At 66.0% G+C, this 57,671-nt stretch carries 43 protein-coding genes and 1 tRNA gene (2 of these 44 running past the window's edge); 19 read left to right on the plus strand and 25 right to left on the minus strand.

All coding sequences use genetic code 11. The features are described 5' to 3' along the window. From infB to RH91_RS02735, 9 genes are all read left to right on the plus strand, one after another. Window positions 1-49, plus strand: the final stretch of a protein-coding gene (infB, locus tag RH91_RS02695; protein ID WP_010160977.1) for a translation initiation factor IF-2. The gene continues 2,813 nt to the left of window position 1, outside the view; only the last 49 of its 2,862 coding nucleotides appear in the window; its start codon lies off the left edge, out of view; the stop codon is at window positions 47-49. A gap of 132 nt (window positions 50-181) precedes the next feature. Beyond that, window positions 182-577 (plus strand): 30S ribosome-binding factor RbfA, encoded by a 396-nt coding sequence (rbfA, locus tag RH91_RS02700; protein ID WP_010160978.1) that lies wholly within the window; start codon window positions 182-184, stop codon window positions 575-577. Between the two features lie 136 nt (window positions 578-713). Then, the gene (locus tag RH91_RS02705) at window positions 714-2,135 is read left to right on the plus strand and encodes a hypothetical protein (RefSeq protein WP_010160979.1); all 1,422 of its coding nucleotides are present in this window, start codon (window positions 714-716) and stop codon (window positions 2,133-2,135) included. Window positions 2,136-2,200: 65 nt separating this feature from the next. Then, entirely contained in the window at window positions 2,201-2,779 is a 579-nt protein-coding gene (locus tag RH91_RS02710; protein WP_010160980.1) for a thymidine kinase, read from the plus strand. Window positions 2,780-2,793: 14 nt separating this feature from the next. Continuing rightward, on the plus strand, window positions 2,794-3,498 hold the full coding sequence (locus RH91_RS02715) for a site-2 protease family protein (RefSeq protein ID WP_010160981.1): 705 nt from the start codon (window positions 2,794-2,796) through the stop codon (window positions 3,496-3,498). Then, entirely contained in the window at window positions 3,495-4,481 is a 987-nt protein-coding gene (gene truB / locus RH91_RS02720) for a tRNA pseudouridine(55) synthase TruB (protein WP_010160982.1), read from the plus strand. Before RH91_RS02715 ends, truB begins: the two co-directional genes overlap by 4 nt. A 21-nt stretch (window positions 4,482-4,502) precedes the next feature. After that, the gene (gene rpsO, locus RH91_RS02725) at window positions 4,503-4,772 is read left to right on the plus strand and encodes a 30S ribosomal protein S15 (RefSeq protein ID WP_010160983.1); all 270 of its coding nucleotides are present in this window, start codon (window positions 4,503-4,505) and stop codon (window positions 4,770-4,772) included. Window positions 4,773-5,020: 248 nt separating this feature from the next. Continuing rightward, a complete protein-coding gene (gene pnp / locus RH91_RS02730; RefSeq protein ID WP_010160984.1) occupies window positions 5,021-7,435 on the plus strand; it encodes a polyribonucleotide nucleotidyltransferase in 2,415 nt (804 codons plus the stop codon). A gap of 135 nt (window positions 7,436-7,570) precedes the next feature. Next, window positions 7,571-9,694, plus strand: coding sequence for a hybrid sensor histidine kinase/response regulator (locus RH91_RS02735; protein ID WP_010160986.1), 2,124 nt, complete (start codon window positions 7,571-7,573; stop codon window positions 9,692-9,694). Between the two features lie 28 nt (window positions 9,695-9,722). Here RH91_RS02735 and RH91_RS02740 read toward each other — a convergent pair whose 3' ends face one another. Together RH91_RS02740 and RH91_RS02745 are read right to left on the minus strand one after the other, a co-directional pair. Then, window positions 9,723-10,244 carry a DUF1993 domain-containing protein gene (locus tag RH91_RS02740; protein ID WP_010160987.1) on the minus strand — a complete coding sequence of 174 codons (522 nt, stop codon included), beginning with the start codon at window positions 10,242-10,244 and terminating at the stop codon, window positions 9,723-9,725. Between the two features lie 158 nt (window positions 10,245-10,402). Further along, on the minus strand, window positions 10,403-10,783 hold the full coding sequence (locus RH91_RS02745; protein ID WP_010160988.1) for a DUF1622 domain-containing protein: 381 nt from the start codon (window positions 10,781-10,783) through the stop codon (window positions 10,403-10,405). A gap of 346 nt (window positions 10,784-11,129) precedes the next feature. Here RH91_RS02745 and RH91_RS02750 point away from each other — a divergent pair, with 346 nt between their 5' ends. Further along, window positions 11,130-13,244: a prolyl oligopeptidase family serine peptidase gene (locus RH91_RS02750; protein ID WP_010160989.1), complete on the plus strand. Its 2,115-nt coding sequence runs from the start codon at window positions 11,130-11,132 to the stop codon at window positions 13,242-13,244. 379 nt (window positions 13,245-13,623) lie between these two features. Here the strand turns inward: RH91_RS02750 and RH91_RS02755 are convergent, their stop codons facing one another. After that, window positions 13,624-15,090: a deoxyribodipyrimidine photo-lyase gene (locus RH91_RS02755; protein WP_010160990.1), complete on the minus strand. Its 1,467-nt coding sequence runs from the start codon at window positions 15,088-15,090 to the stop codon at window positions 13,624-13,626. Between the two features lie 418 nt (window positions 15,091-15,508). Here RH91_RS02755 and RH91_RS02760 point away from each other — a divergent pair, with 418 nt between their 5' ends. After that, entirely contained in the window at window positions 15,509-16,246 is a 738-nt protein-coding gene (locus tag RH91_RS02760; RefSeq protein ID WP_010160991.1) for a hypothetical protein, read from the plus strand. A 263-nt stretch (window positions 16,247-16,509) separates the two neighbouring features. Next, a complete protein-coding gene (locus RH91_RS02765) occupies window positions 16,510-16,851 on the plus strand; it encodes a hypothetical protein (protein WP_010160992.1) in 342 nt (113 codons plus the stop codon). A gap of 264 nt (window positions 16,852-17,115) precedes the next feature. Here RH91_RS02765 and RH91_RS02770 read toward each other — a convergent pair whose 3' ends face one another. The 9 genes from RH91_RS02770 to RH91_RS02805 all read right to left on the minus strand — a co-directional run bounded on the left by RH91_RS02770 (window position 17,116) and on the right by RH91_RS02805 (window position 26,812). Further along, entirely contained in the window at window positions 17,116-17,472 is a 357-nt protein-coding gene (locus RH91_RS02770) for a hypothetical protein (protein WP_232283393.1), read from the minus strand. A 29-nt stretch (window positions 17,473-17,501) separates the two neighbouring features. Further along, complete coding sequence (locus tag RH91_RS02775; RefSeq protein ID WP_010160995.1) at window positions 17,502-18,506, minus strand: GlxA family transcriptional regulator; 1,005 nt, start codon at window positions 18,504-18,506, stop codon at window positions 17,502-17,504. Beyond that, window positions 18,499-19,656 carry a DJ-1/PfpI family protein gene (locus RH91_RS02780; RefSeq protein ID WP_010160996.1) on the minus strand — a complete coding sequence of 386 codons (1,158 nt, stop codon included), beginning with the start codon at window positions 19,654-19,656 and terminating at the stop codon, window positions 18,499-18,501. Before RH91_RS02780 ends, RH91_RS02775 begins: the two co-directional genes overlap by 8 nt. A 677-nt stretch (window positions 19,657-20,333) precedes the next feature. Beyond that, complete coding sequence (locus RH91_RS02785; protein ID WP_010160997.1) at window positions 20,334-21,566, minus strand: M20/M25/M40 family metallo-hydrolase; 1,233 nt, start codon at window positions 21,564-21,566, stop codon at window positions 20,334-20,336. Window positions 21,567-21,885: 319 nt separating this feature from the next. Beyond that, on the minus strand, window positions 21,886-22,305 hold the full coding sequence (locus RH91_RS23005; protein ID WP_010160998.1) for an HlyD family efflux transporter periplasmic adaptor subunit: 420 nt from the start codon (window positions 22,303-22,305) through the stop codon (window positions 21,886-21,888). Between the two features lie 5 nt (window positions 22,306-22,310). Next, window positions 22,311-23,246 carry an HlyD family type I secretion membrane fusion protein gene (locus RH91_RS02790; protein ID WP_010160999.1) on the minus strand — a complete coding sequence of 312 codons (936 nt, stop codon included), beginning with the start codon at window positions 23,244-23,246 and terminating at the stop codon, window positions 22,311-22,313. A gap of 1 nt (window position 23,247) precedes the next feature. After that, a complete protein-coding gene (locus RH91_RS02795; RefSeq protein WP_010161000.1) occupies window positions 23,248-24,972 on the minus strand; it encodes an ATP-binding cassette domain-containing protein in 1,725 nt (574 codons plus the stop codon). Then, the gene (locus RH91_RS02800; protein WP_010161001.1) at window positions 24,969-26,393 is read right to left on the minus strand and encodes a TolC family protein; all 1,425 of its coding nucleotides are present in this window, start codon (window positions 26,391-26,393) and stop codon (window positions 24,969-24,971) included. The genes RH91_RS02795 and RH91_RS02800 overlap by 4 nt, the downstream gene beginning before the upstream one ends. Continuing rightward, window positions 26,390-26,812 carry a hypothetical protein gene (locus tag RH91_RS02805; RefSeq protein ID WP_232283394.1) on the minus strand — a complete coding sequence of 141 codons (423 nt, stop codon included), beginning with the start codon at window positions 26,810-26,812 and terminating at the stop codon, window positions 26,390-26,392. Before RH91_RS02805 ends, RH91_RS02800 begins: the two co-directional genes overlap by 4 nt. Before the next feature lie 339 nt (window positions 26,813-27,151). Here RH91_RS02805 and RH91_RS02810 point away from each other — a divergent pair, with 339 nt between their 5' ends. Continuing rightward, window positions 27,152-32,389 (plus strand): peroxidase family protein, encoded by a 5,238-nt coding sequence (locus tag RH91_RS02810; RefSeq protein WP_010161003.1) that lies wholly within the window; start codon window positions 27,152-27,154, stop codon window positions 32,387-32,389. Then, window positions 32,320-33,546: a calcium-binding protein gene (locus tag RH91_RS23010; RefSeq protein WP_051116665.1), complete on the plus strand. Its 1,227-nt coding sequence runs from the start codon at window positions 32,320-32,322 to the stop codon at window positions 33,544-33,546. Before RH91_RS02810 ends, RH91_RS23010 begins: the two co-directional genes overlap by 70 nt. A 677-nt stretch (window positions 33,547-34,223) precedes the next feature. Here RH91_RS23010 and RH91_RS02815 read toward each other — a convergent pair. Next, window positions 34,224-34,299 (minus strand) — tRNA-Thr (locus tag RH91_RS02815). A 185-nt stretch (window positions 34,300-34,484) separates the two neighbouring features. Between RH91_RS02815 and RH91_RS02820 the strand changes: the two genes are divergently transcribed. Both RH91_RS02820 and RH91_RS02825 read left to right on the plus strand, forming a co-directional pair. Next, window positions 34,485-35,822 carry a PAS domain-containing protein gene (locus tag RH91_RS02820; RefSeq protein WP_010161005.1) on the plus strand — a complete coding sequence of 446 codons (1,338 nt, stop codon included), beginning with the start codon at window positions 34,485-34,487 and terminating at the stop codon, window positions 35,820-35,822. A 59-nt stretch (window positions 35,823-35,881) separates the two neighbouring features. Continuing rightward, complete coding sequence (locus RH91_RS02825) at window positions 35,882-40,507, plus strand: NAD-glutamate dehydrogenase (RefSeq protein ID WP_010161006.1); 4,626 nt, start codon at window positions 35,882-35,884, stop codon at window positions 40,505-40,507. 327 nt (window positions 40,508-40,834) lie between these two features. Here RH91_RS02825 and RH91_RS02830 read toward each other — a convergent pair whose 3' ends face one another. The 9 genes from RH91_RS02830 to RH91_RS02870 form a co-directional block, all read right to left on the minus strand. Beyond that, window positions 40,835-41,926: a PepSY-associated TM helix domain-containing protein gene (locus RH91_RS02830; RefSeq protein ID WP_010161007.1), complete on the minus strand. Its 1,092-nt coding sequence runs from the start codon at window positions 41,924-41,926 to the stop codon at window positions 40,835-40,837. Beyond that, entirely contained in the window at window positions 41,926-42,609 is a 684-nt protein-coding gene (locus RH91_RS02835; RefSeq protein ID WP_010161008.1) for a Fe2+-dependent dioxygenase, read from the minus strand. Before RH91_RS02835 ends, RH91_RS02830 begins: the two co-directional genes overlap by 1 nt. Then, a complete protein-coding gene (locus RH91_RS02840; protein ID WP_010161009.1) occupies window positions 42,603-43,343 on the minus strand; it encodes a tetratricopeptide repeat protein in 741 nt (246 codons plus the stop codon). Before RH91_RS02840 ends, RH91_RS02835 begins: the two co-directional genes overlap by 7 nt. Beyond that, window positions 43,343-45,841 carry a TonB-dependent receptor gene (locus tag RH91_RS02845; protein WP_010161010.1) on the minus strand — a complete coding sequence of 833 codons (2,499 nt, stop codon included), beginning with the start codon at window positions 45,839-45,841 and terminating at the stop codon, window positions 43,343-43,345. Before RH91_RS02845 ends, RH91_RS02840 begins: the two co-directional genes overlap by 1 nt. A gap of 282 nt (window positions 45,842-46,123) precedes the next feature. Then, complete coding sequence (locus tag RH91_RS02850; protein WP_010161011.1) at window positions 46,124-46,378, minus strand: ribbon-helix-helix domain-containing protein; 255 nt, start codon at window positions 46,376-46,378, stop codon at window positions 46,124-46,126. After that, the gene (cobT, locus tag RH91_RS02855) at window positions 46,375-48,207 is read right to left on the minus strand and encodes a cobaltochelatase subunit CobT (protein ID WP_010161012.1); all 1,833 of its coding nucleotides are present in this window, start codon (window positions 48,205-48,207) and stop codon (window positions 46,375-46,377) included. The genes RH91_RS02850 and cobT overlap by 4 nt, the downstream gene beginning before the upstream one ends. 175 nt (window positions 48,208-48,382) lie before the next feature. Continuing rightward, window positions 48,383-48,595: a hypothetical protein gene (locus RH91_RS02860; RefSeq protein ID WP_010161013.1), complete on the minus strand. Its 213-nt coding sequence runs from the start codon at window positions 48,593-48,595 to the stop codon at window positions 48,383-48,385. Then, the gene (locus tag RH91_RS02865; RefSeq protein ID WP_010161014.1) at window positions 48,592-48,879 is read right to left on the minus strand and encodes a hypothetical protein; all 288 of its coding nucleotides are present in this window, start codon (window positions 48,877-48,879) and stop codon (window positions 48,592-48,594) included. Before RH91_RS02865 ends, RH91_RS02860 begins: the two co-directional genes overlap by 4 nt. A gap of 67 nt (window positions 48,880-48,946) precedes the next feature. Beyond that, entirely contained in the window at window positions 48,947-50,473 is a 1,527-nt protein-coding gene (locus RH91_RS02870) for an acyl-CoA carboxylase subunit beta (RefSeq protein WP_010161015.1), read from the minus strand. A gap of 174 nt (window positions 50,474-50,647) precedes the next feature. Here RH91_RS02870 and RH91_RS02875 point away from each other — a divergent pair, with 174 nt between their 5' ends. After that, window positions 50,648-52,693: a M13 family metallopeptidase gene (locus tag RH91_RS02875; protein WP_010161016.1), complete on the plus strand. Its 2,046-nt coding sequence runs from the start codon at window positions 50,648-50,650 to the stop codon at window positions 52,691-52,693. A 214-nt stretch (window positions 52,694-52,907) separates the two neighbouring features. Here the strand turns inward: RH91_RS02875 and gorA are convergent, their stop codons facing one another. From gorA to pgi, 3 genes are all read right to left on the minus strand, one after another. Continuing rightward, a complete protein-coding gene (gene gorA, locus RH91_RS02880) occupies window positions 52,908-54,257 on the minus strand; it encodes a glutathione-disulfide reductase (protein ID WP_010161018.1) in 1,350 nt (449 codons plus the stop codon). A gap of 87 nt (window positions 54,258-54,344) precedes the next feature. After that, on the minus strand, window positions 54,345-54,719 hold the full coding sequence (locus RH91_RS02885; protein ID WP_010161019.1) for a DUF4174 domain-containing protein: 375 nt from the start codon (window positions 54,717-54,719) through the stop codon (window positions 54,345-54,347). Continuing rightward, window positions 54,716-56,206, minus strand: a complete 1,491-nt coding sequence (pgi, locus tag RH91_RS02890) for a glucose-6-phosphate isomerase (RefSeq protein WP_010161020.1) — start codon at window positions 56,204-56,206, stop codon at window positions 54,716-54,718. The genes RH91_RS02885 and pgi overlap by 4 nt, the downstream gene beginning before the upstream one ends. Before the next feature lie 114 nt (window positions 56,207-56,320). On the opposite strand from pgi, the gene lepB reads away from it, so the two are divergent. Together lepB and rnc are read left to right on the plus strand one after the other, a co-directional pair. Further along, complete coding sequence (gene lepB / locus RH91_RS02895) at window positions 56,321-57,163, plus strand: signal peptidase I (protein ID WP_010161021.1); 843 nt, start codon at window positions 56,321-56,323, stop codon at window positions 57,161-57,163. Further along, window positions 57,160-57,671: the 5' portion of a ribonuclease III gene (gene rnc / locus RH91_RS02900; protein WP_010161022.1), read on the plus strand. The gene runs 154 nt beyond the window's last position; the window shows 512 of its 666 coding nt (coding positions 1-512); the start codon lies at window positions 57,160-57,162; its stop codon lies beyond the right edge, outside the window. Before lepB ends, rnc begins: the two co-directional genes overlap by 4 nt.

A 57,671-nucleotide genomic window follows, 5' to 3' on the forward strand; every position in this document is an offset into this window, starting at 1 on the left:
CGACTTCCTCGAAACGTTCGAAGTCGAACTGCGCGAACGCACGCTATAATCTTCTCCCTCTCCCCGCTTGCGGGGAGAGGGCCGGGGAGAGGGGCAGTATCAAGCGCTGCGCTGTGATACTGCCCCTCTCCCGCGCTTCGCTTCGCTCGCTTGCCCTCTCCCCGGAGGGGAGAGGGATATAATGAGACCCAACGACACCCCAGAATCCCGCAACGTCCGCCTGCTTCGCGTCGGCGAGCAGATGCGCCACACCCTCAGCGAAATCCTCGCTCGTGGCGACGTGCATGACGAGACGCTGGCCAAGCATCCGGTGACGATCACCGAAGTCCGCATGTCGCCCGACCTGCGCCACGCGACCGTGTTCATGAAACCCCTGCTCGGCAAGGACGAGGAAGCAGTGCTGAAGGCGCTGCGCACCAACACTGCGTATCTCCAGCGCGAAGTGGCATCGCGCGTGCGGATGAAATACGCCGCCAAGCTCAAGTTCCTCGCCGACGACAGCTTCGACGAGGGCAGCCATATCGACTCGTTGCTACGGGATCCCAAGGTTGCGCGGGATCTCGAACCAGACGCATGAGCGCCTGACATGCGGTTCCGCTGATACGACCGACCGACGAAGTCTTTCGATCATTCCACACTGACACCGCGTCCAAGACCAGCTATGCTTCCCGCATAGCTGGTTTCAGGTATTAGCGCAGTGGAGATGCACCGCCGTGGTCCTCGCGATCTTCTGGTTGAGCTTTGCGCTTGCGGCCATTCTGCCGAAGCACTGGAGCGTCTATCTCTTTTTCGCGATGCTTCCTTTCGGAGCCTTCAGCGTCATTCCGACCGAGATTACCGGAGGAACCACAATCCTCCCGGTGATCGTCTGTTCGGCACTGATGGTGGCGAAGGTGTTTAGCGATGATCGCCATCGCATCACACTGATCGACGGATTGCTCGGCATCAGGCGGCTTGGCCTGCTGACCGGCTTCGTTCTGGTGGCACTGATCGTGACGGCGACCGCGCCGCGACTGTTTTCCGGAACGCCGGTCATGGGCCTCAATACCCTGACGATCACACCGCTTGCCTTTGGTGCAGGCAATCTGACGCAAAGCGTCTACCTGTCGAGTTCTTTCCTGATCACTGCCAGCCTGTATTGCCTGCTCCTGAATCCGGAGGATCGTCCGGTCGTGGCGCGTGCGGTGCTGGTGGGCGGTACGGTCGTGGTCGCTTCAGGTCTTGCCGACATGGCGGCGGCCGGCACGGCGGTGCTCGAACCAGTGCGCACGGCAACCTACGCGCTTCTTACCAACGACAGCGTCGGCGCGATGCGGCGGGTTGTCGGCTTCGATACGGAAGCATCGTCTTTTGGCGCGCTGGCCCTGTCGTTCGCGGCGATCCTCTATTTCATCTGCCCGGCCAACCTCCTCGGCCCGTTTGCGCGGTCGTTTCAGCAGGTTCTGGCGGCGGCGTGTTTCGCGATGACGATCCTTTCGACGTCCTCGGCTGCCTATGCCGGCCTGGCGACATTCATTCTCTGCGCGGTGGTTGATGTCGTGCGCCGCGCGATCGTCCAACGCGCGCCCGAAGACGGTCGCGCGCTCGTCCGGGACGTCCTCGCGCTCGGCGCGGTATCGATCGGTATCGTCACGGTCCTGCTGCTGGATCCCGCAATCCGGTCGGCAATCTACGGGACGATCGATACCATCCTGCTGAAAAAGGGCGAGTCGAGTTCGTACCTGGAACGCAGTACGTGGAACAGCGTCAGCTTCGACGGGTTGCTGGAAACAAATGGCTTTGGCGTCGGTGTCGGATCGACTCGAACCTCGAACTGGCTCCTGGCGGTTTTGACCGGGACCGGCCTTCTCGGTGCCGGTCTGTTGCTCGCCTTCGTATCGCTGGCATTGTTTGCACCGGTTCCACGGGGTGATCCGGGCCTGCGCGCGATGTGCCTCGGCAGCCGCATCGCACTGATCGTCGTCGCGGTTCCGGCGCTCGGTGCCGGCACGGTGGTGGATTTCGGACCGTTCAATGCCCTGATCTTCGGAAGTCTCGTCGCGCTACGAGTCGCGATCGCGCCGGCACCGTGGATGCGGGCAAGCCGACCGCACGGCATTCGCCTGCTGCGCGATGCCGGGGCGCTGCAGGCCTGAACCTGCGGCGCATGCCGGACGGCGCGGCAATGGACGGACGAACGCAATCTCGCCATTAGCGGGAAATGGCCAAGCTCTATTTCTACTATGCCAGCATGAACGCGGGCAAATCGACCAACCTGCTGCAGGCCGATTTCAACTATCGCGAGCGCGGGATGCGGACCGTGCTGCTCACCGCGGCGATCGACGATCGCTTCGCCGCCGGAACGATCACCTCGCGGATCGGGCTTGCCGCGGATGCGATCGCGTTCGATCGCGATACCGATCTGGTCGCGGTCGTCGCGCGGGAGGGCGAGACGCCGCCCGCCTGCGTGCTGGTCGACGAGGCGCAGTTCCTGACCGCCAGGCAGGTCGATCAGCTCGCCGAACTTGCCGACGACCACGGTATCCCGGTGCTCGCCTACGGCCTGCGCACCGATTTCATCGGCGCACTGTTCGAGGGATCGGCGCGGTTGCTGGCGATCGCGGACTCGCTCATCGAGATCAAATCGGTCTGCGCGTGCGGGCGCAAGGCGACGATGAACCTCCGCGTCGATGCCGACGGCCGCGCGATCGCGGCGGGCGCGCAGACCGAGATCGGCGGCAATGACCTGTACATCGCGCTGTGTCGTCGCCATTTCCGGGAAGCGCTTGCCGCCTCCTGACCGAACGGACCTGAATGAACGACCCCAACCTGCCCTACACCATCGCGGTGTGGCTCATCCCCCTCGTCATCGCGATCGTCTTCCACGAAGTCGCCCACGGTTATGTCGCGCGGATCTTCGGCGATCCGACCGCGGACCGGCTCGGACGGCTGACGCTCAACCCGCTCCGCCATGTCGATCCGATCGGCACGGTCGTGCTCCCGATGATCCTGGCGATCGCGCATGCGCCGATCTTCGGCTGGGCCAAGCCCGTGCCGGTCGACGCGACGCGGCTGCGCAACCCGCGCCGCGACATGATGCTAGTGGCGCTGGCGGGGCCGGCGACCAATTTCGTGCTGGCGACGATCGCGGCGCTGGCACTCGGCGCGTTCGTCGGGCTGCATGGCGGGATCCCCGCGCAGGGCGCCCCGCATACGGTGGCGGGGTTCGTGTTCGACAGCCTCTACAGCTTCGTGCTGGTCAACGTGTTCCTGGGCGTCTTCAACCTGATCCCGCTGCCGCCGTTCGATGGCGGGCATGTCGTGCAGGGGCTGCTCCCTCGCGCGGCGGCGATCCAATATTCCAAGCTCGCGCGCTTCGGGTTTCCGCTGCTGCTGTTCCTGCTGTTCGTCCTGCCGATGATCAGCCCGCAAGCCGATATCGTCCGCCGCGTGATCGGCCCGATCGCGAGCGCGGCCGCGGACTTCTTCCTCGGCTTTGCTCGACTGGGTGGGTTGTGAGCGGAATCAACGGCTGGCTGATCCTCGACAAGCCGCTCGGGCTGGGGTCGACCGACGGGGTCACCGCGGTCAAGCGCGCGCTGCGCGCGGCTGGCTATGATGCGAGCAAGCGCGGGATCAAGGTCGGGCACGGCGGCACGCTCGATCCACTCGCGACCGGCGTACTGCCGATCGCGCTGGGCGAGGCGACCAAGCTTGCGGGGCGGATGCTCGACAGCGACAAGATCTACGACTTCACGATCGGCTTCGGGAGCCAGACCGACACGCTCGACCTCGAGGGCAAAGTCATCGCGACGTCCGACGTGCGGCCGACGCTGGCCGCGGTCGAGGCGGTGCTGGCGCAGTTCACCGGGCCGATCGAGCAGGTGCCGCCGATCTATTCCGCACTCAAGGTCGACGGCGAACGCGCCTATGATCGCGCGCGCGCCGGCGAGGAGGTGGTTCTGGCGAGCCGCCAGGTGACGATCCACGCGCTCACCATCCGTCACCCCGGGCTTGTCCCGGGGTCCACGGCGCCGCAAGCCGCCGGGTCGGTCGAGGCGTGGACCCCGGCACAGGGCCGGGGTGACGAGCCGTCTTTGGACGACATCACCCTCTCCGCGCACGTCTCCAAAGGCACCTATATCCGCAGCCTCGCGCGCGACATCGCGATCGCGCTCGGCACGGTCGGGCATGTCACGATGCTCCGCCGCACCAGGGCCGGGCCGTTCGACCTGTCCCACGCGATATCGCTGGACAAACTGGCCGAATTCGGCCAAGCGCGCAGCCTTAAACACAATCTCCTGCCGTTGAGGGCGGGGCTGGACGACATCCCGGCTCTATCCCTCACCCCCGATCAGGCAGGGCTGCTCCGACAGGGGCGGGTGTTGGTCGGGATCGCCGCAGACGATGGCCCCTACTTCGCGACATTGGACGACAGTCCGGTTGCTCTGGTGGAGGTTCAGGACCGCGAGGTCCGCGTCGTTCGCGGTTTCAACCTGTGACGATGTCGAAGGAAGACTGAAATGACGATCACTGCAGAGCGCAAGGACGCGCTCGTCAAGGAACATGGCCGCGTCGAAGGCGACACCGGCAGCCCCGAAGTCCAGGTCGCGATCCTCACCGAGCGCATTCGCAACCTGACCGAGCACTTCAAGGGCCACAAGAAGGACAACCATTCGCGTCGCGGTCTGCTGATGATGGTCAACAAGCGGCGTTCGCTGCTCGACTATCTCCGTCACAAGGACGGTCAGCGGTATCTCGACCTGATCGCGAAGCTCGGTCTTCGCAAGTAACACCGGGGGGCGGCCGAAAGGTCGCCCCTTTTGGCATTCCGGCCCGACATCGGGCCTAACAAGTTCGGGCGCAGCGGCCCTTCAGCGGACGCTGCGCACCTGGACCCCGGCCTGAAGCCGGGGAAGTGCAGAGGGAATGGCAATTCGGCCCTTCCGTCGGGAGCGATCAAGCGCTCCAGACCGCGCGGACCGGTTAGTCCGCACAGTGGCCCCGTCGGCATCCGGCCGGCGGTGTTGAAGGAAAAAGCATGTTCAATACCAAGACCGTGACCACCCAATGGGGTGGCAAGACGCTGACGCTGGAAACCGGCCGCGTCGCGCGCCAGGCTGATGGCGCCGTGATGGCAACGCTCGGCGAGACCGTGGTGCTCTGCGCCGTGACCGCCGCCAAGTCGGTGAAGGAAGGCCAGGACTTCTTCCCGCTGACCGTTCACTATCAGGAAAAATATTCGGCTGCCGGCCGTATCCCCGGTGGCTTCTTCAAGCGTGAGCGCGGCGCGACCGAAAAGGAAACGCTGACCAGCCGCCTGATCGACCGTCCGATCCGCCCGTTGTTCCCGGAAGGGTTCTACAACGAGATCAACGTGATCTGCCAGGTCCTGTCGTATGACGGCGAGAACGAGCCGGACATGCTGGCGATGGTCGCCGCATCGGCTGCGCTGACCATCTCGGGCGTGCCCTTCATGGGCCCGATCGGCGCAGCCCGCGTCGGCTACATCGATGGCGAGTACATCCTCAACCCGACCGTCGAGCAGATCAAGGCAGGCGAGCTCGATCTCGTCGTCGCCGCGACCGGCGACGCCGTGATGATGGTCGAATCCGAAGCCAAGGAGCTTTCGGAAGAGGTCATGCTCGGCGCGGTCCAGTTCGCGCACAAGGCATGCCGCGAGGTCTGCAACCTCGTCATCGATCTGGCCGAGCAGGCTGCCAAGGATCCGTGGGAAATGCCCGCACAGAGCGATCTGACCGCCGCCAAGGACAAGCTGCGTAAGCTCGTCGGTGCCGACATTGCCGCCGCCTACAAGGTGACCGACAAGTCGAAGCGTTCGACGATGCTGTACGAAGTCCGCGCCAAGGCACGCGAAGCCTTCGCCGATGCAGCGCCGCAGGACCAGATGGCAGCGGGCAAGCTCGTCAAGAAGCTCGAGGGCGAGATCGTCCGCGGCGCCATCCTCAAGGACGGCACGCGCATCGACGGCCGCACCACCACGCAGATCCGTCCGATCGAGGCGATGGTGCACTTCCTGCCGCGCGCGCACGGTTCGGCGCTGTTCACCCGCGGTGAGACGCAGGCGATCTGCACGACCACGCTCGGCACCAAGGACGCCGAGCAGATGATCGACGGGCTGACCGGCCTGTCCTACGAAAACTTCATGCTCCACTACAACTTCCCGCCCTATTCGGTCGGTGAAGTCGGCCGCTTCGGTGCGCCGGGCCGTCGTGAAGTCGGCCACGGCAAGCTTGCGTGGCGCGCGCTGCATCCGGTGCTGCCGTCGAAGGACGAGTTCCCGTACACGATCCGCGTCCTGTCGGACATCACCGAGAGCAACGGCTCCTCGTCGATGGCGACGGTCTGCGGCGGTTCGCTGTCGATGATGGACGCGGGCGTTCCGCTCAAGCGTCCGGTGTCGGGCATCGCGATGGGCCTGATCCTCGAGGGCAAGGACTTTGCGGTTCTCTCGGACATCCTTGGCGACGAGGATCACCTCGGCGACATGGACTTCAAGGTCGCGGGGACCGAGGCCGGCATCACCACGATGCAGATGGACATCAAGATCGCCGGCATCACCGACGAGATCATGCGTGTCGCGCTCGCGCAGGCCAAGGAAGGCCGTGCGCATATCCTGGGTGAGATGAACAAGGCGCTCGATTCGACGCGTACCGAACTGTCGGCGCATGCGCCGCGGATCGAGACGCTGCAGATCGACAAGGCGAAGATCCGGGAAGTCATCGGCACCGGCGGCAAGGTGATCCGCGAGATCGTCGCGCAGACCGGCGCCAAGGTCGACATCGACGACGAGGGCCTGATCAAGATCAGCTCGTCCGACACCGCGCAGATCGAAGCCGCGATCAAGTGGATCAAGGGCATCGTCGAGGAAGCCGAAGTCGGCAAGGTCTATGACGGCAAGGTCGTCAACCTCGTCGATTTCGGGGCGTTCGTGAACTTCATGGGTGGCAAGGACGGTCTCGTCCATGTGTCCGAAATCAAGAACGAGCGCGTCGAGAAGGTCTCCGACGTCCTGAGCGAAGGTCAGGAAGTCAAGGTCAAGGTCCTCGAGATCGACCCGCGCGGCAAGGTTCGCCTGTCGATGCGCGTCGTCGACCAGGAGACCGGTGCCGAGATCGAGGACACCCGTCCGGCGCGCGAAGAGCGTCCGCGCGGTGAAGGTCGGGGCGAAGGCCGTGGCCCGCGTCGCGATGGCGACGGTGGTCGTCCGCCGCGCAGCGAAGGCGGCGGCGGTCGTGGTGACGGCGGTGGCGGTCGCGGCGAAGGCCGTGGCCCGCGTCGTGACGGCGACGGTGGTCGCGGCCCGCGCCGTGATGGCGGTTCGGGCGGCGGTGCCGGTGGCGCAGAGCGCGCTCCGCGTAACGACAAGCCGAGCGACGACGACGGCCCCGCGCCCGAGTTCGCACCGGCTTTCCTGACCGGCGATCGCGACTAAGACCTTAAACGCGAAAGCGTTGGGTAGGATCAGGGCCCGGAGCAATCCGGGCCCTTTTTCTTGGGGCGCCCTTTCCCCGCACCTGGCACCATTTTTTACCGCGCGATCCGTCGCATGGCCCTGTAAGAGCGTATCATGATCTCACCCGATCCTCGCGACCCGGCCCTGCTTGCGCCGGATCTCCGGTTCCTCGCCGGTGGCGGCGCGGCGACGCAGCTCATCCTCGCGCGCGACTGGTCCGATCATCCGCTGGGCGAGCCCGCGGACTGGTGCGACACACTCAAATCGCAGATCAGCACGATCCTCAATTCGCCGGAATCGATGATCCTCGCCTGGGGGGCGGAGACGCTCAGCTTCTTCTTCAACGAGACCTATATTCCGTTGCTCGGGCCGCGGGTGGCGTGGGCGATGGGGTCGCCGTTCCGCGAGGTGTGGGCGGATGGCTGGGATCAGGCCAAGCCGATCATCGACGATGCGTTCGCCGGGCGCAGCCAGCGGTTCAGCGACCTGCCGTGGAAGCTCGACACCGACCGGGGTTTAGCGGAGACGTGGTTCTCCTTCTCCTATTCGCGGATCCTCGACTCCACGGGGAAGATCGCTGGCCTGTTCATCCTGACCAACGAGACGACTGATCGCGTGCTCAGCGACGCAGCGCTGCTGCGCGCGCAGGCCGATCTGCTCGATCTCAACGCGACGCTCGAGCAGCAGGTTGCCGCGCGCACGACCGATCGCAACCGGCTGTGGCAATTGTCGTCCGACATCATGCTCGTTGCGGATTTCGACGGCACGATCAACGCGGTCAACCCCGCCTGGACGCACGTGCTCGGCTGGAGCGAGGCGGAATTGCTCGGACAGCCGCTGTTCGGCTTCATCCATCCCGACGATCTGGAAAATACGATCAGTGCCGCGCAAGGCATTGGCGAAGGCCACGTGTTCGCCCGCTTCGGCAATCGCTACCGCCACAAGGACGGCAGCTACCGCGACATCGTGTGGAACGCGGGGCCGGGCGACGGCAAGATCATCGCGGTCGGCCGCGATTCGACCGAGGACAAGGCCAAGGCGCGCGCCCTCGAAGCCGCCGAGGGGCAGTTGCGCCAGGCGCAGAAGATGGAAGCGGTCGGGCAGCTCACCGGCGGGATTGCGCATGACTTCAACAATTTGCTGACCGGCGTGATGGGCAATCTGGAATTGCTCGAGAGGCGGCTCGCGCGCGGTCAGGTCGACGATTCCGAGCGGTTCATTCTGGCCGCGCAACAGGCCGGGCGCCGCGCGGCTGCGCTCACGCAACGCTTGCTCGCCTTTTCGCGACGCCAGACGCTCGATCCGCGCGCGACCGACGTCAACCGGCTGATCCACGGGATGGAGGATCTGCTGCGGCGCACGGTCGGCCCGGCCACGACGATCCACGTCGCCGGCGCGCCAGAGCTCTGGACCGCGATGATCGACCCGACCCAGTTCGAAAACGCGCTGCTCAACCTGTGCATCAACGCGCGCGACGCGATGCCCGACGGCGGGACGCTGACGATCACGACCGAAAACGCGTGGTTCGACGAAGCGACCGCGCGCGACCGCGATCTCGCGGCGGGGCCCTATCTCGCGGTGTGCGTCACCGACACCGGCACCGGTATGTCCGCCGAGACGATCGACCATGCGTTCGAGCCGTTCTTCACGACCAAGCCGATTGGCCAGGGCACCGGGCTTGGCCTGTCGATGATCTACGGCTTCGCGCGGCAATCGGGCGGGCAAGTGCGGATCATCTCGACGCTCGGCCAGGGGTCGACGATCTGCGTCTATCTGCCGCAGCATGCGGGCGCGGCGGTGCCGCAGGAGGAGACGGCAAGCGACGCCCCCCTGCCCGTCGCGCGCGGCGGCACGATCCTGCTGATCGACGACGAAGCCAGCATCCGCCACCTGATCGACGAAGTGCTCGACGATCTCGGCTATACCGTGATCGGCGCGGCGGACGGCGCGGCGGGGATCAAGGTGCTGCAGTCGGGCGCGCGGATCGACCTGCTGATCACCGACGTGGGGCTGCCCAACGGGATGAACGGGCGGCAGGTCGCGGATCTCGCGCGGCTGCTGCGGCCCGAGCTCCGGATCCTGTTCGTGACCGGCTACGCCGAGACCGCTGCGTTCGGCAACGGTCCGCTCGACGACGGGATGGAACTGCTGACCAAGCCCTTCACGATGCATCAACTGACCGCGAAGGTCGCGGACATGCTGCCGGGCACGCCGTCAGCCTCCGTACGCTCGGGATAAGGCGGTCATCCCGGGCGAGCGGCGAGGCCTAGGCCTTCATGCGCGGCATGCCCAGGAAGTCCCGCTTGCCCAGCTTCACCCCTTGCGCGCGCAGGATCGCGTAGGCGATGCTCGCGTGGAAATAGAAGTTGGGCTGCGAGAAGGAGAGCAGGAAGTTCGCGCCCGTGAACGGCATCCGGGTTTCGCCGAACGCGAAGTGCGTATCGCTGTCGACCAGCGTGTCGAACGCCGCCCGGTCGATGGCGGTGAGGCTGGCGACCGCCGCCTGAAGGATGGCGTGCAGCCCTGCAAAGTCGGTCGGCCAGGCCGACCGATCGGGCGAGAACGTCCCCGCGCGGACCCCCTCGATCCCGCCGATCGAGTGCGCGGCGCAGGACTTCACCTGATAGCCGAACGGCAGCATGTCGGGCGCGAGACGCGCGTCGATCAGGTCCGCCTCCGCGCGTCCGTGCTCGGCACAAAACGCCGCCGCCTTGTCGACCAGGGCGTCGACCGAGCGCAGGATCTGGAGGTTGGACGGTACCACGGCGTCGTACAAAGAGAAGGTCATCGTCTCGATCCTTTGGAAGCTGCGGCCTTATGCAGCCTCCCTGCGCTACGGTCCATAAGCCCTGGCGCACCGGAGCTTAGCGCCCCGCCGACCTTGCCGACGAACTAAGCAGCCGGGTTTGACGGACCGCGGCTATTCACTATGAAATCCGAGCCGCGCTACCGCTCGCGACTCCTGCTGCGATCCGCGTCACGCGCCATTCGCCGCCACGGCCAGCATCCTTCGATCTCGGTTTCAAGAGAGAAGCTCAGAAAGGTGCGGATCGCGATGATGGCACCCAGTAACCCGACGCTCGCGAAGGTCAGAGGCGCAGTGATCGTCGAGATGATGTCGGCTCCGACGAGGAGCTCGAGACCCAGGAGAATGCCACGCCCCAACCCGGCGCGATACCGCTGATACGCGTCGTTCCAGTTCGTCCTGCTGCCGTCGACGACGAATCTTGCCGAGGCAAGCACGACACCGCCCAGAATTATCGCCGCCCCCACCAGCTCCAGTAGCTTGGCGAGAGCATCCACGACAGCGTGCGCTTGCTCGATCATGCTGCTGGTTACGCGGAAAGGGCGGCATATTGCTAGAGATCGGTTGAATTCGCTCCCCGCACACGCCTGCAACGATCCGGTCCCCGCCACTCCCGACTTCATCCACCGCGATTGGGATCGTTGGGCGCAGCACGACGCGCATCCGGTCGACCCGGTAATCTTCGCGCGGGAGACCGACCAGGATCCCGTGGTGCGAACAAAGGCCGGCCACCGCACACTGGGTAACGTTCGAAGCTGCCAAGACCGAGGCATCGTGAACTGGCTTCCGCGGGTGGCGACCGCTCAGAATGTCCTTCGTGATTAGAGAACCGACCTGTACGTACTGGCCGATCAATAAAGGGGAGCCATGTCGATGATGCGCCTGATGCCAGCGGCACTTCTCCTCTCGATCGTTGCATCGTCGGCGGCCACCGCCCAATCGAGCGCCGACGATCCGTATCTATGGCTCGAGGACGTGGGATCCCCCCGCGCGATGGACTGGGTGAACGCGCACAATGCGCGCAGTGTCGCGGTCCTGGAGTCCGATCGGCGCTATTCGACGCTATACGCCCAGGCGCTAGAGATCGCGTCCGCCAAGGATCGCATTCCTGCCCCGACTTTCGCGCACGGCGAAATCTATAATTTCTGGCAGGATGCCGATCACCTGCGCGGAATCTGGCGCAAGACGAGCCTTGCTGACTACAAATCCGCGACGCCGCACTGGACGACGGTGCTCGACGTGGACGCACTCGGCAAGACCGAGGGCAAGAGTTGGGTGTTCGAGGGCGCGGACTGCCTCGCGCCCGACCAGAAGCGTTGCCTCATCTCGCTTTCCGAAGGTGGCGAGGACGCGGCCGAGGTGCGGGAATTCGATCTGGATACCGGCAGTTTTGTCGCCAACGGCTTCCACGTGCCGCGCGCCAAAACGAACGTCGCCTGGGAGGATGTCGATCACCTCCTGATCTCGACCGAATGGACGCCCGGCGACCTCACCGCCTCTGGCTATCCCTATATCCTCAAACGGCTGACGCGCGGCCAACCGCTCGCGACCGCGACCGAAATCTATCGCGGGACGAAGACCGACGTCGCGGTGAGCGCCGCGGTACAGCACGACGGGCATGGCAACACGTTTGCCTACCTGCAACGTGGGATCGACTTCTTCCACTCCGAGACTTTGGTCCTGACGCCGAACGGGCCGGTCAAGCTCGCCATCCCGCAAAAGGCCAACATCGCCGAACTGGTCGATGGCCGACTCATCCTGAGCCTTGATGAAGCGTGGCCGGCCGCTGGCCCGAGCTTCGTTGCGGGTGCCCTCGCGCAGCTCGACCTTGCGGCGACGAAGGCCGATCCGGCGCACCCCAAGCCGCGCCTCATCTGGTCTCCCGGGCCGCGCGAATCGCTCGCTGGCGTGTCTTCGACCCGTGACATGCTGCTCGTCTCGACGCTCGACAATGTCCGCGGTCGCGCGTGGGTCTATGCGCCCCAGGCGGGCGGCGGCTGGAACGTCCGCAAGCTCGATCTTCCCGACAATCTTACGGTCGGCTTCGGCGCGACCGACATGAAGTCAAACCTTGCGTTTGTCAGCGCGAGCGGCTTCCTCACGCCCTCCAAGCTCTATCTGACCGACGTGGGCGCGAGCGGGAACGCCCTCTCGGTCGCAAAGTCGCTGGCGGCGAAGTTCGACGCGTCGGGCGACGTGGTCGAACAGCGCGAGGCGATCTCGACCGATGGAACGCGGATCCCGTACTTCGTGGTGCACCGCAAGGACATCACGCTCGACGGCAACACCCCGACGCTGATGACGGCGTACGGTGGCTTTCAAGCGAGCGAGACTCCGTATTATTCGGGCGCGCAAGGCAAATTATGGCTCGAGCGCGGGGGGGCCTTCGTGCTCGCGAACATCCGTGGCGGCGGCGAATTCGGGCCGCGCTGGCACGAGGCTGGCCTCGGCGTAAAGCGCCAGATCATCTATGATGATTTCGCGGCGGTCGCGCGTGACCTGATCGCCCGCAAGATCACCAGCCCGCGACGGCTGGGGATCCAGGGCGGCTCGAACGGCGGTCTGTTGATGGGTGTCGAGTTCGTGCAGCATCCCGAATTGTGGAATGCTGTCGTCATCCAGGTGCCGCTGCTCGACATGATCCGGATCTCGAAGATTGCGGCCGGCGCCTCGTGGCAAGGCGAATACGGCGACGTGAACGCCGATCCGGCGGTGATGGCCTTCTGGCGCAAGACGTCGCCTTACCAGAACCTCAAGACGGGCGTGGCCTACCCCGAACCGTTCATCTTCACGACCACGAAGGACGATCGTGTGGGCCCGCAACACGCCCGCAAATTCGCTGCGCGGATGGAAGAGATGAAACTGCCATTTTACTATTACGAAAATACCGAAGGCGGCCATGGCGCGGGTGCCGATCTCAAACAGGCCGCCCGCACGACGGCGCTGACGATGACCTACCTGCAGCGCAAGCTGATGGATTGATGCGAACTCAGGGGTGACCGCTTCGCGAACCGATTGCGTTGGCACCTTTGACCCGCAATCGGCCATTCGGACCAGGCGTCGCGCTTTTTAGCTTCGAACGTTTGTTCATATCGAGAATACGGCCAGCCTCAAATTACAGCGCCCGGCCGCATACCCTCGGGATGTCCGTGACCGATTGTGTCCTGAAACTGTGTTTCGGCCATATCGACAGCCCCGGCTTGCGATATGATCCGCGGCATCAACGGTGCGTTCGATGACCCGGGCTGTCGGCCGCGGACCTTGTTGTTCGGCAAGGTGCGGAGGCAGGTCCCGCCTGCTCCCCGCAACCCTCGTCGTCAGAAACCGACACCTATGTTGAAGGGGAAGTACCGGCCGATGTCTAGCCGGTGAGATACGGGTCGACCGGCGGCGTTTCAGGGACGGATACCAAAGGGACTGGCCGGGACGCGGCAGTCGCCAGCCATGCGTCCCCGCCCGCGCGATGACGGGTGGAGCCATCGCCACGCGTCGCCACACGGCCATAGACCGGACGCTCGCGATCCGCGGGCGCGCCGGCGAACATCATCGCGATGTTGCCGTAGGTACTCGGGTCTCGGCCATCGAGGCTCAGCCGATCGTTGAGATAGCAAGCGGTCGCCCATGCCGCTTCCGGGCTGGGCGTCATCGCGATGAGGCGCTTGCTCCAGTACATCCGCAGGTTGTTGTGCATCCAGCCCTCGGCGAGGAACTGCCGCTGGCACGCATTCCACGTCTCGTCGCGTGTCTCGCCTTTCAGCAGGGCCGATAGCGTCTCCTGGTCGGGCCGGAGGTCGCCGGCATGGTCGGTCAAAGTCTGGCGCGCCCAGGGGGCGATCCGGTCGTACCGTTCGGGCGCGGCGAGATGCCTCGCTTGATAATGGAACCACTCCCGCCAGCCGAGCACTTCGTCGGCGAACTTGCGCTTGTGCTGTCCGCCCGCGGCGCTGCCGTTCACCGCAGCCATGACCTCGCGGGGACCAAGAACGCCAAAGTGCAGGTAGGGCGAAAGCCCGCTCGCGCCGTCGGCCCGCGTGGCGTCGTTCCGCGTGGACGCGTAGCCGGGCAGCACGTCCGCGACCAGGCGTGCCAGTCGATCCTCCGCCGCGCGGCGACCCGCTGGATGCATCGGGACGACCGGGAGCGAATGGTCGATGTCGAGACCGGCGATCAGGGTGCCCAGCTCGTCCGCACAGAGCCTGTCGGGCGTGAACGGCAATGCTCCGGCATAGGGGGCGATGGTGGCGATCTCCTCGTCCCAGGCTGCCCAAACGGCCCGCGCCGGCTCATGGCGACGCAGGAACGCCGTCCGCCCTTGCACGTCGTCGCCGATCACGGCCGGTGGCACCAGACAGGCGGCATTCACTGCGAAGACGGGCACATCGACCCTCGCCGCGACGCGCTCCGACTGCCACCGCGCAACGAAGGTCGGCTGGTCCTCCAGCAGGATTGCCGCAGCCTCGCCGCCCAGCCGGTAGACCAGCCCCTTTTCCCGTCGCCCGGCACGGTCGACATGCTGGACGCACGCCAGCCCACGCTGGCGACATCCTTCGGCGAGATCGATGCTCGCGCCCAGGATGAAGTGGTGCAGCCGGTCCGACGCATAGGGGTAATCCTCCCGGACGCCGTGATAGACCAGCACCGGCAGGCGCAGCGCGTTGCCGAGACGGATGGCGGCATCGATCACGGGGTTGTCGCTGGCGCGCAGTGCCTGCTGAAGCCAGCACAGGACGTATCGACCGTTCTGTGCGGGCACCTTGTCGTTCAGGGCGCGAACGCGCGGTGCCTGCTCCCAGTCGGAAAGACCATCGGACCGTCCAGATAGCATCATCACGAACTCCGGCCGCGGCGTTGCACCTTGGCAAACGCGGTCCTCGTCGGGCCGGTCCTGGCACCACCTGCGCCCCTGTTCGGCACAATATCCAAACCTTCGTCTCGAACCCCCGTCATCGACGACATCCCAACCGCAAACAGCTCAGGGGCACTGTCACCGTCAGCGCGTTTCGCGAGAATCCGTCTTTCATGCATTGCACACGGGTAGCAGGATCGGACCGCTGGTGGCAGTGCGGATCAACGGCATTGCGCTTGAGAAGACCCGACGGGACGGCGACATATAGCGGAGCTTTTCGCCTTCCGGACATCCGCTCCGCTGCGCCATCGAAGCAAGATTGCACGCACTTTCTTCGCCGTTATGCCCCTCTCCGGCACCTGCAGGATCGACGGGCGTTTCATGAACCGTACTTAGGGGAATGCACTTGCGCAGTCTGGATTTCAGCTCTTGGCAGAGCCTGCTCGCCACCATCCTCGGACTGACGCTGGTCACGCTGCTGGGGGTCGGCATTCGTCTGCTGACCCAGATGACGTTCCAGCAGCGCCGGGAGCGCATGAACCGGCAGATCAACGAGCGCCTCAAGACCCTCATCGCCGCCTACAAGGTCCTCGGCGGATCGTTTACGGGGGACCTGACCGTCGATCCGGCCCACCGGCGCGACCTTCGACGGCTCGAGCGGGGCGGTACCGTGGAGGAGCCGATGGCCGCATTGGATCTGAGTGCGCAAGGCGCGGAGAGGTCGGACCGCACGCGCCGCATCCGCGACGCGGTCGAAGCCGCGCTGTCTGACATCATCCTCCTGGGTACCGAGGAGCATGTCCGGCTGGCGGACAGGGCGGTGCGCGAGCTGGTCGCGGGCCACCCGGTCCACACGCACGCGCTGGTCGTGTCGCTCCGGGCGTTCGTACGCGATGCGCTCGATCTCGACCCGATCCCGGCCGACCTGACGATCGCGATGCAGGGACCCGCCCGTCCGGCATCGTCCGGCGGCGGCAAAGGCGGTAGCAACAAGGACGATGCTGGCCGGAGCGGCGGCGGTGGCGGTATGGGTGGCGGCGGCATGGGTGGCGGCGGCGGGCCTGGAGGCGGCGGTATGGGCAGCGATGGGCCTGGCGACGATCCGCACCCTGTCGCGGCGCAAAACGTGGAGCGCTAGACCAAGCCTCCCCGATCTCGGTTCCTCGCCGCCCTCTCGCCGGTTCCCGAAACCAGCCGCTGGTCCGTCCAGCGAAACGGCGGCCTCGATGCATGTCATCGCGGCCGTAGCCGGGCGCGGGGAGTTAGAGAGCGGACCTCGGCGCGCTTCTGACGTTTCGCGAATGCGGACGTTCGTTAATATGCCGATCGTGCTCGCCGGGCGTGTAGTTGTGCCGGGCACCCGCTACATAGACATCCTTCCTTGAGAGATCAGACAGACGCATGGCCCGTAAGCATTCGAAACATGGCCCGTACGAAGAGCCGGATCGCGAAGAAGAGGCAAATCCCGCGACGGTCGCACCGTGCTGGCTCTGCGGCCGCGTGCTCGGCAAGACCACCGTCTGGCATCATCCCGTGCCCAAAAGCCGGGGCGGTCGCGATGTCGTGCCGATGCATCCCGTCTGCCAGCAGGCGCTGGTGGCCAATTTCACCAATTCCGAGCTGCAACGCCACGGGATGGATGTAGACGCCCTGCTTGCCGATCCCACCGTCCGCAAGTTTGTGGATTGGGTGGCAAAGAAGGACCCCGATTTCACCGCCAGCCCGACGAAGAAGCAGCGCTGACCAGGCGGTCGGTGCGGCTTGACCGACACCCGGTCCTTCGCGCCGCCGTTCCGCGGTTCGCACCTCCCGCCATCCGTTAATGTCCGTCGGCCGACCGGTCTGGATGGCAGCGCTTTATCCGCGGAAGGGCGCTAGTTGGCGGAGCGGTCCGTCCCCAAGCGGATGCGGATCGCTGACGCAGCGGAGCGCCACCGACTCTGTCGAAAGACGATCGAATTTTGAGAATTGTCGTGTCGGTCTGCCGCGGCATCCTTGCAGGTCGGATTACTTGAGACCGAATGTGATCGTGATCCCGACCGAGCCTTTCGGACCACCGCCCGTCATGGTGGCGGTGTCCGACAAACGCCGCTCCAAAAGTTCGGTCGGATTGGCCACCCGCTCGAACCGGGGATCGAGCCGCTCGAGGCGCTGGCTGTTGCGTCGGTTCGGTCGACCACAAACGACGATATCATTCGGATCGTCCTCTGGCGCGCAAGCCGCTCGCGGAACGGAGAGGCGGGTCGGCCACTCCGGCGCACCTGCCGGCACGGGTGCAATCCCCGCGACCGCGCTGGTCGACGCCGCTTGCAGAAGCGTGGTGATGAACGTCGCTATCGCCATACCTGGCATGATGCCGTTCAATTATGTCAGCTTTTGGCCGCCTAGCGTTGCTACAGGAGACTGGAAAATCGCAGCCGATGGGTTGTCGGGTTGGTGACCAGTTGCCGCTGAAACGCGCGCCGTAGCGCTTGCTCGTCCCTGTACCCCGCGCGGACGGCGACCGCCTTCAGCGGCAAGTCGGTTTCCTCGAGTTCGCGGCAGGCCGCTTCCAGTCGCATCAGTTCGACGGTCTTGGCCGGCGTCCGACCGACTTTCGCCGTGTAGGATCGCGCGAAGGTCCGCGGCGCCATGCCCGCCTGCCCGGCAAGCCGGCCGACGGACAGGTCCGCCGTGAGATTCACCGCGATCCACGCGTGGAGTTCGACGAAACCGTGGTCGCGCGTCTGCGCCGCCAAAGGCACGCTGAACTGCGATTGGCCACCGGCGCGCTTCATGAACACGACCATCTGCCGTGCCGCATCGATCGCGACGCGTGGGCCGTAATCCTGCTCGATCAAGGCCAGCGCAAGATCGATCCCGGAGCTCACGCCGGCCGAGGTCCATAAATTCCCATCGCGGATGAAGATGCTGTCCGAGTCGATGTCCAGCGTGGGATGCCGGTGTTTGAGCTTGTCGAGCCACGCCCAATGCGTCGCGACCCGCCGACCATCGAGCTGCCCCGCTGCCGCCAGAAGGAACGCACCCGTACAGACCGAGCAAAGCCGCCGCACCGATCCGGCGCGCGAGGCGATGAAGTCGCGCAGCGCGGGCTCGACGTCGAAGTCCTCCCCCACACATCCGCCGGGAGCGATCAACGTGTCGATCGGCCTGTTCGCCAAGGACGCGGTCGCCACGGTCACGACAGGCAGGCCTGCGCTGGTCAGGATTGCCCCACCCGACGCGGAGGCGACGATCGTCTCGTAACGCGCCGGTGCTCCCGTCGGTGCGCCGCGGTTGGCCGTGGTGAGCGCCTGCAATGGTCCGGCCAGGTCGAGCAGGTTCATGCCGTCATAGGCGAGCAAGACCACGCGGAGCGTGTCGGGCGGCGCGGGCGAAACGATGCGTTTTTCAGCCATGATATCCGGGATACTCAAAGCCGAGCGCAACGCCATAGGCGGTCTGCCTGCCGTACCGATGCGCGATCTCGGCAAGGACATTGTCGAGGGTGAAGGCTGAAGTGCCGTATGCTGGCGTAACGATGCGCGTGAGAGTATCCGGATCGGTACGGTCGGGCAGAAGAATCAGGCCATGCAAGGTCGTGACCGGAGCCGGACTGCGGGCAAACGCATACGCCTTCGCCCGCCCCGTCCGCGCATACGCGTCTGCCGTGAAAGCGACAGCGATCTCATCTACGCCCGTGGCAACGGTGACGCCGATCGATTGGGGATGATGAAACCAGCCATTCAGATATTCCGTGGCGGCAAAGGCCGAGAGATTGCGACCGAACTTCGGTGCAAACCGATGACTGTCATGGACTGCGCTCCAGTCGTGCGCGCCGACCATCGCCGCGGTCGCCGCGGCACGGTCGTGACCCGCGATCGCTTCCACCAGCGCCAGCGATGTCGGGACGGCCGCACTGATGCCGGCGCTGGAAACGATCCGTCCATCGGCGACATAGCGACGGTCGTCGACCCAATGGACCCGGGGATAGGTTTTGCGGCGGTAGCCAGCGGTTGCCCAGTGCGCGGTCGCGCGATGGCCGTCGAGCACGCCGCTGCTGGCGAGCACCAGCGCGCCATCGCAGATGCTGACGAGCGTGCCGCCCTTCGCTGCCTGCTGCTTGATCCAGGACAGCAACACGGGGTCGTCGTGCCGCACGACCGCGGGCACCACGACATAATCCGCGCCGTCGGGGTAGCGCCTGTCGAACTCTGTTATCGAAGCCTGGGGCTGAATGTGAAGCGCCGGACGCATCGTCATCATTCCCGCGCCGGTAGCAACGGCGACCACCTCTCCAACCGCGGCGCGCTGCAAGATCCCGTACGGAATGACATAGTCGGTGAGTTCGGTACCCGCGTTGATTCCGACGATCGCAATAACGGGCCGCTGCCGGCCAAAGCGCGCCCGATACGGGATGATGCGTTCGATTGCCGCCGGAGCAGGGGCAGCCAGTACCGGCTGTCGCGGCTTGGAGGATTGGCCGACCGCGACCGAGCCGCACCCGGCGACGAGACAGGTCGCCGCCAGGAAGCCAAGACGATTTTGTACAAGGGCAGGGTCAAACATGGCGGGGGTCCGGTCTGGTGATGATCCCTTTTCCTGGTCCGGATTGGAGACAGCGCCTAGGACAGCCTTGCGTCATTTTCTGCCAGTTCGAGGAAGGAGCCCGCCGCGCAGCACCGCGTCAACGGATGCGGGATCAGCGCCAGATCCGTAATACTCGCCGTTCCTCGGCGTTGGGTGACCAGAGCCCGTCTTGAGTGATGGCGAGATGCTGTTTTGAACGACCACCACGGGGAAAACGACAGCTTTTCGGTGGTTTAGATGATGCGCTGACAGGGCTCACATCGGCTGTGGTAACCCGTCTGAACTTTCGGCCCGCCGTCAATGTCGTGGCCCCTTAGTGGCCCAGTAAAAAATGGAGCACCGTGCCGTCCTTTGGAAGCTTGTGGGATCTGACTGACCAATATCCTGCGAGGCAGTTCGATGAGTCGCCGTCAACGCCGGATTACCCCAGTGGCGGACGTTCGGAGGCTCACTGCCGCTGCTTATACCGGACCTTCGTTCATTACGGCTGCGATAGCAGCACGCGCCCGAAGCGCCGACGTTCCAACGTTTCACGCGCGTACTGGAACCGCCGTCCAGACACGCGAGCCGGTCCGGATCGCGGGCCGCGCCGGTCGTCTACGCAGCCAATATCCGCGTACCTCCGCCGATCCTGCGACCCGGGTCGTCGAGGGCGACTAGCGCACGGTCGCACCCGCCAGCCGTGCCGTCGCTGAGAGGGTGGTCTGCGCCGCGTTCAGCCCAAGTAGGAAGTCCTTGTCGCTGTAGGTGGTGTAGAGGTCGGTCGGCTGGTGCCACTGTGGGTCCCAGCCGCTTCCGACTTGAGCACCGCGGTCATTCTCGCGCAGGCTAACGGCCGGTGCCAGGTCCATGAACGGGGTCGAATCGGTATTGGTCATGTGGCGTCCGACCGCGGCCGGATAGTCTGTGGCGTAACGCTCGTTCGCTGCATGCAGGGCCCAGGCCAACTCCTGGGATTGGGCGGCGCGTTTGGACGCCGACTGGAATTCGATATTCACGTCCGCCTCGGGGCGCTGCACCGGACTCATGCTGCCGTCGGCCCGGGGCATCCCGTGGTCGAACAGCATCATGTCGTGCTGTATGACGCCGAGCCACTTCGGCTCCGGGTAGCGGCCAGATCCGGCGGGCGACTCCTTGCCTTGCAGGGCTGCACGCTGGTCGACATAGGCTTTGGCACCGTTCAGCCCGGTCTCCTCGTTGTTCCACAGGATGAAGCGGATTGAACGGTCGGTCTGTATGTCGGGGCTGCTGAACACGCGCGCCAGTTCCATCACCAGCGCCGTCCCCGAGCCGTCGTCATTGGCCGCCTCGCCAAAGCCGATACCGTCCATGTGAGCGCTGATGATATACATCTCGCCCGGGTGGCCGGTCCCGATCTTGGTGCAATAGACCTCCTCGCGCGGTCCTGGGATCGCGGGCGGAGTGTTCAGCGCCCGGACTCGGGCGTCGGGCTGGGCGTTGGGGTTGCTGTTGACGCCGGTTTGAAGCGTAGCGCCGCGCGAGCGCCCGCCGCCGACCGACAGGCCCGGTTCGTCCGACCCGATGTCCACCACTGCCTTGGCCGGTGCGACCCTGTGCACTGGCTCGTCGCCGAACGTGTATGTCAGGCGCTCGGTATTGGTGCAGCCGTAGCTCTTGAGTTGGCCTTCAATCCAGTCAATCGCGGCACGGTTGCGGGCGGTGCCCTGGCGGCGATCGCCGAACTGGGTAAGGCCTTTGATCGTCGCCTTATACCGCTCCAGATCAAGCCGCTTCACCAGCACGCGAACGGGATCGACCGTCCGCGCCGCCGGTTGGGCCAGGACTGGGGAGGCGAGGACGAGGGCCGTCACCACGGATATGATCCGAAAGACGCGCTTAGTCTTCGGCTGGGCCAACCTGTCGTTCATCACGTCCCCTTCTCATCGCCACGATCCGGAGGATCGGCGACTCTCGGATTCACAGTAGCCAAGGACGGGCTAAGGGCTACCCCCGAAACGGAGGTGGCGGAGCTTGGGAGCCTCGTCAGCCCAATCCGTCCTGTGTCCACCGTCGCGGGTTCTCGGACCGCCTTCATCGATTTTGCTTTATTCGGCGGAGTGGGGCGCGCCCGAGAAGGCCACAGCCTGGCGCCTCCGCCAGAAACAGTTGCGGGCCGTGCGGTGCTCTACGGGGAAATTCTCTCAAACGGCTGCAGCGTCCGAACCTCGGGATATCGTTTTCATCCTGCTATTCTCGAAAGGCGGTTTCCTTCAGCCGGGTAATTGGCGTGAGCAGATAGTCGAGCACGGAGCGGCGATCTCCCAGTAGGCTTACCGTCGCCACCATGCCCGGACCGATCTCAAGCCCCTGCCCCTTCTGGTCCGTCAGCGCGTTTCGCCTGGCGACCACGCGCACCATGTAGTGCGCTTCGCCAGTGCGCTCGTTCGTCGTGGCGTCGGGCGAGATCGCGATCACTTTCCCGGGGATCGTCCCGTACACCGCGCTCTCGTAGGCGGTGACCTCGATCCGTGCCTCCTGGCCCAGGCGGACCCGGGCGATGTCCTTGGGACTGACCATCGCCTCGATCAGCAGGCCGCTCTGCGACGGGACGAGTTCGATCAGCGGGTCGCCGGGATGGACGGATCCCCCGACGGTCGACACCAGCACGCGGTTTATCCGGCCGTCCAGTGGCGCGCGCAGGATAGTGCGGTCCAGCTTGGAGGCAAGGGCCGGCAAGGCTGTCGGCGAGCCGCGAACTCGCTTCGGGCGGCCGCCAGCTCGTCGGCAGCCTTGCCGCGCCAGTCCTCCCGCATCTGTGCCGCCGCCGCGCGGGCTTCGGCGATGGATGCAGTCGTGCGGGCAACGCTGGCCGACGCGGCGGCGACGTCGCTTGCCGCCATCGATGCCTGATTCTCTTGCTGTATCAGCGACATGCGGGGCTCGATCCCCTGCTCGACGAGAGGGCGGATAATGACGAGCTCGCGATCTGCCGCGCGCGCGGCAGACTTTCGCGACGCATACGTCGCGCGAGCCTCGGCTGCGGCGCGGTCCGCCTGCATGATGCGGGCGCTGGACTCGCCCATGACGCTCGCCAACGCGGCGATCCGCGAACGGTGGAGAGAGCGTTCGATTGCGATCGGCTCCATGGCCACCGCGTCGGGCTTTGGATCGAAGCGTGGTTCTACCCCTTTCACCTCGCCTTCGAGCCGGGCGATCTTTGCCGAAAGCGCCGCCATGGTCGCAGCGCCCGCGCCGAGTGCGGCTCCCGCCTCGGTGCGGTCCAGCGTGATCATCGGGGTGCCTGCCCGGACCGGCTGGCCTACCCGTACCAGAATCGCACTGACAATCCCGCCCTCCAGGTTGGATACGACCTGCAACTGCGCGCCGGGTATCACCCGGCCAGTGGCACGCACGGTGCGGTCGAGTACGGTCAGCCACGCCCATAGCAGAGCCACGGCGAACAGGCCGAGAATGACCCACAGGAGGAGGTTGGACGCCGTCGCCGGCCTAACCCTCTTAGTAAGATGCTCAAGGCGTCCGCCGTGGAGATCTACGACGACCGCCGCCTCGCTGGCGAACCGGGGCTGCACGGGTGCGGACAGAGACATGTCAGGCTGCCTTCACAGGGGTCATCTGACGCAGGATCGCGTCTCGCGGGCCGTCGGCGACGATGCGACCGCCGTCGAGCAGGACGATCCGGTCCACCAACTGCAGAAGCGGCGGGCGGTGCGTCACCAACACCACGGTCCGTTCGACGATCTCCGCCCGCAGCCGCTGAAGCAGCGCGGTCTCCGTATCCGAATCCATCGCCGACGACGGCTCGTCGAACAGCAGGATCGGCGGACTCCCCGCAAGCGCCCGTGCGATCGCGATCGACTGGCGCTGTCCTCCTGAAAGACCTTCGCCGCGGTCGGCGAGCTTCAGATCGTAGCCATTGGCAAGCTGGCCGATGAACTGGTGCGTTCCCGAAAGGCGTGCGACGCGCAGGAGTTCCTCGTCGTCCACCGCTGCCCGGCCGAGGTCGATGTTCTCCCGCACGGTGCCGGTCAGCAGGACGCTCTCCTGCAGGGCGGCTCCGATCGACCTGCGCATGGTTTCGGGATCGAACTGACGGGATTCCGTTCCGTCGAACAGGATCATGCCTTCCTGTGGCGGATAGAGGCCGAGCAGCAGACGCAGCAGCGTCGACTTCCCCGACCCGACCCGACCCAGGATCGCGACCTTTTCCCCGGCTCCGATCATCAGGTCCATTCCGGCAATCGTCGGTTCGGGACTTCCGGGATAGCGGAACGTAACGCCGCGCAGTTCGACATGTCCGGACAGCGTCCTCACCTTCAACGCCGCTTCGCTTGGCCCTTCGGGAGGAAGCGTCATCATCGCGTCGATCTGCCGGTAGGCTGCCCGAGTCGCGTTCAGGCGAGACATCAGCTGGGCGATCTGTCCGAGCGGTGCGACGGCGCGACCCGACAGGATCGAGCATGCGATCAGCGCGCCCATCGTGAGCTTCTCCTCGCCCATGAGGATCACACCGACCACCACGACGCCCGCGTAGGAGATGGTGTTCGCCGAAGTGGCGACGTTGACGCTGATCGTCGCCACGAGGCGCTGGGTCAGCGAACTTTGCGAGTGATCGTGCATCGCAAAGGCCCAGCGCCGCCGCATCAGATCTCCGGCGCCCGTGGCCTTGATCGTTTCGAGCGCACCGATGGTCTCGACCAGTACCGACTGCTTGAGCAGTCCACCGGTCATCGACCGGGCCGACAGTCGGTCCATCGCCGGATGCGTCAGCCATCCGGTCAGGACGACGATCGGCACCATGACGAGGGGTACGATCACCACGGGGCCGCCGAGCAGCGCGATTAGCGTGAGCGTGACGATGATGAAGGGTACGTCGACGAGCGCGGTCATGGTCGCCGAGGCGAAGAAGTCGCGCAGCGTCTCGAGCTCGCGCATCAGGCCCGCAAGCGCTCCGGTCGAGCCCTTCTTGAGATCGAGCCGCAGCGCCAGCAGGCGGTCGAACACCGTGCCGCCGACGTCCGCATCGATGTCCGCGCCGGCGATGTCGATGAAATAGGCGCGCAGCGTCCGCAGCGCGAAGTCGCCGCAGATGACGATGGTCAGACCGACCGTCAGTCCGATCAGGGAGGCGGTCGCGTGGTTCGGGACCACGCGGTCGTACACGGTCATGGTGAAGAGCGAGGAGAGCAGACCAAGCAGGTTTATCAGCACGGCGGCGATGCCGACCTTCAGATAGACCGAGGCGTTGCGTCGCATCGGCTGGATCAGCCATTCGGCGAACAGCGGCCGGCGTGCTGGGGACACGTGCAGGCTCATCGCGTGGTCTCCTGATTGTATTGCGGGATGGCGAGCGCATCGAGCAGCAGCCCGGTCCTTGCCAGCAGGACGTAGCGGGTAGCGTCGCGCTCGGCCAACGCCTGTACGAATGCCGCCGCCGTCTGGAAGTACGAGTCCTCCGATTCCAGCACGTCGAACAGGGTCCCCCGCGAAAAGGCGAAGCGTTCGGCGAGGACGTCGCGCGACTGGCGGCTCGCCAGGTAGCTCTGCCGCAGCGCCACGAGCTGCTGGTCGAGCGCGCCGACGTCCGTCCAGGCGATCACCGCGTCGCGGCGCAGCTCCTCTGCTGTCCGGGCGGTGCGGGCGTCGGCGGCATCGGCGCGCGCATCAGCCTGGTCGGCACGGGCACCGACTCCACCGAACAGTCGCCATCGCACTGCAACGCGTGCGCGTACGTCGTAGTCGCGCGCGGTCTCGAAGACGCCGTACCGGCCGGCATCGACCCCGCCTGTGATCGTCGGCAACGTGTCCGCATGCGCGGCCCGGGCCTGCAGATGGGCGGCACGCGCCACCGCGGCCGCTGCCTTGACCGTGGGTGAATGCACCACCGCCGCCGCCGCCGCGTCGCTGCTCGCGAGCTTCCTGCCCAGCGGTGGAGCAGGAAGGAGGTCGTTGGGGGGGGGGCGTCCGTAGATCTCGGTAAACTGGGCCTCGGCCGCCGCGAGCGACCGCTGGTAGATAGCAACATGCGTCCGCGCCGAGGCGAGGTAACTGTCCACGCGTGCGACATCCCCCGACGCTGTGGCACCGGACGACACGCGCTTCAGGATGGATTTACGCAGCGCCACCTGATGGTCGGTCAGTCCCTGCGACAACCCAACGAGTTCACGGTAGGCGAAGACGTTGTACCATGCGGCAATCGCCCGAAGCGCCACCTCGGTCTGCACGTTGTCCACGTCTGCTGTCGAAGCGTCGAACCGCTCGTTGGCTGATTCTATTCGCGCGCGTGTCGCACCGAAGTCGAAAAACGTCTGGTCGATGCTTGCCAGAGCGTCTGTTCGCCGGTCGGCTCGCGAGCGCTCTATGATGTTTTGCGGGTCGTTCGAGAAGGCGCGGGACGCTACTCGATAACTGCTGAACGACAGGTCCACCCTCGGCAGCAACTGCGCCTTTGCTTCGCTGCGGGCGGCACGCGCCTCTTTGCTGCCGGCTTGTGCTTCCGCTATCGCAGGGTGGCGTCGAACGGCCGCCGCGACGAGGCCACGGAAGCCGCCGACGTCATAGCTTGTGTCGTCCAGTTTGAGGATCGGGTCTTCGGCGGCCAAGATCCGGCTCATGGGGTCGCTGACGGGAGATGGAAGCGTTCGGCCGTCCGGCACTGCCGCCTTCGACGAGGGTGGCAGCGTCAGCGAAGCGGCCCCCGCGATCAAGCCGAGCAGGATCCGCGATCGCATGCTCATGACGGTTCCCCGACGCTTGGGATGAACAGCCTTGTGAGAAGGCCGCTGAGCTGTGCCTGTCGTTCCAGATCAACGCTCGTGCGCGTGCCGATCACGTCGTACCGAAGGTCGCGTGTTGCCTTGAGTCGCAGGATAAGCGGGAAGCCGTTTGTACGCCGCTGGATGAACACCAATCCCGCGAACGCATCTGGACGGTCGCTTGACGTGACCCGGGTAAATACGCCGTCGATCCGGCGCTGCGTGTTCGTCGCCTTGAAGCGCACCACGTTCTGCGAGCAGGCGAAGACCTCTCTCGCTACGGCATCGTCGCGGTCAAACACGATCTTTGGGTAAAATCCGCCTTTAGACGAGAGAATGAAAGCGTTTTCAGAAAGATGAGATCGATCGACCCCAACGGTATTTGCCGAGCACAGCGACATGTCCCACCCCTACACGACATGAGAACCTGAAACAGGACGCGGTCCCGCAACAGTATAAGCTGGCAAGACTCGGCACTACGCCGGCAGTGCCATGCGTCGAGATGCAGATTTTTCAGAGAATTATCAGGTATCTTCCATTTTTATGATGGGGAACGGTCCGACAGTCAAATACGCAAAAGGATGTATGAGGTGATGGTAATATTTCGTTAGGCATACGAGCAATGAATGATGGATTCGAGTTGCGACGACCATATCGTCGCCGGAGATGTCGTTTCCCGGACATGCTCTGGAGTCGACGGCATCGATTGCGTCTGCAGTGGTAAGTCAAGGGGATCAGACATGCCTACCTATCGCAACGGCCTGAAGCCATTCGTCCTCGACGGCACCGACCTGTCGTTTCTGCTGGATCAAGTGAACTTTCGGCCGCTGTTCGACGCGGCGGGAAATGCGATCGTGGGGTGGAACGGTGTCGGGGCGATCTACGACGCGCACCATCAGCAGCTCTGGAACGGGGACCTCCTGTCCGGAACCGGCCCTACATCGGCTGACGCGGCGGTCCACCAGTTCGGATCGTCCTACTATTCGTCGGTCGACCTCGCCGGGCTTCGCGACGTGACCGGCACCAACAACAACCTGCTGCTGGCAAACTCGAAGTGGGGAGCGGTCGATCAGCACTTCAGCCGCATCGCGCCGGCCGACTACCAGCACTACGTCACGATCGATCGTGGAACACAGGCCGGCGCCTTTGCCGCGAATAAAGACTATTACGGGAAGTACAGCGACGGCAGCGTGGTCGACGGGACCCCGCTCGGCCAGTTCGGCGTCTCTCCGACGATCAATACCAATTACACCATCACGACGGCGGGTACGACCAATGCGCTTGCCGCCGACGGCACGCCGATCTCGATCCAGAACGTCGTCGACTACACGCCCCGCATGATCAGCCTGGCCACCACGACGGCGGGCGTGGTCTACGACACGTGGGCGAACCACGCGTCCGATCCGGCGGCGAGCACGCATGCGCCGACGGAGATCTACTACGACGCCAAGGGCGTCGCCACGGTCACCGACTGGGGCGACCTGAAGACGGTGCACGACGGCGGTCTCGGCCAGGTCGACACGCAGGCGCGGCTCGCGGCATCGGCAGGCCAGGACGATCATTTCATTGGAGGTCTCAATCCGGGAGTCTCGCCGTCGAATGGCTTCTTCGTCCTGTTCGGGCAGTTCTTCGACCACGGTCTCGACTTTATCGGCAAGGGGTCGGCGCAGACGATCAAGATCGCGCTCGCGACAGACGATCCGCTGTACGGCATGAAGGGTTCGGACGGGCAGCCCGTGCACGAGATCACCATCACCCGTGCGACCGTCGACAGCGTGGATGCCAGCGGCAATCCGCAGTACGTCAACCACTCCTCGCCCTACATCGACCAGAGCCAGACCTACGGGTCGCACGAGCAGCTGACGAACCTGTTGCGCGAGTGGGTGCCGGATCTGACGACGGCCAGCCCGTCCGACTTCCATGCCGGCATGAAACTGTTCGACGGGCATACGCTCGCGACCCAGTGGCAGGCGGCCGACGGTACGCTGTCCACCCGCACGCTGCCGACGCTGGATGAACTGCGTGCGCACGTCGAGGCGACCGGTCGCGACGCGTTGACGTGGGAGGACGTCAACAATCTGCGCAACCGCGACGCTTCGGGGCACGTCATCGCCACCGGCCAGCCGGGTGCGGGGGTCAGCGGCAGCGCGCTCCTGCTCGACATGAACCCGCGCTTCGACATCGGCCACATGCACGGCTTCCAGGACGCCAATGGCGACGGCGTGCAGCAGGCGACCGAGGTCAGCTACGGCACCGCCGCCCAGTCGGCGTCGGTCGATGCCGCGATCGCGACCATCGATGCGGCCGTCAAGGTCCAGTTCGGCGCGGGTTCGAAGTTCGCGATCGATCCCACGACGCACAAGCTGACGCTGTTCATGCAGACGCTGGATCCGCAGGCGCCTCCTGGAACGCCGCATACGCTGGACGGCGCCAGCGCGCTCTTCCCGTTCGTCAACTTCGCCGACTTCAGCATCACGACGCCTGCGGGTGCGGTGCATGACGCGGTGGGGCAGATCCTGCTCGCCTCGGTCGGCGACCACTATATCGCGGGCGACGGCCGCGTGAACGAGAATTTCGGGCTCACCTCGATCCATCACGTTTTCCACGAGGAGCACAACTTCCAGGTCGGCAACCTGATGGACGCGCTCCACCGCGACGACACGGTGACGGGCGACCCGACGCATGCCAAGCTGCACGCCTTCCAGATCGACACCCACGCCACGAACGCGGCGGGCGACTTCGTCTTCTCCGACGGATCCATTGCCTGGGATCAGGACAAGATGTTCAACGCCTCCAAACTGATCGTCGAGATGGAGTATCAGCATGCCGCGGTCGACCAGTACGCCCGCAACGTCACGCCGAACATCCAGGAGTTCGTCGGCTACACCTCAAGCGTGAATGCCGACATCTCGCTCGAATATTCGCAGGCGGCGTTCCGCTTCGGCCATTCGACGCTGCGCGAGACGATCGACACGATCGATCCTACCAAGGGTCTGACCGGCAAGATCATGGGCTATGCCCTGCGCGATGCATTCCTCAGCCCGGAGAAGTTCGCCGACGTCGGGCCGGCCGCCATCGTGCTCGGCATGTCGCATCAGCAGATGAACGAGGTCGACGAGTTCGTCACGCCCGCGCTCAATCAGGGGCTTCTCGGGCAGCCGCTCGATCTTGCCGCGATCAACATCGCACGCGGTCGCGACATCGGCATCCCCACGCTCAACGACTTCCGCGGGGCGATCGGCCTGGCACGCTACACGAGCTGGACAGATTTCGGCCAGAACATGCAGCACCCCTCGTCGCTGGTGAATTTCATCGCGGCCTACTCCTTCGACGGCGACATGGCCAAGGCCGGCGCCATGGTCGGTCTGGTAGACGGGTCGATCGCCGAGGGCGCTGACGCCGCGATGCGCTTCACCACCGCGCAGGCATATGCCTTCATGAGCGGCGATGCGACTCTCGGCGGGGCCGGCACGCTTGGCTTCAACGCGATCGACACGTGGCTGGGAGGCTTGGCCGAGGTCCATCAGCCGGGTGGACTGCTCGGTGAGACGTTCGACAAGGTGTTCGTCGCCCAGATCGAGTCGCTGATGGACGGTGACCGTTTCTACTATCTCTACCGTCTTGCCGGGCAGCAGTTCGGCGAGGAGGTCGGTAACGCCCAGCTGAAGGACATCGTCGAGCGCAACACCGGGCTCTCGCACCTCAACGGCAACATCTTCGGCTATGCCGACGAATACGTCGATCTGAGCGCCCATAAGGAAATCGCGGCAGCGTCTGGCAGCGAGGTCAAGACCACTGGAAACGATCACAAGTACGGCGATGTCTACGATTCGGACGGGGCGTTCGTCTCGGCCGGAGCGCTGACGCTCAACCCGACGCTCGGCATCTATTCGAACGGTGGTCTGGGCAACAAGAACGACGGTCACGTCGTGACCATAGGGGGTGTCCAGTACATTCAGGACACGCGTCTGGCCGATTCCGCGGCGACCCAGGTCAACGACGGGGTGAATCTCGATGGCACACCCAATTCCGGAGCGGAATCGAGCGAGGTCATCGTCGCCACCGACCATGCCGATCTGATCTATGCGCAGGGCGGCGACGACACCGTCTACGGCGAGGGCGGGAACGACATCATCTACGGCGGCTACGGGATCGACCGTCTCTACGGAGGAGACGGCAGCGACAGGATCTATGGTGGAGACAATCCCGATCTGATCGACGGCGGCTCGGGCGACGATTTCCTGTACGGGGAGTCGAGCGGGAGCGACATCAACGGTTCGGACCAGATCATCGGAGGTTCGGGCAACGACTTCATCTCCGGCGGCACCGGGATCGACAAGCTCTCGGGCGGCACCGGTGACGACACCATTTACGGAGATCAGGACACCGATCCGTTCACGCACGGCAGCGACGGCAACGACTATGTCGATGGCGGCACGGGCGGCGACATCCTGTACGGCGACAACGGAGACGACGTGCTCGTCGGCGGTGCCGATCAGGACCAGCTGTTCGGCGGCAACGGAGACGACATCCTGCGGCCGGGCGACCAGACCGGCGCGCTGACCATCGGCACCGACGAGGTGCTGGGTGGCGACGGCGTCACTGACGAGGGCAATACACCCGGATCGACCGGCTTCGACCTCGTCGACTTCAGCGACAACGCGGCGCGGCCCGGCGGCATCACGTTCGATCTTGCGAACCAGACCAATCCGGGCACGACCGTTACGGGCATTCCGACGCAAATCGCCACCGCGCAGATCGAAGGGGTCATCGGCTCCGTCGGTAATGACCACATCCTCGGCGATGCAGGGGAGAACTGGATCATCGGTGGCGGCGGCAACGACGTGTTCACCACCGATGGCGGCAACGACATCATCATCGGTGGTTCGATCCGGCTCGACGCGCTGATCGGCAAGTACGAGTCGGCACCCAATGTGCTCTCCACGTACGATCACAACAACGACAATGCCGGCCTTACCGCGGCGGACCAGCTCCAGGATGCGCAATATGCCGGCGCGTCGCACCGTGTCGGCTACCTGGACACGCTCGCCACCTCCGGTGACAACGCCGGCATCATCGACGCGGCCAATGCCCAGCTCGGGGGAGTCGACTACTCCAAGCACTTCACCGAGATGCTGCGGTCCGACCAGTTCAAGAACACCGTGCTGGGCGATGCCGCAGGCACGGCGCTGTCCGGACAGTCCGACACGCTCGTGCTCCAGGGAAGCCGCAACGACTACGTCATCCAGGAGGTCGTGTTCGCCGGGCACAAGATCCTTCGGATCACCGGTGCGGCGAGCGGCAGCGATCTGGTGGTCGACGTGAACAACTATCAGTTCGTATCCGGCGGCACGACCACGAACTATACGTTCGAGCAGCTCGCGGTCAGGACCCTGTCGGTGTCCGACGTCGCGGTCGGGGAAGGCCTCAACGGCGTCCATGCGATGACGTTCACGGTGACGCTGTCCAGTCCTGCGACGAATGGTCCGGTGACGGTGAACTACGCCACGGCGAATATCACCGCCACCGCAGGTTCCGACTATGCGGCGGTTTCGGGCACGCTCACCTTCGCCGCCGGGCAGACCACGCAGACCGTCACGGTCAACGTAACGGGCGATCAGCAGCAGGAGCTGGACGAGACGTTCGGGCTGACGCTTTCGGGCGCCGTCAACGCGACCATCCTGCGCGCGACCGCGGTCGGCTCCATCCTCAACGACGATCTCGTCGGCACTGCCGGGGCTAACGTCCTGACCGCCCCCAATGGCGGGGTCACCGGCGGCGTGACCCTCGACTATTACATCTCAGGTCTCGCCGGTGCCGACACGCTGACGGGTGGCATCGGCAACGACCTGCTTGATGGCGGGGCCGGCGTAGACCGCATGGTCGGCGGGCTGGGGACGACACCTACGTGGTCGAACGCGCCACTGACGTGGTGGTCGAGACCGCCGGTCAGGGCACGGACACCGTGCAGTCGTTGATCAACAGCTACACGCTGGGCGCGGATGTGGAGAACCTGATCTTCACCGGTGTCGGCAACTTCACCGGCACCGGCAATGCACTGGACAACGTCATCACCGGCGGCGCCCTGAACGATACGCTCAGCGGCGGTGGCGGCAACGACACGCTGAACGGCGGGGCCGGAAACGACACGCTGGATGGTGGCACCGGGAACGACGTCATGATCGGCGGCATCGGAAACGACGTCTACGTGGTCGACTCGGTCGGTGACGTGGTGACCGAGCTTCCCGGTGGCGGCACGGATCTCGTCCAGACGACGCTTGCGAGCTATGTGCTCGGCAGCGACGTCGAGGATCTGACGTTTACGGGAATTGGTGGCTTCACGGGCACCGGCAACGCGCTTGCCAATACGATCACAGGCGGCACCGGGGCCGACACGCTCAGCGGTGGTGGGGGCAACGACACGCTCGTCGGTGGCGCGGGGGCAGACGTGCTCGAGGGTGGAACCGGGAGCGACACGCTCCAGGGCGGCGCGGACTCGGATACGGCCACCTATCTGCATGCGGTCGGCGGCATCTATGCCGACCTCGGCGTGAACAACGCGTTTGCGCGCGAGACCAGCCTGACGGTTGGCACGGTGGCGGTGGTCGGAGGCGCTTCGGCATCGGTGCTCTCCTCCGACACGCTGCAGTCGATCGAGAACCTGACGGGTTCGGATTTCGGCGATCGCCTCGTCGGCAGCAATGCGGCCAACATTCTTTCGGGCGGCGGCGGTGCCGACATCCTGCAGGGTGGCGGCGGCGCCGACCTGCTGACCGGTGGATCGGGAGCGGACGTCTTCGTCTATACCGCCCTTTCGGATTCAACCGTCCTGGCCGCCGGGCGCGATACGATCCTGGATTTCACCAGTGGCAGCGACAAGATCGATCTCCGCGCGATCGACGCAAACACCCGCCTCGGCGGGGACCAGGCGTTCACCTTCATCGGCGGCGGCGCCTTCACCGGAAGCACCGCGATGAACGCGTTCCAGCAGTCCCAGCATGCAGGCGAGCTCCACATCGTGGCGGGCGTGCTGTCCGGGGACGTCAATGGTGACGGGATCGCGGACTTCGCCATCCTGCTCTCCAACGTCAACGGGGTTACGCCCACGCTGCAGGCTGCCGACATCGTCCTCTGAACTGGATCCAGTGCTTGGCCACCGCCAGGCACTGGATCGTCATGTCCTCGCCCGGCGCTGCGCCCGCGCCCGGAGCGCCCCCCCCGCCGCCATCAAGACCCCAAACCCGGCGGCGGGGCGTTTCTTCCCCTTCGAGCCTTCAACCGGGGCTGTGTTTGTCGCACAACCACCTCTTCACTTCATTTGCCGGGTTTCGATTGCCAGCGAAAAAACGGGAATGTCCTGACAATGGAGACACCGTACGACAGACGTCTGAATGCCTCGAAACCGTCGTTCAAAAGTGGCCGTCCCGCCATCTCCATAGGTGCCAGTTGATGCGCTGCGACCCACCGGATGTCCGAATGTCTGATTCCCCCGCTCGGCGAGCTTGCGATGGCCTGTCCGGGATAGAGGCAGGCGCGGTACCGGCGGTCGAAGGGAACGCCGGCGCGGGAAAGCAGAGCGACCGGCTTCTGCGCGCGCGGCTAGTGCCGGGGCTGGAGCCGTTGACTCTGCCTGGTCAAACGATTCGCTACCTGCAGGGCGGCTCGGGTATTCGTTTCCGTGGAGAATTTTACGAACACTCAAGGAGGTGTCCTGAGGTTCATTCGGTAGGGGCCACCCAGGGGCCACGGACTGACGAACGCCCTAAGGTCTCCACTGACACCCGAATTTGTTTTGATAATCAATGGTTTAGATGGTGCCGCTTACAGGACTCGAACCTGTGACCCCCGCATTACGAATGCGATGCTCTACCAACTGAGCTAAAGCGGCACGCACGATGCCGGATCGGCGATCGTGGAGGCGGGCGCTTATCAAATGGCTTTGGCGCTGGCAAGCACCAACCCCGTTCGCCCGTGGAATTTTGCGATCCGCCACCCCTTTACCTCACGTTTACCACGCAGCGTGCACAAGGCTCCCGGTAACGGTCCCCCCGGGCCAGATAGGGCGTTTGCGCAATGGATCATGTTCGTGACTTCGATGACGGTCGGACCGGCACCGATGATTCGGGCCGCACCCTGCAGGAGGGGCAGGAGGCGGGCGGCGACGATCTCGCCGAGACGCAGATCGCGGTCGGCACCGACGAGCGACGGATGCATGTCCGCGCGTACAACTACTGGGTCTCGCTGCTCGGTGGCCGCGGCTATCCGTCGATCAACGATCTCGACCCGGGCACGATCGCCGATTTCGGGCCGCACAGCGTGCTGCTCGATTTCACCAAGGGTATCGAAAACCCCGGGATCGCCTATCTCGGCCGCGCCTTGCGCGAGGAATGTGCGCTCGATGGCAGCACGACGCATATCGCGCAGGTGCCGAGCCGCTCGCTGCTGTCGCGGCTGACCGATCATTATCTGCAGATCATCGCCAATCGCTCGCCGATCGGGTTCGAGGCGGAGTTCGTCAGCACGCGCGGCCACAACACGCTGTACCGCGGCATTCTGATGCCGTTCTCCTCCGACGAGGATACGATCGATTTCATCTACGGCGTGATCAACTGGAAGGAACTGGTCGACGCCGAGATGCAGGCGCGGCTTCACGCCGAGATCGAGGCGGCGCGAGTCACGCCCCGGTCGACGCCGAGCGCCCCGGTATGGGCGGACGGCCCGAGCCACGCGCTGAGCGAAGCGGGCACCGACGAAGACGACGACCGGGATCCCGTCGATTCGGACGACGCGGCCCTGCTCGAGGACGACCCCCACGCCCGGCCCGAGGACAGCCTCGCCGACCGGTTGATGCTCGCGCAGCAGACCGCCGCCGCGGTCCGTGCAGCGGATACGCGCAGCCGTGCGACGCTGTATCGCGCGCTTGCCCGCGCACATGATTTCGCCGCCGCTGCCGATGCCGATCCGCACGGCTATGAAACGCTGCTCGCGGCCGCGCGAATCGCCGTCCAGTTGCGCGCGCCGATGACCCCGGTCGTCAAGCTCGTGTTCGGGGCCGATTACGACAAGACCCGACTGACCGAATATGCCGCGGTGCTGGCCCACGCCCGGCGGATGGACGTCCCGACCGGCGGACTGATCGATTTTCTCGACGGGTTCGACGGTGGGATCAAGGGCGTGGTCAAGGCCGAGCGGCTCGCCCGCACGCCGACCGCCAAGCCGCGCAAGACCCCCTCCGCCATGCTGGCGAAGCGCCCGACGCTTGCCAGCGTCACGCTGTCCACCACACCGCACGAGGGCGATTACGTCGTCCTGCTCGCGCGCTCCGGCGCACCCGGCACGCTCGATATCGTCGCGACGATCAGCGACGACAGCGCGCTGACCGAGCGCGCCATGCGCCGCGCGACCAGCTGAGAAATGTTGCACCGCCACAAGTCTTGAGGTCGCGGTGCGACCGGCGCATAGGGGCGCGCATGCCTAAGACCACGCTCAAATCGCTGTCGGATGCGCTTGCCGTCCGGCTTACCAAAGGTGCTCTCCCCGGAGAATTGCAGGGCTTTGGGGAGGCCGAGCGTGCCACCGCCGCCGGCTTCGTCGCCGCCACCGCCGAGCAGCGCGCACCCGCCACCGCGACGATCGCGCTCGAGCCGCTCCCGGCGACCGACCCGCGCCGCCTGATGCGGCTCGCGATCGTCAATGACGACATGCCCTTCCTGGTCGATTCGATCGCCGCGACGATCGGCGCGCACGATATTTCGATCGACCGGATCATTCACCCCGTGCTGCGCGTGACGCGCGATTCGGACGGCGCGCTGACCGAAGTCGACGAGGGTCCCGCCGAATCGATGATCTATATCGAGCTCGAACGCGTCGATGCGCGCGAGCGGCGCGAGCTCGTCACCGACCTTGCCAAGAACCTCGCGGATGTGCGCGCCGCGGTCGGCGACTGGCATGCGCTGCAGGACGCGCTGGCGGCGGATATCGCGACGCTGCCCGAGGGCGAAGGCAGCGCGCTGCTCGCCTGGCTGCTCGACCGCAACATGACGCTGCTCGGGCACCAGACGTGGTCGGGTACTGGGTCGGGTACCGGCACGACTGATGAAGCCACCGAAGCGCAGGCCCTCGGCATCGCGCGCAATCCGCAACCCGTACCGATCCTCGCCGAAGCGTCGCGCGTGCTTGCGATGCGCTGGTTCGAGGATGGTGGCGAGGCCCCGCTCCTGCTCAAGTCCAACCTCATTTCGGGCGTCCACCGGCACGTCCCGCTCGATCTAGTCCTCGTGCCGCTGCGCGACGGCGCGCGCGTGGCGGGCTTGTCGATCCATTCGGGGCTGTGGACCAGCGCCGCGCTCGGCGCGGCGCCCGAGGATGTCCCCGTGCTGCGCGCACGGCTCGCCGCGCTCGAGGCGAAGTTCGGGTTCGATCCGAAGGGGCATACCGGCAAGGCGCTGACGCATGCGCTCGCCGCGCTGCCGCATGACCTGATCACCGGTTTCACGCCCGAGGCGCTCGAGAATGTCGCGCTGACCGCGATGTCGCTGGCGGATCGCCCGCGGCCCAAGCTGGTGCTGGTGCGCAGCACGCTCGGGCGGCATCTGTTCGCGTTCGTGTGGCTGCCGCGCGACGACCTGACCACGGCGCGCCGTCTCGCGATCGGCGAGATGCTTGCCGAGGCCGCGAACGCGAGCGTGCTCAACTGGTCGATCGCGGTCGACGACACGATCGCGCTGATCCGCTTCACGCTCGACCTGCGCGAAGGCGGCGTGCTGCCCGAGACCGAGGCGCTGGATACGCGGATCGCGCGGATGGTGCGCGGCTGGGTTCCCGCGGTCGAGGCGGCACTGGTCGAGCAGACCGATGCCGCGCGGGCAGCGCGGCTTGCGCTCAAACATGCCGCGGGGTTCCCGCAGGGGTATCGCGCGGCCAACACCGCGGATGAAGCCGCGCGCGACATCGTGCGGCTGGCGCGGCTGGAAAACCCGGGCGACCGTTCGGTCCGGCTGTACCGCGACGAGCGCGGCGCGACCCGGCTCAAGATCTACCGCGAGGGCGGTGCGCTCGCGCTGTCGGATGCAGTGCCGGTGCTCGAGAATTTCGGCTTCCGCGTGATCGAGGAACTCCCCACCGCGCTGCTCGGCGACGAACAGGGGTTCGTCCACGAATTCCTCGTCGAGATGGGCGGGACTGTCCCCGATGCGACACTGCTCGAGGACGCGATACGCGCGGTGCTCGAGAATCGCGCCGAGAACGATGCGTTCAACCGGCTGATCGTCGATGCCGGGCTGTCCTCGGAATCGGTGCTGCTGTTCCGTGCGTGGTTCCGCTATCTGCGGCAGGCGGGGCTGACCTATGGCCTCGTCACCGTGGTCGATGCGCTGCGGCGCGCGCCGAAGGTCGCCGCCGCGCTGGTCGAGCGGTTCACCGCCGCGCACGATCCGAAGCGCGATCGTTCGGGGATCGAAGCTGCCGATGCCGCGATCGATGCGGGGCTCGATGCCGTGTCCGCGATCGACGACGACCGTATCCTGCGCTCGCTGCGCAGCGTGATCGCCGCGACGCTGCGCACCAACGCGTTCGCGCCCGCCGGCCAGGTCGCGCTCGCGTTCAAGCTCGACAGCCACCTCATTCCCGGCCTCCCGGCGCCTGTTCCGTGGCGCGAGATGTGGGTCTATTCCGCGCGGATCGAGGGCATCCATCTGCGCGCCGGCCCGGTCGCGCGCGGCGGCCTGCGCTGGTCCGACCGGCGCGACGACTTCCGTACCGAGATCCTCGGGCTGATGAAGGCGCAGCGCGTCAAGAATGCGGTGATCGTGCCGACCGGCGCGAAGGGCGGCTTCTATCCCAAGCAGCTTCCGCCCGCGTCGAACCGCGATGCGTGGCTTGCCGAGGGGACCGAAAGCTACCGCGTGTTCATCCGGACCTTGCTGTCGATCACCGACAACATCGTCGAGGGTGCGGTGGTCCACCCGCAGGACGTTGTCGTGCATGACGGCGAGGATCCCTATTTCGTCGTCGCCGCCGACAAGGGCACCGCGACCTTCTCCGACGTCGCCAATGCGATCGCGCTCGAGCACGGCTTCTGGCTGGGCGATGCGTTCGCGAGCGGCGGGTCGGTCGGTTACGACCACAAGGCGATGGGGATTACCGCCAAGGGCGCGTGGGTCAGCGTCCAGCGCCACTTCGCCGAGCGTGGCACCGACGTCCAGACGCAGCCGATCCGCGTCGTCGGGTGCGGCGACATGTCGGGCGACGTGTTCGGCAACGGCATGTTGCTGAGCCACGAACTCAAGATCGTCGCGGCGTTCGACCACCGCCACATCTTCCTCGATCCCAACCCCGATCCCGCCGCCTCGTTCGCCGAGCGCACGCGGATGTTCGCGCTGCCGCGTTCGAGCTGGGCGGATTATGACGGCGCGCTGATTTCGGCGGGCGGCGGGGTGTTCCCGCGCACCGCCAAGGTGATCGCGCTGACCGACGAAGTCCGCACCGCGCTCGGCATCGCAGACCGCGAGATGGAGCCGGGCGCGCTGATCTCGGCGATCCTCAAGAGCCCGGTCGACCTGATCTGGTTCGGCGGGATCGGCACCTATGTGAAGGCGCGCGCCGAGAACAACATCGCGGTCGGCGACCCGGCCAACGATCGGCTCCGCGTCGATGCCGAGGATCTGCGCGCGACCGCAATCGGCGAAGGCGCGAACCTGGGCGTAACGCAGGCCGCCCGCATCGCCTTCTCGGCGCATGGCGGCCGGATCAACACCGACTTCATCGACAATTCGGCGGGCGTCGATTGCTCGGACAATGAGGTCAACATCAAGATCGCGCTCAACCGCGAGATGATCGAGGGCCGCCTCGCGTTCGAGGATCGCAACGCCTTCCTCGCCGGGATGACCGACGACGTCGCGCATCTGGTGCTCGAGGACAATCGGCTCCAGACGCTCGCGCTGTCGATCGCCGAGGCGGGCGGGGCACAGACCGTGCCGAGCTATGTCCGGCTGATCGAGATCTTCGAGGCGTCGGGCTCGCTCGACCGCGCGGTCGAGGGGCTGGCGGGGAATGACGACCTGCTCCGCCGCTCGGCCGAGGGCCGCGGGCTTACCCGGCCCGAGCTTGCGGTGCTGCTCGCGACCGCAAAGCTTGCGTTGCAGGCGGCGATCGAACGGTCGGGGCTTGGCCTCGCCGATGAATTGCTGCCCGATCTCCACGCCGCCTTCCCGCGCGCGATGCAGGAACGGTTCGGCAAGGCGATCGACGAGCATCGGCTGCGCGGCGAGATCGTCGCGACCAAGCTCGCCAACCGCATCGTCAACCGGATGGGCGTGCTCTACCCGTTCGAACTGGCCGAGGAAGAAGGCGCCGCGATGAGCGACATCGCGGGCATGTTCGTCGTCGCGGAACGTCTGTTCGACCTCCCCGCCCTGTGGCGCGAGATCGAGACGACCGACATGCCCGAGGCAGCGCGGATCGCGCTGTTCGACGAGGTCGCGGTGGCGACGCGCTCGCAGATCGCGGACCTGCTCCGCGCAACGCGGACCGGGTCGGGGCCGGGCGATACGCTCAAGCGGCTCGGCAAGGGCATCGTCGAACTCGACCGGCAGACCAAGGCGTTGCTGCTCGACGAAGCGAGCGCGCAGAGCGCGCGGATCGCGGGCGCTTTGGAAGCGGCGGGCGCGCCGGCCGCGCTGGTGCAGAAGGTCGTGCGGCTGTTCGAGCTCGACGGCGCGGTCGGGCTTGCCGATCTCGGCGACCGGCTCGGGATTGACGAGACCGTGCTGACGCGCGCGTTCACGCGGCTCGGGCAGGCGCTCGGGCTCGACTGGGCGCAGGCGAATGCGGCGCGGATCGATTCGAGCGACCCGTGGGAGCGGCTGCTAATCGCGGGGCTGGCGCGCGACTTCCAGCAATTGCGGCTCGAGTTCCTCGCGCGCTCGGCGGGCGGGAAGCGCGATCCGCAGGCGCTGGTCGAGACGTGGCTCGGTGACAATGCGGCGCGCGTCGCGCAGTTCAAGGCGGTGGTCGACCGCGCGCGGCTGGCGCCTGCGCCCAATGCCGCGATGCTGGCGCAGATCGCCGGTCAGGCACGGGTGTTGCTGGGGCGGTAGGCGGTCGGGTGAACAGGTTTGCGTCGCTGCCCGGTGCAGGGACGCGAACCTTTCTAACGAAGTCGGGGGCATCACGGCGGCACGCGCCCTCTCACACTCCGTCCTTCCCGCGCGGGCGGAACCAGGGCATGGAGCGGCCTGAGGTTTGATCGTCACCCCTCGCCTCAAAAGCCGCCGTCATGCTGAACTCGTTTCAGCATCCACCGCGCAACAGGCATAGTCCGCCCCCGCGGAGGGCTGGATCCTGAAACGCGTTCAGGATGACGGATGTTGAGGACCGACCGAAACGACGGCAAGCGGTGGCAAAGGCTTGAAAGAAGAGCCCCCCTACGCCGCAGCCCGCGCGCGCTGCTTTGCCTTCAGCGCCGCCTTCCACCCCCGCGCGCGCCACCACATGATGATCCCCGTCACCGCCAGCACTGCGGGCAGCACGCCGCCCAGAAACACCAGCAGCTGCCAGACGAATCCCATCCGCGTCCCGTCATGCAGCCGCCGCATCGTCCGCGCGAGCGTCTCGGGTTCGGCGCGCGCGGGCTTCGCGCGCCCGGTGGCATCGTCGACCGTCACGCTCTTCGCTTCGCCCAACTGGACCTTCCACTCGGGCTTGCGGTTCGTCGGCCACTCGACGCGCGACACCGTGCCCGGCGCCACACCGCCAGCCCGCGCAAGCACGGCATCGAGCGCGAGCGTCGGACGCTCCAGCGCGACCGGCCGCCCACCGCCGGGACCACCCGGGCCACGCGGCGCGCCACCGCCGCCTGCGAACACCTGCGGGAACGCAATCCACACCCCGGTCAGCGACAGCACGAACAACGGCAGCGCGATCCAGAAGCCGAACAGATGGTGCAGATTGGTATCGGTGTTGCGATGCCGCCGCCAGCGCAGGCCCCGCGCCCAGCGCCCGACCGTCGGCCACCACAGCCACAAGCCCGACACGCTTGACAGCAGCATCGCCACCCCGATCCACCCGACGATCTGCCGCCCGACGCCGGGCACCAGCAGATTCCCGTGGAGATTGTGCAGCACGCGGAGCACGCCGCTCGCGCTGGAGCCGACCGCAAGGATCTTCGCGGTCGGCGGATCGAGATAGACGGTCGTGCGCAGCGGCGGCCCGCGCCGGGCAGGATCGGGCGGGGTGATCGCCGTCACCTGCACCGGCCCCTCCCGCTCGGGCAGCGCAAGACTGGCGATCCGCTCGCCGGGCTTGAGCACCCCACGTGCCACCGCGACATAGCGTTGCGGGTCGAGCGTGGTCGGGCCGGTCGTCGCATAGCGTGCCGGGTTGAGGACGCGATCGACCGCTTCGTCCCACACCAGTATCGCACCGCTGAGCGAGAGCGGGATGATCAGCACCGCAAGCAGCAGCCCGATCCATTTGTGCACCTGGAACCAGGCGTTGCGCAGCGCAATTCTCGACATCAGACCTCCGCCCAGCGGCGCAACAGATTGTGATAGACGCCCGTCAGCCGGACGATCTCGGGATCATCGCTGCCGAGCCGGGCTGCGATCGACTGGATCGCAGTGTCCTGTTCGAACAGCAGCGCACGCGCGGCATCGTCGCGGACCATCGACTGAAGCCAGAAGAACGATGCGATCCGCGTTGCCCGCGTGACGGGGGTGACGTGATGGACGCTCGACGCGGGATAGAGCACGAGCTGCCCCGCCGGAAGCTTGACGCGCTGTTCGCCGAATTGCGTCGCGATGACGAGTTCGCCTCCGTCGTAGCTGTCGGGATCGGACAGGAAGAGCGTCGCCGACAAGTCGCTGCGGATGCGGAAGTCGCTGCCGCGCCGGATACGGATCGCGGTGTCGACATGCGCGCCGAACGCGTCGCCCTCGGCATAGCGATTGAACAGCGGCGGGAAGACCTTCAGCGGGAGCGCCGCCGCCACGAACAGTGGCGACGCCGCGAGCGCATCGAGCACCATCGCCCCGCCGGTGCGCGCGGCGGCGCTGTCCTCGGGCAATTGCGTGTTGCGCTTGGCGAGCGCGGATTGCGCGCCCGAGGTCGCATTGCCGTCGATCCAGTCGGCGGCGTCGAGCGCCGCGCGCAGATCGGACACTTGCGCGGGCGTGAGCAAGTCGGGGATCACGGTCAGCATGACGCCCCCCGGATCGCCTGGACGCCGCGCGCGCGGAACGCCGCGATGTCGGATGCCGCGAGCCACGCCGCCGCCTTGTCGACGAACGCAGGCGTCGCGCTCGCGCCAACGCGGCGGAGCCAGCCGAGCGCATCCTCAATCTTGCCCGCCGCGCCGAGCATCCGCGCATGGTTGAACGCGCCGCGAAAGTCGCCGCCCTGCGCCGCGCGCGCGTAGCAAAGCGCCGCTGCCGCCATGTCGCGCTCGACCACCCAGCCGTCTTCGTGAAAGCTGCCGATGAAATTGATCGCCTTCGCGTTGCCGAGTGCCGCCGCTTTGCGGAACCAGCCGAGCGCCGCCGCCTTGTCCTCCGCCATGCCCTGCCCGAGCGCGAGCAACGTCGCGTAGTTATACATCCCCCAATCGAGCCCCCGCTCCGCCGCGATCCGGTAGCACGCCGCGGCGCGCGTCTTGTCGGGCGTGGTCCCCCAGCCGAGATCGTAGCAGCGCCCGACCATGTTGATCGCCATGACATGATGCTGCGCCGCCGCGCGCACGAACCATTCGAGCGCGGCGGGGGCATCCGCCGCCACCCCTGCCCCGTCGAGCAGCATCTGGCCGTACACCGCCTGCGCATCGGCGATGCCCGCCTCCGCCGCCGCGCGGACGAACGCCGCGCGCTCTTCGGGCGATCCTGCCAGATGCGCGGCGATCTCCTCGGGCGACAGTGCCGCCAGTTGCTCCCCGGTCAGCATCAGAATTTGGCGGTGATCGTGCCGAACACCGTCCGGCCCGGCGCGATGCTCGCGTAATGCGAGGCGAAGGTCTGCGTGAAATAGACCTTGTTGGTCAGGTTCTGCGCATTGACGCTGAGTTCGATATTGCGCGTGACCGCGTAGCTCGCGCGCGCATCGAAGCGCCAGTAATCGGGGATGCCGCGCGACAGGGTGACGGTAGCGGGACTGATCGAGACGACCCCGGCGGTGGTCTGCGTCGCGGTGCGATTGTCGGCATAGCCGCCATATTGCCGCCCCATGTAGATCGCGCTGCCGCCGATCTGCAGGCCCTTGACCACTTCGTAGTTGGTCGTCGCGGTGAAGCTGTGCTGCGCGGTCTGCGGCACCTGCTTCCCGGTGTTGACCGACGCGACATAGACCGTCTGCGCAGCCGCCGGGCCGTTGGCGGCGGCGGTCAGCGCGCTGTTGCCGCCGTCGATGATCTTCGGGTCGAGATAGGTATAGCCCCCGAATACCGTCCAGCCGGGCAGCAGCGTCCCGCTGGCGTTGAGTTCGATCCCGCGGATCCGCGTCTTGCCGAAAAAGCCGACGGTATTGGCGTCGACCTGGACGCGTGCGTTGGTGATGTCGGTCTGGAACACCGCCACGCCCAGCGCGAGTTGCTCGTGGAACAGGCTCGCCTTCGCGCCGACCTCATAGGATTTGGTCTTCTGGACCTTGAGGCTGTCGAGGATCGCGAGATTGGCCGCGGTATTGGTGGTCGGCAGCGCATTGTCCTCGCGCCCTTCGCCAAGCAGCGCGTTGGGTGGGGTCGCCGCGGTGGCGTAGCTCGCGTAGAGGCTCGTCTCGCTGGTCGGCTTGAACACCAGCCCTGCCTGCCAGTTGAACAGGGCGTCGGTCCGCGACAGCTTCGAGGCTGTGGCACCGGTGGCGAACGGCAGCGTCACGGTCGACTTGAACCGGTCATAGCGCGCGCCGAGGTTGAGCATCAGTTGCGGGAGCAGCGTGATCGAATCGAACCCGTAGACCGAGATCGTGGTCGCATCGTTCTGCGTCTCGGTGTTGGTGGCCCCGCGCACGATCGGCGTCGCGACGCTCGACGTGTCGCTGGTGGTATTGACCCAGGGGTCGGACGGGTTGGGGTCGAACAGGCTGGTGCAATAGAAACGCGCGATCGTCGCGGTGTTGCAGCGCGGGCTGATGGTCGACCCGTTGGCCGAGACGAAGGTCCCGCGCCGCGTCTTTTCCCACGCGACTTCGGTCCCGACCGCGAAGCTGTGCTTGATCCCGCCGGTGGTGATCGTCCCGCTCAGGTCGGTCTGGTCGATCAGGCTCTTGGTATAGCCATAGCGCGTATTGCCGCGCCGCCACACATAGCCGCCGGTCAGCACGTCGCCGCGCGCGCCTGCCGCACCCGTGGTTGGGTTCGTCGCAGCGGTGCCGAAGACATTGCCCTGGCTGTCGTCGGGGAGCGTGAAGATATAGGACTGTTCGCTGTGCGCGTAGCGCGCGGTGTTGCGCAGCGTGATCTTGCCGAAATCTTGCTCGACCCGGAGCATCGCCTGATTGGTGGTGGCATCGCGGAAGTCGCGATCCTCGAGGCCGTAGAACGCCGAGCGCTTGACGGTGCCGGTCTGGCCGCCACGCGTGGTGATCGTGCCGATCGCGGGCGTGGTGAAGACGTTGCCCGCCGGCAACGCGCAATTGGTCGCCGAGCAGACATATTGGTACGGGATGCCGCTGTCGGGCAGTTCGTGGTTCTCGAGATAGTAATAGCTCGCGGTCAGCCGGGTCGGCGTGCCGAGGCCAAGCGTGACGCTCGGCGCGAAGCCCCAGCGTTTGGCGTAGATCGAATCGCGGTCCGCAAACTTCTGGTCGTGCCATAGGCCCTGGAGCCGGACCGCGGCGGTGTCGCTCACGCGCACGTTCACGTCCCCGGTGACGCGCTTGAAGTCGGCATTGCCGTAGCTCCCGCTCACCGAACCGAAGGTCTTGAGTTGCGGCAGCCGCGACAGGATGTTGAGCGACCCGCCGGCATTGCCGCGCCCGCCGAGCGTCGAATCCGACCCGCGCACGATCTGGATCGTCTCGACCGCGAACACCTCGCGGGTCTGCGACGACAGGTCGCGCACGCCATCGACATAGACGCTGCCCTGGCTGTCGAACCCACGGATGAAGGGGCGATCGCCGATCGGATTCCCGCCCTCGGCCGCACCGAAGGTGATGCCGGGGACGGTGCGGAGCGCGTCCTGAAGCGAGGTCGACCCGGTCTGCTGGATCACCTGCTTGTCGAGGACGAGGATCGACTTGGCCGTGTCGACGAGCGGCGCAACCTGCTTGGGGTCGCGGCGCGGCTCGCGCTGACCGTGGACGACGATGTCGAGCTTCTGGTCGGGGTCTTCATCGTTGGCGGGGGGTGGCGGGGGTGCGTCGTTGGCGAACGCGGGCAAGCTGGCAAAGGCACCGACGCAGGACAAGGCGAGATAGGCAGGCTTGCTTGTTGCGAGACGTGACACTGAAAGACCCCTTATCGTTGGGCCCTCGCTATTGCGAGTCACTCGCATTGTCAACGCTATTGAGAATTACTCTCATCTGTGCGCGCGGGAGGGTGGCTGTCCCGCCGATGACAGCGGTGTGGGTCCGAGCAAGCGGTCTTTCCATACCCGGCGTCACCCTGAACGTGTTTCAGGGTCCACCCCGCCACAAATCCGGTCCATGACTGCCGCGCGGTGGATGCTGAAACAAGTTCAGCATGACGGCAGTGGGGGACGAATGCGGAGTTCCCCATCGCGGAAGCTTCACGCCCCCGCCGAAACCACCCAGCTCCGCAGCGCACTCGCCAGGTTCGGCGGCTCCTCGGCGGTGATCCGCAGCGCGTCGACCTGCGCAATCAACGCATTGAGCGGCAACCCGCGCGCACGCGCGGCATCGTCCAGCGCGCGCCAGAAGACGGGCTCGAGACTGATCGACGTCGCGTGCCCCGCGATCGTCACCGACCGCTTGACGGGGCCGATGAACCCCCCGGGCGGCGCGACGATCCCCGGCACGCTCACGGCGTGTCGAACAACGCCGCGAGTTGCTCGATCAGCGTGCCCCCCAGCTGCTCGGCATCCATGATCGTCACCGCGCGCGCATAATAGCGCGTCACGTCATGCCCGATCCCGATCGCCGCGAGCTCGACCGGCGACTTCGCCTCGATCCAGCCGATCACCTGCCGCAGATGGCGTTCCAGATACGAACCCGAATTGACCGACAGCGTCGAGTCGTCGACCGGCGCGCCGTCCGAGATGACCATCAGGATCTTGCGCTCCTCAGGCCGCGCGATCAGCCGCGAATGCGCCCACAGCAGCGCCTCGCCGTCGATATTCTCCTTGAGCAGCCCCTCGCGCATCATCAGCCCGAGCGAGTTGCGCGCGCGCCGCCACGGTTCGTCGGCCTTCTTGTAGACGATGTGGCGCACGTCGTTGAGTCGGCCGGGCTGGGGCGGACGCCCCGCCGCCAGCCACGTCTCGCGCGATTGCCCGCCCTTCCACGCGCGCGTGGTGAAGCCGAGGATCTCGGTCTTGACCCCGCAGCGCTCGAGCGTGCGCGCGAGGATATCCGCGCTGATCGCCGCGATCGAGATCGGGCGGCCGCGCATCGACCCCGAATTGTCGATCAGCAGCGTGACGACGGTATCGCGGAAATCGGTCTCGCGCTCGATCTTGTAGCTGAGCGACAGCGTCGGGTTGACGACGATCCGCGCGAGCCGCGCCGCGTCGAGGATGCCTTCTTCCTGGTCGAAATCCCAACTGCGGTTCTGCTGCGCCATCAGCCGGCGCTGGAGCCGGTTCGCGAGCTTTGTCACCGCGCCCTGCAGATGCACGAGCTGCTGGTCGAGATAGGAGCGCAACCGCACGAGTTCGTCCGCATCGCACAGGTCGGTCGCGGCGATCACCTCGTCATAGGCGGTGGCCCACGCCTTATATTCGAACTGCGGCGCGAAATCCTGCGCGGGGCGGTTGGGGCGGACCGGAAGCATCCCCTCCTCGCCATCGTCGCCCGGCTCGCCGTCCATGTCGTCGAACGAATCGTCGCCCTGCTCCTGGCCTTCGCCGTCCTCGGACTCGGACTCCTGGTCGGAGCCGCGCGCCTCGATCTCACCCTGGCCTTCCTCGCCCTGATCGTCGCCGTCCTCGCTCTCGTTTTCCTGCTGCTGCTCCTCGGTGCCTTCGTCCTCGTTGCCGCCCTCACCCGATTCATCGGGCGTCATGTCGCCCTCGACCAGCTCGAGATCCTCAAGCACGCGCGTGACCATGCCGGCGAACGCACGCTGGTCGTCGATCGCGAGCGCGAGGCCGTCGAGGTCGGTCCCCGCCTTCTGCTCGATCCAGTCGCGCACCAGCGCCAGCCCGGAGTCGGCGACGGCGGGCGGCGCCGCCCCGGTCAGCCGCTCGCGCACGAGCAGCGCAAGCGCGGTCGACAGCGGCACCTCGTCGCGCGTCCGTGCGCGCGTGATCGGGTCGGCGCGCAACCGCGTCTCGAGGGCGCTGTCGAGGTTCGCGGTGATCCCGGCATAGCCGCGGCTCCCCAGCGCCTCGACCCGCGCATTCTCGACCGAATCGAACACCGCCCGCGCAACCGCATCGCCCGGTGCATGACGCGTGTGGATCGCGGCGTTGTGATGCCGCAACCGCAGCGCGAACCCGTCGGCGAAACCACGCGCCTCGGCGACCTGTTCGGGCGGCAGGCTGCGCGCAGGCATCGGCACCTTGATATGCTTGCCCGATTGCGTCGGCGCGTCGGCGGTATAGGCGAGCTCGATCTCGGGTTCGTCCGCGAGCACGCGCGCGGTCCCGCCGAGCACGGCCTTGAAACGATCGAGAGGGGTATCAGTAGCCACGGCTCAACTCCGGCACGACGCTGTGCCCGGGTGCAAGATCGTGATCCATGCGGATCGTCGCAACCCGGGTGGTGGGATCGGCGGGCGCCACGTGCAGGACAGCGCCACGAAACCTAGCTACCAAATTGCGCCCGCGCCGAAAGGCAAAACCGCGGATGGCGCACCGGTGCGGGGTTCAGCCTTCGATCCGCGGCTGGGCGCTGCTCCGCGTGCCCATCTCGATGATCGTCTCGATCCGCACGACCCGCTTGTCGATGGTTGCGGCATAATCGCTCAGGCCCTTCACATCGGTGGCGAGCCGGTCGACCTTTCGGTCCATCACTTCCAGGCGTTCCTGCATCAGCACGACGTTGCGGATCGCCTCCAGGGCGTCTCCCAGCGAACTCACGTGCGGATGCCCGCCGCGCGCAGGGTCCGGTCGACCTCTTCGTGCGTGGCGTCGAGCGTCTGTATCATCCGGTCGAGCGCCGCCGCCATGCGCGGCATTGCCACGTTGACTTCGCTGACCAGCGCCGCGAGGTCCGCGTCTTCACCGGCCGCGCCTTCGGCCATGTATCGCCTGGACGCCTCGCGCAGCACGTGCCCGACCGAATGACCGGTCCGCGCGGCATAGGCGTCGAGCGCTGCCTTGTTGTCGGGAGTCGTCAGAAACGTCACGCGCGCGGTCTGCATCGAGGCACTCCTTATAAGCACATTATAAGGTGGACCGGGCCGGTTGCAAGACGGCGCGCGGATGGGTTCAGAGCGGAATGTTGTCGTGCTTCTTCCACGGATTCTCGAGCGCCTTGCCGCGCAGCTTGCGCAAGCCGAGCGCGATCCGGCGGCGAGTCGAGTGCGGCTGGATCACTTCATCGATGAAGCCCTTGCTCGCCGCGACGAACGGGTTGGCGAAGCGCGCTTCGTACTGCGCGGTCTGCTCGGCGATTTCCTCGGGCGTGCGGCCGCGGAAGATGATCTCGACCGCCCCCTTCGCGCCCATCACCGCGATCTCGGCGGTCGGCCAGGCATAGTTGAGGTCGCCGCGCAGATGCTTCGACGCCATCACGTCATACGCGCCGCCATACGCCTTGCGCGTGATGACGGTGATCTTGGGGACGGTCGCTTCGGCGTAAGCGAACAGCAGCTTCGCGCCGTGCTTGATGATCCCGTTCAATTCCTGCGCGGTCCCCGGCAGGAACCCCGGCACGTCGACGAAAGTGACGATCGGAATCTCGAACGCATCGCAGAAGCGCACGAACCGCGCGGCCTTCTTCGACGAATTGATGTCGAGGCACCCCGCCAGCACCATCGGCTGGTTCGCGACGAAGCCGACGGTGCGCCCCTCGATCCGCCCGAAGCCGGTGATGATGTTGGCAGCGTGCGTCGGCTGGACCTCGAAGAAATCGCCTTCGTCGACGGTCTTCCGGATCAGCTCGTGCATGTCGTACGGCTGGTTCGCGGACGCGGGCACCAGCGTGTCGAGCGACTCCTCGAGCCGGTCCCACGGATCGGACGACGGCCGCTCGGGCGATCCCTCGCGGTTCGACGCGGGGAGGAAATCGATGAAATCGCGCGCCGCGAGCAGCGCCTCGATGTCGTTCTCGAACGCGACGTCGGCGACGCCGGACTTGGTCGTATGCGTGACCGCGCCGCCGAGGTCCTCCTGCGTGACGACCTCGTTGGTGACGGTCTTCACCACGTCGGGGCCGGTGACGAACATGTAGGAGCTATCCTTCACCATGAAGATGAAGTCGGTCATCGCGGGCGAATAGACCGCACCGCCAGCGCATGGCCCCATGATGAGCGAGATCTGCGGCACCACGCCGCTCGCCAGCACGTTGCGCTGGAACACCTCGGCATAACCGCCGAGCGAGGCGACGCCCTCCTGGATGCGCGCGCCGCCGCTGTCGTTGAGGCCGATCACCGGCGCGCCGACCTTGAGCGCCATGTCCATGATCTTGCAGATCTTCTGCGCGTGGCGCTCGGACAGCGAACCACCGAAGACGGTGAAATCCTGGCTGAACACGAACACCAGTCGTCCGTTGATCGTGCCCGACCCGGTGACGACGCCGTCGCCCGGGACGATCTGGTCCTGCATCCCGAAGTCGACGCAATTATGCTCGACGTACATGTCGAGTTCCTCGAACGAGCCCTCGTCGAGCAGCACGTCGAGCCGCTCGCGCGCGGTCAGCTTGCCCTTGGCGTGCTGTGCGGCAATGCGCTTCTCGCCCCCGCCCAGCCGCGCCGCAGCGCGCTTGCGTTCCAGTTCGGCGATGGTCGAGGACATGGCAACTCCTAAGGATCGGCTTGAACACCCGGTTGCGGGTTCTTTTCGCGTTTTCAGGGCAGAAGGCAACAGCGCGTCCTTCAAACCAACGATGCGCGCGGCCAATTGCGCCGCCAGAAGTCAGCGCTATAGTCGGGTAAAACACAGGGAGGGAAATCCATGCGTCCTTTGCTTATGCTTCGTCTATCCACCACGCTTGCGCTGGGCACGCTGGCGACACCCGCGTTCGTCGCCGCCGAACCGACCCCCGCGGCACCGGCCACGGGCGCGCGCTACGGCAGCTTCGGCCTCGACCTGACGACGCAGGAGAAGACGATCAAGCCCGGCGACGATTTCTGGACCTATGCCAATGGCGGCTGGGACAAGCGGACGCAGATCGCGGCGGATCGCACCTCGGCAGGCTATGCGGTCGTGCTGGTCGACGAGGCGGAAGCCAACGTCCGCAGGATCCTCGACGATGCCGCCGCCAACCCTGCTGTGGTCGGCGCAGGCGCGAAGCAGTTCGGCGATCTCTACGCGAGCTTCATGGACGAAGCCGCGATCGACAAGGCGGGCGCAGCACCGCTCGCGCCCTATTTCGCCAGGATCGACGCGGCGACCGACCGCGCCAAGCTGCAGGCGTTGTTCGCGACCCCCGGCTACGCCAGCCCGGTCGAGATCGGCCAGCTTCCCAACCCGTCCGATCCCTCGAAATACACCGTCGGTACCGGCCAGGGGTCGCTCGGCATGGGCGGGCGCGACTATTATCTCGAGACCGGCCCCAAATACGACGCGTTCCGCACCGCCTACCGCGCCTATGTCGAGCGGATGCTGACGCTGTCGGGCCTGACCGACGCGAGCGCGCGCGCCGACCGGATCATCGCGCTCGAGACAGCGATGGCGAAGGTGCAATGGTCGCCGGTCCAGTCCCGCGACCTGATGGCGATGCTGAAGCCGATGACCGCAGCGCAGCGGACCGCGCTCGCGCCCGAATTCGACTGGCCGTTGCTGCTCCAGACATCGGGATACGGCGATTTCCCGGTCGTCATCATGAGCAACTCGACCGCGCTGACCGGGCTCGCCAAGATCTTCGCCGCCACGCCGGTATCGACCTGGCAGGACTGGATGAAATTCCGCTTCGCGGTTGCCGCAGCGCCGATGCTGCCGAAGACGTTCGACGCGGCAACCTTCGATTTCTACGGCAAGACGCTCAGCGACCAGCCCTCGCAGCGGGCGCGCTGGAAGCGCGGGATCGCGATGGTCAACGGGACGATGGGCGAGGCGATCGGCGAGATCTATGTCAAGCGCCACTATCCGCCCGAAAGCGAAGCCAAGATGGGCGAGTTGATCACCAACCTGCGCGCCGCCTACAAGGACCGGATCACCGCCAACAGCTGGATGGACGAAAAGACCAAGACCGCGGCGCTCGCCAAGCTCGCGGCGTTCGACCCGCGCGTCGGACATCCGGTGAAATATATCGACTACACCTCGCTGCAGGTCGTCCGGGGCGATCCGCTCGGTAATGCGATCCGCGCGGGCGAATTCCAGCACCGGCTCGATCTCTCTCGATTGAAGGCTCCGGTCGACCGGACTTTGTGGGACATGACCCCGCAGACGGTGAACGCCTATTACGACCCGCTGGCGAACCAGATCACCTTCCCCGCCGCGATCCTGCAGGCACCGTATTTCGACCCCAAGGCGGATGCCGCGATCAACTATGGCGCGATCGGGGCGATCATCGGGCATGAGATGGGGCATGGCTTCGACGATCAGGGCAGCCTGTTCGGGCCGAGCGGCAAGTTCGAGAATTGGTGGACGCCGGCCGCAAAGACCGCCTTCAAGGCGCGGACCGGTGCGCTCAGCCAGCAATATGACGCCTATGAGCCGATCCCCGGCGTCCATGTGAAGGGCGCGCTGACACTCGGCGAGAATATCGGCGATCTCGGCGGGGTCGAGACGGCGTATGCCGCCTATCAGAAGTATCAGCAGACCCACGGCAAGGCCCCGGTGATCGACGGGCTGACCGGCGACCAGCGCTTCTTCCTGTCCTATGCGCAGGCGTGGCAATCGAAAGTCCGCGAGGGTGCACTCCGTACCCGGTTGCTGACCGACCCGCATTCGCCACCCTTCTACCGGGTCAACGGGATCGTGCGGAACGTCGACGCCTGGTATGCGGCGTTCGGGGTGAAGCCTGGCGACAAGCTGTATCTGGCCCCGGCGGACCGGGTGCATATCTGGTAAGCGGGAGGGGATGGGCTGGACAGGTTTGCGGCCTGTCCGTTGGAACAATCGCGTCACCCTGAACTCGTTTCAGGGTCCACCGTGCAGCAAGTCCGATCCGAGATCGTTGCGCGGTGGATGCTGAAACAAGTTCAGCATGACGCTGGGTGGGGCGGGTGCCGCGTGCTGCATCGGGCGATGCGCACGCGGGGTCGGTTGTAACGGCCAGCAGCGCTTACCGCAGCAATACCAGTTCCTCCGCCATCGACGGGTGCAGCGCAACGGTCTGGTCGAACGCGTCCTTGGTCAGCCCGGCCTTCACCGCGACCGCCGCCGCCTGCAGGATCTCGGGCGAGTCCGGCCCGATCATGTGAAGACCGAGCACCTGCCCGGTCTCGGCGTTGCACACCATCTTATACAAAGCGCGCTCGTTGCGGCCCGCCAGCACGTTCTTCATCGGACGGAAGTCGGACGTGTAGACCTTGACCGAGCCGAACTTGTTTTTCGCCTGCGCCTCGGTCAGCCCGACGCCCGCCATCGGGGGATGGCTGAACACCGCCGAGGGGATGTTCTCGTAATCCACCCGGTGCGGCTTGTTGCCGTACATCGTGTCGGCAAACGCCTGCCCCTCGCGGATCGCGACCGGGGTGAGCTGGACGCGGTTGGTGACGTCGCCGACCGCGTAGATGCTGTCGCAGGTCGACTTGTTGTCCTCGTCGACGACGATCGCGCCCTTGTCGTCCATCGTGACGCCCGCGCTGTCGAGCCCGAGCCCTTCGGTGTTGGGCGACCGCCCGGTCGCGAACAGCACGCAATCGACGTCGATCGGCTCATGCCCGGTCATCGACACGCGAAGACACCCGTCGGCCTGCTTCTCGATCCCCTGGAAGGCGGCGTTGAAGCGGAATTCGAGCCCCTTCATGATAGATATTTGCAACAGCCGGTCACGGATCGATTCGTCATACCCACGCAGGATCACGTCGGTCCGGTTGATCAGCGTCACCTTGGTGCCGAATTCGTTGAAGATGCCCGCGAACTCGTTGGCGATATAGCCCGCGCCCGCGATCAGGATCCGCTTGGGGAGCGCGTCCAGGTGGAATACCTCGTTGGACGTGATGCCGAGGTCGCTCCCCGGGCATTCGGGGACGACCGGGGTCGCACCGACCGCGATCAGGATCTTGTCCGCGGTCACTTCGCGCCCGTTGCCGAGCCGGACCGAATGCGGACCCGTGACGGTCGCGCGGTCGAGGATGATGTCGACGCCATTGTTGTTGAGCGTGTCGGTATAAGCGCGGTTGATCCGGTCGACCTCCTCCATCACATTGTCGCGCAGCCGGACCCAGTCGAACCCGAGATTGTCGGGCACGTCCCAGCCGAACCGCTTCGCGTCCTTCAGATCTTCCGCGAAATGCGCGCCATAGACGAGCAGCTTCTTGGGCACGCAACCGCGGATGACGCAGGTGCCGCCGACACGATGTTCCTCGGCTACCGCGACCTTCGCGCCATGCGCCGCCGCGACGCGCGAGGCGCGGGTGCCGCCGGAGCCTGCACCGATGACGAAGAGGTCGTAGTCATACTCAGCCATGTCTTGTCCTTCTGCAGCCGCGAAACACGCGGCCTGTAAACTTGGTTGGTCACCGCCCCCCACGGATCGGGACAGATCCGCGTATCGCTACCGCTGTCCCGCGCGGCGCATCGGCATCCCGTCGATCGTCGCGAACAGCGCGGCGGCGTCGATCGGCCCGGACCGGCGCAGCGCCGCGTGACCGTCCTTGCCGACGAGCACCACGCCAAACGCCGCTTTGGGCAACCGCCATCGTTCGCGCAGCGATGCAGCAGAGTCCGCCGCGCCTTTGACCGTATCGCCCGTAACCTCGACCACCGTCACGTCACGGTCGTCGAGGTCCTTGGTCATCCCCGCCAATGCAGCGTCCTGCGCGACTCTGCGCGCATCCGCCATATCGGGCGCGGCGACGATCAGCACCCGGCGCTGGTGGCGCATGTCCGTCACCGTCATCGAAGCCATCGCCGCCGCCAGCACGATCATCCGAACGCGCGCTTGATCAGGTCGGTGGTCGACACGTCGAACTCTTGCCCGCCCGCATCCGCCGCCTTGGCCATTTCCTTGCCGAGCTCGACCCCGAACTGGTCGAACGGGTTGATCCCGATCAGCACCGCATTCACGAACACGCGCTGTTCGTAGAAGGCGATCAGCGCGCCGAGCGTCCGCGCGTCGAGATCGTCGAGCAGGATCGTCGACGACGGACGATCGCCCGAATAGCTGCGCGCGGCATCGTCGTTCGGGCGACCCTTCATCAGCGCGGCCCCCTGCGCGAACGCGTTGAGCAAAAGCTGGCGATGGTGATCCTCGGCCAGCGTATCGCCCGCCTCGATCACCGCGACGAACTCGACCGGCACGAGATGCGTGCCCTGATGGAGCAGCTGGAACACCGCATGCTGCGCATCGGTGCCGACGCCACCCCAGGTGATCGGTGCCGACGGTCCCTTCAGCGGTTCGCCGTCGATCGTGACGCCTTTGCCGTTCGATTCCATTTCGAGCTGCTGGAGATAGGACGGCAGCAACCGCAGCCGCTCGTCATAGGCGAAGGTCGCGCGCGTCTCGGCGTGGCGGTTGTGGGTGTAATACAGGTCCGCAAACGCAGCGAGCACCGGTGCGTTGTGTGCCAGCGAGGTCTGGCGGAAATGCCGGTCCATCTCGCCCGCGCCCTCGAGCATGTCCGAGAACTCGTCCCAGCCGAGCGCGAGCGCCGCGGGGAAGCCGATCGACGACCAGAGCGAATAGCGCCCGCCGACGCTTTCCGCGAATGGCAGCACGCGGGTTTCGTCGACACCCCATTCGACCGCCTTGTCGGGGTCCGCGGTCAGCGCGATCACGCGGCCATAGACGTCGTCGACGCCACCCTCGCCCATCCACTGCATCACCGATTCGGCGTTGAGCATGGTTTCCTTGGTGGTGAAGGTCTTGGACGCGACGACCAGCAGCGTCGCGGTCGGATCGAACTTGGCAAACGCTTCCTCGAGCGCGACGCCGTCCACGTTGGAGACGATCGCGACGTCGTAGCGGCCCGATTCACGCCCCAGCGCATCGACCAGCAAGTCCGGCCCGAGCGCCGAGCCGCCGATCCCGACGTGAAGCACGTGACGGATCTCCCCGAGCGCGCCGCCCTCGATCGCATCGATCAGCGCACGCATCCGTGCGTGGAGGATGCGGGCGGCGGCGACATCGTCCTCGGAACCCTCGCCGCGTTCGGCGACATGCGTCGCGGCGCGGCCCTCGGTCGTGTTGATGACGGCACCCGAGAACAACGCCTCGCGCTTGCCGTGCAGGTCCTGCGCCTTGGCAAGCGTTTCGAAGGCGGCGAGGGCCTGTTCGGTCAGATGCGTCTTCGACCAGTCGAAGTGGATTCCCGCGACATCGACGCTGAAGCGCGCGAGCCGCTCGGCATCGTCTGCGAACAGGGTTTCAAGCCGGGGGCTGGGAAGCCCCTCGATCGCGGTCCAGTCGGCTGCCATGAGTACCTCGTTGCTTGTAAGGGGTTGGTCGAATCCCGGTGTAGATCGCCCTAGCGTCACCCAGTTACAACCGCCAGCTTGACGACGCGCTCCGTCCCCCGCAAACCGCGCCGCATGGCCGATACCCAACCCTCCCCCGCCCCGATCGGCAAAACCCGCGCGCGCGCGGCCAAATCCGAGACGCGCGAGACGCTGAGCTTCTTCCTGAAGCTCGCGATCGTCGTTTTCGTGTTCCGCAGCTTCATCTTCGCGCCGTTCAGTATCCCGTCGCAGTCGATGCTGCCGCGACTGTACGTCGGCGATTACCTGTTCGTGTCGAAATGGAACTACGGTTATTCGCGCTGGTCGCTCCCGTGGGGGCTGCCGCTGATTCCCGGCCGGGTCCTCGGGCGGGATCCGGCTCGCGGCGACGTCGTCGTGTTCCGCGGACCTCCGGGCGAGGACCATGACGTGATCAAGCGCGTGATCGGCCTGCCCGGCGACACCGTCCAGATGCGCGGCGGCCAGGTGTTCCTAAACGACAAGGCGATCCCCAAGGTGCGGATGCCCGATTTCACGATCCCGCTCTCGCCCAATTATCCGGGCGGGACCGAATGCCCGGCCGAGTTCGAGGATGCCGATGCGGCGGGCAAGCCGATCTGCCGCTACCGCCAGTTCCGCGAGACGCTCCCCAACGGCAAGAGCTACGCGGTGCTCGACCGCGGCGAGATGCCGAGTGCGGACGATACCGCGGTCTACAAGGTCCCCGCCGGCAACGTCTTCGTGATGGGCGACAACCGCGACGACAGTGGCGACAGCCGGTTCGATCCGCCGCAGGGCATGGGGTTCGTCCCGATGGAGCGGATCGAGGGCAAGGCGGTCGTGTCGTTCTTCTCGACCGATGGTTCGGCGAGCTGGCTGCTCCCGTGGACGTGGTTCAGCGCGGCGCGCTGGTCGCGGATCGGGGAAGGTTTTTGACCGTTTCGTTGCAGGATTGGGTTGCCGACGCCTTCGGGCATCGTCCGGTCGATCTCGCATCGTTCGAACGCGCGCTGACGCATGGTAGCCAGGCGGCGGCGAATTACGAGCGGCTTGAGTTTCTGGGAGACCGGGTGCTCGGGCTGGTGATGGCGGAATGGCTGTTCGAGCTGTTCCCGAAGGAGCCTGAAGGTGCTTTGTCGAAACGGCTGAACGCGCTGGTGACGGGGGCGATCTGCGCCGATGTCGCGCGGTCGATCGGGGTCGTGCCGTATCTCAAGCTCGGCAAGCAGGCGCGCGACGACGGCGCGTCGGACAGCGACAATGTGCTGGGCGACGTGATGGAAGCGCTGATCGGCGCGGTCTATCTCGAAGCGGGGCTCGAGGGCGCGCGCCATGCGGTCCGTACCTGCTGGGGCGACCGCGCGAGCCGGCAACTGGCCGCACCGCAGCATCCCAAATCCGGCCTGCAGGAATGGGCGGCGGCGAACAACCGCAAGGCGCCGAT

Origin of the sequence: Sphingomonas sp. PAMC 26617 (genome assembly GCF_000242835.1) — a bacterium.
Lineage (GTDB): Bacteria > Pseudomonadota > Alphaproteobacteria > Sphingomonadales > Sphingomonadaceae > Sphingomonas.

What these genes read in the sequence shown, in the direction of transcription:
- rbfA (WP_010160978.1), top strand. Translation starts at nt 182, where the DNA reads ATGAGACCCAACGACACCCCAGAATCCCGCAACGTCCGCCTGCTTCGC.
- RH91_RS02710 (WP_010160980.1), top strand. Translation starts at nt 2,201, where the DNA reads ATGGCCAAGCTCTATTTCTACTATGCCAGCATGAACGCGGGCAAATCG.
- RH91_RS02715 (WP_010160981.1), top strand. Translation starts at nt 2,794, where the DNA reads ATGAACGACCCCAACCTGCCCTACACCATCGCGGTGTGGCTCATCCCC.
- rpsO (WP_010160983.1), top strand. Translation starts at nt 4,503, where the DNA reads ATGACGATCACTGCAGAGCGCAAGGACGCGCTCGTCAAGGAACATGGC.
- pnp (WP_010160984.1), top strand. Translation starts at nt 5,021, where the DNA reads ATGTTCAATACCAAGACCGTGACCACCCAATGGGGTGGCAAGACGCTG.
- RH91_RS02735 (WP_010160986.1), top strand. Translation starts at nt 7,571, where the DNA reads ATGATCTCACCCGATCCTCGCGACCCGGCCCTGCTTGCGCCGGATCTC.
- RH91_RS02740 (WP_010160987.1), bottom strand. Translation starts at nt 10,244, where the DNA reads ATGACCTTCTCTTTGTACGACGCCGTGGTACCGTCCAACCTCCAGATC.
- RH91_RS02745 (WP_010160988.1), bottom strand. Translation starts at nt 10,783, where the DNA reads ATGATCGAGCAAGCGCACGCTGTCGTGGATGCTCTCGCCAAGCTACTG.
- RH91_RS02750 (WP_010160989.1), top strand. Translation starts at nt 11,130, where the DNA reads ATGTCGATGATGCGCCTGATGCCAGCGGCACTTCTCCTCTCGATCGTT.
- RH91_RS02755 (WP_010160990.1), bottom strand. Translation starts at nt 15,090, where the DNA reads ATGATGCTATCTGGACGGTCCGATGGTCTTTCCGACTGGGAGCAGGCA.
- RH91_RS02760 (WP_010160991.1), top strand. Translation starts at nt 15,509, where the DNA reads ATGCACTTGCGCAGTCTGGATTTCAGCTCTTGGCAGAGCCTGCTCGCC.
- RH91_RS02765 (WP_010160992.1), top strand. Translation starts at nt 16,510, where the DNA reads ATGGCCCGTAAGCATTCGAAACATGGCCCGTACGAAGAGCCGGATCGC.
- RH91_RS02775 (WP_010160995.1), bottom strand. Translation starts at nt 18,506, where the DNA reads ATGGCTGAAAAACGCATCGTTTCGCCCGCGCCGCCCGACACGCTCCGC.
- RH91_RS02780 (WP_010160996.1), bottom strand. Translation starts at nt 19,656, where the DNA reads ATGTTTGACCCTGCCCTTGTACAAAATCGTCTTGGCTTCCTGGCGGCG.
- RH91_RS02785 (WP_010160997.1), bottom strand. Translation starts at nt 21,566, where the DNA reads ATGAACGACAGGTTGGCCCAGCCGAAGACTAAGCGCGTCTTTCGGATC.
- RH91_RS02790 (WP_010160999.1), bottom strand. Translation starts at nt 23,246, where the DNA reads ATGTCTCTGTCCGCACCCGTGCAGCCCCGGTTCGCCAGCGAGGCGGCG.
- RH91_RS02795 (WP_010161000.1), bottom strand. Translation starts at nt 24,972, where the DNA reads ATGAGCCTGCACGTGTCCCCAGCACGCCGGCCGCTGTTCGCCGAATGG.
- RH91_RS02800 (WP_010161001.1), bottom strand. Translation starts at nt 26,393, where the DNA reads ATGAGCATGCGATCGCGGATCCTGCTCGGCTTGATCGCGGGGGCCGCT.
- RH91_RS02805 (WP_232283394.1), bottom strand. Translation starts at nt 26,812, where the DNA reads ATGTCGCTGTGCTCGGCAAATACCGTTGGGGTCGATCGATCTCATCTT.
- RH91_RS02810 (WP_010161003.1), top strand. Translation starts at nt 27,152, where the DNA reads ATGCCTACCTATCGCAACGGCCTGAAGCCATTCGTCCTCGACGGCACC.
- RH91_RS02820 (WP_010161005.1), top strand. Translation starts at nt 34,485, where the DNA reads ATGGATCATGTTCGTGACTTCGATGACGGTCGGACCGGCACCGATGAT.
- RH91_RS02825 (WP_010161006.1), top strand. Translation starts at nt 35,882, where the DNA reads ATGCCTAAGACCACGCTCAAATCGCTGTCGGATGCGCTTGCCGTCCGG.
- RH91_RS02830 (WP_010161007.1), bottom strand. Translation starts at nt 41,926, where the DNA reads ATGTCGAGAATTGCGCTGCGCAACGCCTGGTTCCAGGTGCACAAATGG.
- RH91_RS02835 (WP_010161008.1), bottom strand. Translation starts at nt 42,609, where the DNA reads ATGCTGACCGTGATCCCCGACTTGCTCACGCCCGCGCAAGTGTCCGAT.
- RH91_RS02840 (WP_010161009.1), bottom strand. Translation starts at nt 43,343, where the DNA reads ATGCTGACCGGGGAGCAACTGGCGGCACTGTCGCCCGAGGAGATCGCC.
- RH91_RS02865 (WP_010161014.1), bottom strand. Translation starts at nt 48,879, where the DNA reads ATGCAGACCGCGCGCGTGACGTTTCTGACGACTCCCGACAACAAGGCA.
- RH91_RS02870 (WP_010161015.1), bottom strand. Translation starts at nt 50,473, where the DNA reads ATGTCCTCGACCATCGCCGAACTGGAACGCAAGCGCGCTGCGGCGCGG.
- RH91_RS02875 (WP_010161016.1), top strand. Translation starts at nt 50,648, where the DNA reads ATGCTTCGTCTATCCACCACGCTTGCGCTGGGCACGCTGGCGACACCC.
- gorA (WP_010161018.1), bottom strand. Translation starts at nt 54,257, where the DNA reads ATGGCTGAGTATGACTACGACCTCTTCGTCATCGGTGCAGGCTCCGGC.
- RH91_RS02885 (WP_010161019.1), bottom strand. Translation starts at nt 54,719, where the DNA reads ATGATCGTGCTGGCGGCGGCGATGGCTTCGATGACGGTGACGGACATG.
- pgi (WP_010161020.1), bottom strand. Translation starts at nt 56,206, where the DNA reads ATGGCAGCCGACTGGACCGCGATCGAGGGGCTTCCCAGCCCCCGGCTT.
- lepB (WP_010161021.1), top strand. Translation starts at nt 56,321, where the DNA reads ATGGCCGATACCCAACCCTCCCCCGCCCCGATCGGCAAAACCCGCGCG.